Genomic DNA, 56,678 nt, shown 5'->3' with positions numbered 1-56,678 from the left:
TCGTCGATGCTGATCTTCTCGGCTGTGCTGACGGTCCAGGTTCCGGACATGGCGGTCTCCCCGATTTCCACGGCTCACGGACGACACGGTGTATCGCGTCTTCTGCTATTCACGATATATCGCGTGTCGCGAAAGTCAAGGAGCTGGGCAGGACCCGCCGCCGCAGGGCGCGCCCGCCGCCTACTCGTCGTCCTCGTCGTCCAGTCGGGCGAGCCAGGTGGCCAGGCGCTCGACGGGCACCTCGAACTCCGGGTTCAGGTCCACGAAGTGCTGGAGCTGGTCGGCCAGCCAGCCGAGGGTGACCTCCTCGTCGCCCCTGCGGTGCTGCAGTTCCTCGATGCCACGGTCGGTGAAGTACACGGGTGTTCGGACCTTTCCGGACCATTCGTTGAACGGGCCGGGCCCGGCCACGCAGGACGTGGCCGGGCCCGGGGGTTGACGCTGCGTCAGAGGCTGAAGACCTCGTCCACCAGCGCGGCCTGCTGGGCCGCGTGCACCTTGGCCGAGCCGACCGCCGGGGCCGAGGAGGCCGGGCGGGCGACGCGGCGCAGCCGTGCGTTGCCGGCGGACTGGCCGATGACCACGTCGAGGTGGTCGACCAGGTTGAGCGCGATGAACGGCCAGGCGCCCTGGTTGGCCGGCTCCTCCTGCGCCCAGACGTACTGGACGCTGCCGCCGTACCGCTTGAGCTCCTCCTGGAGCTCGGCCACCGGCAGCGGGTAGAGGCGCTCGACGCGGACGATGGCCGTGTCGGTGATGCCGCGCTCGGAGCGCGCCGCCTCCAGGTCGTAGTAGAACTTGCCGGAGGTGATCACCACCTTGCGGACGTTCGCCGGGTCCACCGTCGTGTCGCCGATCACCGGGCGGAAGCCGCCGGCGGTGAACTCCTCCGTCTTCGAGGTCGCGGCCTTGAGGCGCAGCATCGACTTCGGGGTGAACACGATGAGCGGCTTGTGGTGCGGGTTGTGCACCTGCCACCGGAGCAGGTGGAAGTAGTTCGACGGGAGCGTGGGCACCGCCACCGTCATGTTGTTCTCGGCGCACAGCTGCAGGAAGCGCTCGATGCGGGCGGAGGAGTGGTCCGGTCCCTGGCCCTCGTAGCCGTGCGGGAGCAGCAGCGTGACGCCGGAGTTCTGGCCCCACTTGGTCTCGGCCGAGGAGATGAACTCGTCGGTGATGGTGGAGGCGCCGTTGGCGAAGTCGCCGAACTGGGCCTCCCACATGACCAGCGCGTTCTGGCGCTCCAGCGAGTAGCCGTACTCGAAGCCCATCGCCGCGTACTCGCTCAGCAGCGAGTCGTAGACGTTGAACCGGGCCTGGTCCTGCGTCAGGTACTGCAGCGGCGTGTAGTCCTCGCCGGTCTTGGAGTCGACCAGGACGGCGTGGCGCTGGCCGAAGGTGCCGCGGCGGCTGTCCTGGCCGGCCAGGCGGACCGGGTGGCCCTCCATCAGCAGCGAGCCGATGGCCAGGGTCTCGCCCATGGCCCAGTCGATGGTGCCGTCCTCGACCATCTGCGCACGGCGCTGCAGCTGCGGCAGCAGGCGCGGGTGGACGTTGAGCCAGTCGGGCAGCGCGACCTGGGACTCGGCGATCCGCTTGACCATCTCCTGGGAGATGCCGGTCTGCACGTTGACCGGGAAGTCCGCCTGCGGGCGGCCCGAAGTCGCGGGCGCCGGAGCGGAGTTGGCCTCGCGGACCTCGGCGAAGACCTTCTCCAGCTGGTCCTGGTAGTCCTTGAGCGCCTGCTCCGCCTCCTCCAGCGTGATGTCGCCGCGACCGATCAGGCCCTCGGTGTAGAGCTTGCGCACCGAGCGCTTCTTGTCGATCAGGTTGTACATCAGCGGGTTGGTGAAGCTCGGGTTGTCGGCCTCGTTGTGCCCGCGGCGGCGGTAGCAGATCAGGTCGATGACCACGTCCTTGTGGAACGCCTGGCGGAACTCGAAGGCGAGCCGCGCCACGCGGACCACGGCCTCCGGGTCGTCGCCGTTCACGTGGAAGATCGGGGCCTCGATCATGCGGGCCACGTCGGTCGCGTAGGTGGTGGACCGGGCGGCCGCCGGCGGGGCGGTGAAGCCGACCTGGTTGTTGATCACCACGTGCACGGTGCCGCCGGTGCGGTAGCCGCGCAGCTGCGACATGTTGAGGGTCTCCGCGACCACGCCCTGGCCCGCGAAGGCCGCGTCGCCGTGGATCTGGATGGGCAGCACGTCGAAGGTCTCGCCGGCCTTGTCGAGCACGTCCTGCTTGGCGCGGACGATGCCCTCGACGACCGGGTCCACGGCCTCCAGGTGCGAGGGGTTGGCCGCCAGCGAGACCTTGAGGGTCTCGCCGTCCAGGCCGGTGAAGGTGCCCTTGGAGCCCAGGTGGTACTTGACGTCGCCGGAGCCGTGCATGGACTTCGGGTCGAGGTTGCCCTCGAACTCGCGGAAGATCTGCGCGTAGCTCTTGCCGACGATGTTCGCGAGCACGTTCAGGCGGCCGCGGTGGGCCATGCCGATGACGGCCTCGTCGAGCTTGGCCTCGGCGGCCGAGTCGAGGACGGCGTCCAGCAGCGGGATGACGGACTCGCCGCCCTCCAGCGAGAAGCGCTTCTGGCCGACGTACTTGGTCTGCAGGAAGGTCTCGAACGCCTCGGCGGCGTTGAGCCGGCGCAGGATGCGCAGCTGCTCGTCGCGGTCCATCCGCTCGGTGCCGCGCTCGACCCGGGCCTGGATCCAGCGGCGCTGCTTCGGGTCCTGGATGTGCATGTACTCGATGCCGACGGTGCGGCAGTAGGAGTCGCGCAGCACGCCGAGGATGTCGCGCAGCTTCATCATGGTGTGGCCGGCGAAGCCGCCGACCGCGAACTCGCGCTCCAGGTCCCACAGCGTCAGCTCGTGCGCCTGGACGTCGAGGTCGGGGTGCTTGCGCTGCTTGTACTCGAGCGGGTCGGTGTCGGCCATCAGGTGGCCGCGCACGCGGTAGGAGTGGATCAGCTCCATCACGCGGGCGGTCTTGTTGACCTCGTTGTCGTGGGTGCGCGCCACGTCGGTCGCCCAGCGGACCGGCTCGTAGGGGATGCGCAGCGACTCGAAGATGCCGTCGTAGAAGCCGTTCTGACCCAGCAGCAGCTGGTGGATCGTGCGCAGGAACTCGCCGGACTGGGCGCCCTGGATGATCCGGTGGTCGTAGGTGGACGTCAGCGTCATCACCTTGGAGATGCCCATGCCGGCCAGGGCCTCCTCGGAGGTGCCCTGGAACTCGGCCGGGTACTCCATCGCGCCGACGCCGAGGATGGTGCCCTGACCCGGCATCAGCCGCGGCACGGAGTGGACGGTGCCGATACCGCCCGGGTTGGTGAGCGACGCGGTGACGCCGGAGAAGTCGTCCACCGTCAGCTTGTTGGTGCGGGCACGGCGGACGATGTCCTCGTAGGCCTGCCAGAAGCCGAAGAAGTCGAGAGTTTCGGCCTTCTTGATCGCGGCCACGACCAGCTGCCGGTCGCCGTTCGGCTTGGTCAGGTCGATCGCGAGGCCCAGGTTGATGTGGTCCGGCTTGACCAGGAAGGGCTTGCCGTCCTTCTCGGTGAAGCTGTGGTTCATCGCCGGCTGGGCCTTGAGCGCCTGCACCATGGCGTAGCCGATGATGTGGGTGAAGGACACCTTGCCGCCGCGGGCGCGCTTGAGGTGGTTGTTGATGACGATGCGGTTGTCGATCAGCAGCTTGGCCGGAACGGCGCGGACGCTGGTCGCGGTCGGCATCTCGAGCGAGGCGTCCATGTTCGTCACGATGCGGGCCGAGGGGCCCTTCAGAGCGACGAGTTCGGGTCCGGCGGGGGCCTCGGCAGGCGCGGTCACGGGCGTGCTGTCCTTCACGGAGACGGCCTCGGCCTGGTCGGCCGGGGTGGCTTGAGGGCGCGTGGTGGGCGCGGGCGGAGCGGCCGGCTTGGGGGTGAGCGGCGGCTCGACGGCGGGCGCCGCAGGGGCGGCCGCGGGGGCTGTCGCAGGGGCCGGTGCGGTGGCGGCGGGAGTCGCCGTGGCTACGGCGGCGGGTGCGGCGGCAGGCGGCGCGGTCTCGGTCGCCGCGACTCCGGCGGACGCACCCGACTTGTAGTCGGCGAAGAAGTCCCACCAGGCGCGATCCACGGAGTTCGGATCCTGGAGGTACTGCTGGTAGATCTCGTCGACGAGCCACTCGTTCGGACCGAACCCGGCGCCGGGTCCTTCCGTGGACGTCGAGCTGTTCGGGTTATGGGACTGTGGCGACACGGCGGCAACCGCCCTCTTCCGCTTCCTTGTGAATGGTGGACAGCGGAAAGCAAGGCTACGCCTGTCCAGGTCGTCCGCGCAGGTCCCGTCGGCCCGGCGTCGCCTAGATCACAGTTCCCCGCCCGACATTGGCCGGATCTCGACGTTAGAAACCGCGAATGATGGGGGATAACGAGAGGCCGTTCGGGACAGGATTTCCGGACAAACTAGGGCAGCAGCGAGGAAGCTTCGCGCTGCTGCGGGAAATGTCCCGATTCTGTACTGATCTGGCGGCCGACCATGCTCCGTCCGGGCAGCTCGACCCGGATCAGGGCGCCGGCGGCCGAGTCGGCGACGCCGATCGTCCCGCCGTGCAGCTCGACCGCCCAGCGGGCGATGGCCAGGCCGAGCCCGGTGCCGCCGTCCGATCCCGGGCCCTTGGCGGTGGGCGCGCTGCTGCCCCGGCCGAAGCGCTCGAAGACCTTGGCCCGGTCCTCCGGGCGGATGCCCGGCCCCTGGTCGGCGACCTCCAGCAGCAGCCCTCCGGGGCCCTCGCCCGCACGGGCGCGCACGGTCACCGTGCCGTCCTGCGGGCTGTGCCGGCAGGCGTTGTCGACCAGGTTCGCCACCACCTGGTGCAGCCGCTCGGGATCGGCGACGGCCTCGAGCGCTGACGGGACGTCAAGTCCGAGCCGCACGTCGGTGCGGCGGTTGCTGGCGCCGCCCGAGGTGGAGCCGTCCACGGTCAGGCCGCGCAGCACGCCCTCCAGGAACGGCAGCACCTGGAACCGGCGCAGCTCCAACGCGTCCGCGCCGTCGGCGAGTTTCGAGAGGTCCAGCAGGTGGGCGACCAGGCGGCCGAGCCGTTCGGTCTGCTCCAGCGCCGCCGACATGGTCTCCGGCTCCGGCTTCACCACGCCGTCGACGACGTTCTCCAGCACGCCCTGCAGGGCCGCGATGGGTGTGCGCAGTTCGTGCGAGACGTTGGCGATCAGCTCGCGGCGGCGGCGGTCGGCCTCCGCGAGGTCGTCGGCCATGGTGTTGAAGGCGACGGCCAGCTCCCCGACCTCGTCCGCGGAGCGCGTGGTGACCCGGCGGCTGTAGTCGCCCGCGGCCATCGCCCGGGCGGCCTCGGTCATCTCGCGCAGGCCGGCGGTGAGGCCGTGCGCGAGCAGTTGGGTGATCAGCAGCGAGGCGATCACCGAGAACACCAGGACCACCCGGATCTGGGTGGAGGAGTTCAGCGCCAGCAGCACCATCAGCGTCGAGATGATGACGGAGGCGATCACCAGCACGGTGAGCTTGGTCTTCACCGAGCGCAGCAGGCGCAGGCCCGAGCGCAGCCGGCTCGGTTGACGGGCCGTCATGGCGTGGGGGACTCCAGCGCGTAGCCGACGCCGTGGACGGTGCGGATCCAGTTCGCGCCGATCTTCCGGCGGAGCGCCTTGACGTGGGAGTCCACGGTGCGGGTGCCGGAGGCGTCGGTCCAATCCCAGACCTCGGCGAGCAGCTGCTCCCGGGTCAGCACCGCACGCGGCTGCTGGGCCAGGCAGGCCAGCAGGTCGAACTCGGTGGGGGTGAGGTGGACGTCCCCGCCGGAGACGCGGACCCGGCGCTGCACGTGGTCGATCTCCAACTCGCCCAGGCGCAGCGTGCCGCCGGCCGGGGTGCGGGCGGCCAGCTGCGCGCGCTCGACGCGGCGCAGCAGCACGTTGACCCGGGCGGCCAGCTCGCGCATGGAGAAGGGCTTGGTCATGTAGTCGTCCGCGCCGACGCCGAGGCCGACCAGCAGGTCCGTCTCGTCGTCACGGGCCGTCAGCATCAGCACCGGGACCGGGCGCTGGGCCTGGATCCGGCGGCAGACCTCCAGGCCGTCGAAGCCCGGCAGCATGATGTCGAGCACGACCAGGTCGGGCTGCCAGGTCTGGAAGCAGTCCACGGCGGTGGGGCCGTCGTGGGACACGGCGACCCGGAAGCCCTCCGCGCCGAGCCGGGCCGCGATGGACTCGGCGATCGTGGGTTCGTCCTCCACGACGAGGACTCTGCGCTGGCTTCCCACGCCATTCGCGCTCTGCTGCTGCACATCCGTCACGGTCACGCCACCGCCCCCAGGGCCTACGCGTCTACTGACTTCTCGGGTCTTCAGCTCTGAGCTCTTCAGCTCGGCCGTGCCCCCGCCCAAGCAAGCTGTCGCTCACCACGCAGCGTACGGACTGCGGTGGCCTCCTGGCAGGCAGTCCTGGGACAAACCAGCCTTCGGGGGGTCGGCATGGGCAGAGACCATACCCTCCGTAGCTCAGAGTCGCGAAGCCAGGTACACGACATCAGGTGCGCCGCGCTCGACCTTCACCGGAACTTCAACGACCCCGATCCGGGCGAATCGGGATCTAAGCCGCGCCTCGAAGGCGGGGGAGTGCGCAGCGCTCCAGACGGCGAGCACGCCCCCGGGGTTCAGTACGCGCTCCATACGGTCCAGACCCGCTTCGGAGTAGAGCCCGTCGTTCCCCTGTGTGACCGTCCAGTCGGGCCCGTTGTCGATGTCCAGGGCGAGCGCGTCGTAACGCTCCGTGGTCGAAGCAAGGTGGTCGAGCAGGTCGTCGTGGACGATCGTGGTGCGGGGATCGCGGTGCGCCCCCTCGGCGAAGCGGGCGAGTGGGGCGTCGCCCTCGGTGTGCCAGGCGATGACGGCCGCCTCCCGCTCGACGACGGAGATCCGCCCGGGGCGCGGGTCGGCGGCGGCCTGGGCGAGGGAGAAGCCGACGCCGAGCCCGCCGATCAGGAGGTGGGCGCCGTGCGCGCCGTCGCCGAGGGCGTCGAGCGCGGCGGTGACGAGGACGCGCTCCGACTGCCCGTCGGAGGTGTCCATCAGGAAGCAGCCGTTGGCGATGATCTCGAAGTCCGCGCCCCGGGCCCGCAGCGCGACCTCCCCGTACGGCCCCTCGCGCCGCTCCAGCAGTACCGGTGTCTCGTTCACGCCTCGCAATTGTGGCAGGAAGCCTGGGGGCGCAGCCCCCGGGGGCGCGAGGAACTGCGCGAGCAACAGACCGGGAGGTCCGTCCCCGCTGAACGGATCGGCGTACCCGAGTGGGTGGGTGGGCAGCGCGGTTCCTCCCCACCCTTCGGGCGGGAGGTGCCCCCAGCGCCCCTGGCGGGGGCCCGAAAGCGCGTCCGCTCAGGGCGAACGGGGGTTGGGGAACACCGGCGGACGCCAGAAGCTTTAGTGCCTATGACTCAACTCTTGTGACTAGGGAGAGATCATGGCTCTGGCTTCAGGCGCACTGACCCTGCCGGTACTGCCGCTCGACGACGACGCGGTGCTCCCTGGCATGGTCGTGCCGCTCGACCTGCAGGACGCGGAGGTCCGCGCCGCGGTCGAGGCCGCGCAGGCGGCGGTGCGCGAGAGTGGGGCCCGTGCTCCGGGCATCCGGACCGTCGCGAACGCGCGCAAGGCGCGCGTCCTGCTGGTCCCGCGCATCGACGGCTCCTACGGCGCCATCGGCGTCCTGGCCACCGTCGAGCAGGTGGGCCGGCTCGCGGACGGCGACCCCGCCGCCCTCGTCCGGGGCGTCCGCCGGGTCCGCATCGGCGCGGGCACGACCGGCCCCGGGGCGGCCCTGTGGGTCGAGGCGGAACCGGTCGAGGAGACCGAGCTGCCCAGCCCGCTCCCCGGGCAGGTCGCCGAGCTGGTCCGCGAGTTCAAGGCGCTGACCACCACGTGGCTGCAGAAGCGGAACGCCTGGCAGGTCGTCGACCGCGTCCAGCAGATCGAGGACGTCTCCGAACTCGCCGACAACATCGGCTACGCCCCCTTCCTGACGGCGGCTCAGAAGGTCGAGGTGCTGGAGGAGCTGGACCCGGTCACCCGCCTCAAGCACGCCCTCGAACTGCTCCGCGGGCACCTCGCCGAGCAGGACGTGCAGGAGACCATCCGCAAGGACGTCCAGGAGGGCATGGAGAAGCAGCAGAAGGAGTTCCTGCTGCGCCGTCAGCTGGAGGCCGTGAAGAAGGAGTTGGCGGAGCTCAACGGCGACCCGGCCGACGAGGAGGAGGACTACCGCGCCCGAGTCGAGGCCGCGGACCTGCCCGAGAAGGTGCGCGAGGCCGCCCTCAAGGAGGTCGACAAGCTGGAGCGCTCCTCCGACGCCTCGCCCGAGGGCAGCTGGATCCGCACCTGGCTGGACACCGTCCTCGAACTGCCGTGGAACGAGCGCACCGAGGACGCCTACGACATCGCCGGCGCCCGTGCCGTGCTGGACGCGGACCACTTCGGGCTGGACGACGTCAAGGAGCGCATCGTCGAGTACCTGGCCGTCCGCAAGCGCCGCGCCGAGCGGGGCCTGGGGCTGGTCGGCGGCCGCCGCGGCGGCGCGGTGCTGGCGCTGGTCGGTCCGCCCGGTGTGGGCAAGACCTCGCTGGGCGAGTCCGTGGCCCGCGCGATGGGCCGGACGTTCGTCCGCGTGGCGCTCGGCGGCGTGCGGGACGAGGCGGAGATCCGGGGCCACCGGCGCACATATGTCGGCGCGCTGCCCGGCCGCATCGTCCGGGCGATCAAGGAGGCGGGCAGCATGAACCCCGTCGTCCTGCTCGACGAGATCGACAAGGTCGGCTCCGACTACCGGGGCGACCCGGCGGCCGCGCTGCTGGAGGTCCTGGACCCGGCGCAGAACCACACCTTCCGGGACCACTACCTGGAGGTCGAGCTCGACCTGTCCGACGTCGTCTTCCTGGCCACGGCCAACGTGCTGGAGGCGATCCCGGAGCCGCTGCTCGACCGGATGGACCTGGTCCGGCTGGACGGGTACACCGAGGACGAGAAGGTCGTCATCGCCCGTGACCACCTGCTGCCCCGTCAGCTGGAGCGGGCGGGCATCGCGCCCGACGAGGTCGTCCTCGCCGAGGACGCGCTGCGCAAGCTGGCGGCCGAGTACACCCGCGAGGCGGGCGTCCGGACGCTGGAGCGCTTCGTCGCGCGCATCCTGCGCAAAATCGCGGCGCAGCAGGAGCTCGGGCAGACCGAGCTGCCCCGGACGGTGACGGCCGAGGACCTGCGCGGCCTGATCGGTCGGCCCCGGTTCACCCCGGAGCACGCGCAGGAGCCGGAGGAGCGGCGCACGGCCGTCCCCGGAGTGGCCACCGGCCTGGCGGTCACGGGAGCGGGCGGCGACGTGCTGTTCGTCGAGGCCTCGCTGGCCGACCCGGAGACGGGCGGCGCGGGCCTGCAGCTGACCGGCCAGCTGGGCGACGTGATGAAGGAGTCGGCGCAGATCGCGCTGTCCTTCCTGCGGTCGCACGGCGCGGAACTGGAGTTGCCGGTCACCGACCTGCGGGAGCGCGGGGTCCACCTGCACGTGCCCGCGGGCGCGGTGCCGAAGGACGGCCCCAGCGCGGGCGTCACGATGACGACGGCGCTGGCGTCCCTGCTGAGCGGGCGGAAGGTCCGCCCGGACGTGGCGATGACCGGTGAGGTCTCGCTGACCGGCCGGGTGCTGCCGATCGGCGGTGTGAAGCAGAAGCTGCTGGCCGCGGACCGGGCGGGGATCACGACGGTCCTCATCCCGTCCCGCAACGAGCCGGACCTGGACGACGTCCCCGCCGAGGTCCTGGAGCGGCTGACGGTCCACCCGGTGGCGGACGTCCGCCAGGTGCTGGAGCTGGCCCTGGAGCCTGCCGTGTCCCTGACGAAGGATCAGCCCGTGCGCGCGGCGTAAGTTGCCCGTTGCTCAGGGGCGCGGGGAACTGCGCGCGCAACCCCTACGTGGTAGAGGGCTGAGCGCGCGGTTCCCCGCGCCCCTGCCGTCCGCATGGTTGAGGTCTGCGAGAATGCGACGGTTCGAACGACGGCCAGAGATGGGTGGGGTGCGATACATGGGCGCACGCGGCACGCGGAGCGAGGTCGCGCCGCAGGCGAAGCGCAGGCGCAACACGGAGCTGGCGCTGGTCCTCTTCGCCGTGGCCATCTGCGGCTTCGCGGACGCCAGCGTCGAGCTCGCCCTGCACGACGGTGTTCTGCCCAGCGGGTTCCTGGTGCAGGTGCTCGGCCTCGGGGCACTCGCGCTGGTCGCGCACCTCGCGGTGCGCGTCTGGGCCACCTACGCCGACCCGTTGATCCTGCCGATCACCGTGCTGCTCACCGGGCTCGGGCTCACCCTGATCCACCGGCTCGACGACAGCTACCTCAAGCTCTACGGCCAGAAGGCCGCCGTCATGGCCTCCGGCCAGGTCATGTGGACGAGCATCGCGGTCCTCGTCTTCGTCGGGCTGATGTACGGGATCAAGCACCACCGGGTGCTGCAGCGCTACACCTACCTGCTGATGGCCGTCGGTCTGATCACCCTGATCGCGCCCGCCTTCTTCGGCGCCGACACCTACGGCGCGCGCCGCTGGATCCGGCTCGGGCCGCTGTCCTTCCAGCCGGGCGAGTTCACGAAGATCGTGATCGTGATCTTCTTCGCCAGCTACCTGATGGCCAACCGCGACGCCCTCGCGCTCGTCGGCCGGAAGGTCATGGGCATCAGCCTGCCCCGGGGGCGCAACCTCGGGCCGGTGCTGGTCATCTGGGCGGTGAGCCTGGTCGTCCTGGTCTTCGAGGCCGACCTCGGCACCTCGCTGATCTTCTTCGGCGCGTTCGTGATCATGCTGTACGTGGCCACCGAACGCACCGGATGGCTGCTCATCGGCGTCGCGATGGCTCTTGCCGGAGCCGCGGCGGCGGCGACCTTCGTCACCCGCGTCGGGTACCGCATCCAGAACTGGCTCGACCCGATGCACGCCTACGCCCTGGACGCGCACGGCAACCCGCCGACCGGCAGCTCACCGCAGCTGGCGCAGTCCCTCTTCTCCTTCGCCCACGGCGGCATGTTCGGCGTCGGCCTCGGCCAGGGGCAGTCCTGGCTGATCGGCTTCGCCAGCCGCAGCGACTGGATCCTGGCCACCGTCGGCGAGGAGCTGGGCAGCGCGGGCGTGATGGCCGTGCTGATGCTCTACCTGCTGCTGGCCGAGCGCAGCATGCGCTCGTCCATCAAGCTGCCCGACCCCTTCGGCAAGCTGCTGGCCTCCGGCCTCGCGGCCGGCCTGGTGCTCCAGGTCTTCGTCGTCGCGGGCGGCGTCATCGGCCTGATCCCGCAGACCGGCAAGGCCCTGCCGTTCCTCTCCCAGGGCGGTTCGTCCACCGTGGCCAACTGGCTGCTGGTGGCGCTGATGATCAAGCTCAGCGACAGTGCCGGGCGGGCGGAGCTGGAGCCCGCCCCGGACCCGGCGCAGACGCTGACCATCTCCCCCGAGGAGATCGCGGCGGCTCGCCTGGAGATGGAGGGCGGCGGTGCGGCCGCCTTCTGACTTCTGACGTGCCGTCATTCCGGCGCGGGCGTCAGCGGAAGACGCCCGTGTGCCCCAGGGAGTAGCGGCCCGGCTGCGGGTAGACGCACAGTCCGTGCGGGCCGTCGCCGACGGGGATGCGGGCGAGGAGTTTCCCGTCCGCCGTGGAGAGGGCGTACACCTCCGCGTTGTAGCGGCCGGACAGCCACAGCACCTTGCCGTCCGCCGAGACGCCGCCCATGTCCGGGCTGCCGCCGCCGGGGATGCGCCACTTGGCGACCAGCTTCCCGGTGGCGAAGTCGAGCACCGAGATGGAGCCCTCGCCGCGGTTGGAGATGTACAGGTACTTCGAGTCCCGGCTGACATACAGGCCGTGCGCGCCCGCTCCGGTCTTCAGGAGCTTGGGCACCGAGAAGGTGTCGCCGTCGAGCGTCCACACGCCGTTGGCCATCATGTCCGCGACGTACCAGGTCTTCCCGTCCGGGGAGAGCTTCACGTCCTGCGGCATGGAGCCGTTGAAGGGGATCTTCTGCTCGGCGACGACCTGCATCCTCTCCGTGTCCACCTTGAGCAGGTCCCCGGAGAACTCGCAGCTGACGATGAAGTACGTCCCGTCCGGTGAGAAGTCCGCGTGGTTCACCCCGGCGCACTGCGAGGGCACCGACTTGACCACCTTCATGGTGTGCGCGTCCCGGAAGACCAGCGCGTGGTCGTTCGAGGCCATCACGATCGCGTAGCGGCCGTTGGGCGTGAAGTACAGGTTGTACGGGTCGTGGACGGGCACCGGCTTCCCCGCCTTGCCGGTGGCGGGGTCGATCGGGGTGAGGCTGTTGCCCAGGTCGTTGTTGACCCACAGCGTCTTGAGGTCCCAGGACGGGACGACGTGCTGCGGCTCGTGGCCCACGCTGATCGTGCCGATCACCTTGTAGGTCGCCGGGTCGATCACCGTCACCGTGTCGGAGAGGGTGTTCGGCACGTACACCCGGGACGGGAACCCGCGGACGGCGGGGGAGAGTTGGCCGGGGCGGTCGGCGGCGTAGACGTCGGTCGGGGAGAGCGGGGCGGGCATGCCGGGCAGCCGGGCGTCCGTCGCCGGGTCCTGCTGCGTGGAGGCCGTGCCCGCCGGGCTGCTCGCGGGCGGGTTGACGGCGGCCTTCGCCGACGGCGGGTCCGCCGTGCAGGCGGCGGTCACCGGAAGCAGGGCGGCGAGGCCCAGGGCGGCCAGGAGAAGGCGGTTCTGTCGGCCCATCATCTGTCGGCGCATCAGCTCAGCAGCTCCGTGGTCGTGACGGCGCGCAGCCCGCGCTGCCGCAGGCCGTCGAGGACGGCGGGCAGCGCGGCGACGGTGCCCGCGTGCCCCAGGTGCAGACTGACCACCGAGCCTGCCCGCGCCCCGCCCAGCACGGTGCGGGTGACGGCCTCGGCGCCGGGGTCGGTCCAGTCGAGGGAGTCCAGGTCGTAGCTCAGGCAGTGCGTGTACCCCGCCCGGCGCGCCTCGGCGGCCACCGAGGGGGTGCAGTCCTGCGCCTGCGAGGGGCGGAACCAGCGGCCGATGCCGCCGGTGAGCTTCCGCAACTGGTCCGCGCAGGCGCGGATCTCCGCGTACTGGCGGTCGGGGGAGAGGGAGGACACGGCGACGTGGTGCTGGGTGTGGTTGCCCAGCTCGTGGCCGCCGTCCAGGATCCGCTTCGCCAGGGCCGGGTACTCCTGCAGCCAGGTCCCGACCGCCAGCACGGTGATTCGCGCGTCCGCCCGCTCGGCCTCCGCGAGCAGTGCGTCGGCCAGCCGGGGGTCGCCCTGGCCGTGGAAGGTGAGCGCCAGTTGCGGCCTGGTCCGCGGGCCGGAGCGGATCTCGAAGGGCAGGTCCGCCGCGACGGTGTCCCGGCTCGCCGTGGCGGGCGCGGAGGTTGACGGTGTGTCGGTAACCGGTGCGACGGCAGCACGGTGCGGCGACGCCGAGCACCCCGCGAGCAGGGCGCCGGCGCCGCCGAGCAGCAGGCGACGGCGGTCGAGGGGGCTCACCAGGCCGACTCTAGGCTTGGCCGCGAACTCCCGCGCGGGGAGAGGACCGGAGGGGTGTCGCAGTGCTCAGGACGAGTGTCGGCGCGGACGGCGTCGCGGAGCTGGTGATCGACCGGCCGGAGCGGCGCAACGCGCTGACCGGTGCGATGTGGGCCGAGCTGCCCAAGCTCCTCGCCGAGCTGGCGGGTCACGCGCGGGTGCTGGTGGTGCGCGGCCAGGGCGGGCACTTCTCCGCGGGCGCGGACATCGAGGAACTGCGCGAGGTCTACGCCGACCCGGACGCGGCGGCGGAGTACCACTCCGTCAACGTCCGTGCGGAGGAGGCGCTGGCCGCGTTCCCCCGGCCCACGCTGGCCGTCGTCCAGGGCGCGTGCGTGGGCGGCGGCTGCCAGCTGGCGGCGGCGTGCGACCTGCGGATCGCCGCGCCGGATGCCCGCTTCGGGGTGACGCCCGCGCGCATGGGCATCGTCTACCCGGCCTCCTCGACGCTGCGGCTGTCCCGGCTGCTCGGCCCGGCACGCGCCAAGTACCTGCTGTTCTCCGGTGAGCTGGTGACGGCAGCGCAGGCGTTGGCCTTCGGCCTGGTGGAGGAGGTGACGCCCGGGGCACCGGAGCGCGGCCGGGAGCTGGCCCGGACGCTGGCCCGCCGCTCGGGCCAGACCCAGGGCGCGGCCAAGGCCGTGATCGACGGCGGCGCGGACGCGGTCGGCCCTTGGCTCGCCCTCGCCCGCGAGGCCCCGCACGCCCGCGAGGGCCTGGCCGCCTTCCTGGAACGGCGCGAGCCGGAGTTCCCGCTCTGACCAGGGCCGGTGAGCGCGGCAGGCGTCACCCGGACGCGGGGGCGACCGGCGTGGCCCCGGTCGGCAGATCTGAGGGAATGTTATATTCCGTCCGTTTCATGCTATTTGTCGAACGACGTGCAGAAACGGATGGAAGATGGCCAGTGGGCTGACCGGAGCCAGGGGCCAGCGCGGGTTCAGGGCCGAGTTGCGGGATGCCGTCAGCGTGCGGGCCGGCCTGCTCGTCGTCGCGGTGCTGCTGCTGCAACTCGGGTTCATCGTCAGCTACGTGGGGGCACTGCACCACCCCACCCCGCACCGGGCCTCCATCGGCGTCGTCGGCCCCGCGGCGGTGCAGAGCCGGGCGGTCGCCGCGTTCAACGCCCTGCCGGGCCGTCCCCTGGACGCCAGGCCGGTCGCCAGTGAGACCGACGCGGTGCGGCAGATGAGGCAGCAAAAGCTGTACAGCGCGTTCGTGCCCGCGCTGACGGGCACTCAGGACCGGCTGCTGGTCGCCTCCGCGGCGAGCGCGTCGCTGGCCACGGCGATCGAGAAGATGGTGGCCGCAGTCGAGGCGCGGCAGGGCCGGACAGCGGCCGCGACGGATGTGGTGCCCGTCTCCTCCGGGGACCAGGGCGGGCTGACCTCGTTCTACCTCGCGGTCGGCTGGTGCGTGGGCGGCTACCTGGTGGCGTCGATCCTCGGCATCAGCGCGGGCGCCCGCCCCGCCAACCGCCAGCGGGCGGCGATCCGGCTGGGGACGCTGGCGCTCTACTCGATCGCGGCGGGCATCGGCGGCGCGATCGTCGTCGGCCCCATCCTCCACGCCCTGCCGGCGGGGGTGCTGGCCCTGTGGGGGGTCGGCGCCCTGCTGGTGTTCGCGGTGGGCGCGTTCACGATGGCGCTGCAGTGCTTCTTCGGGGTGGTCGGGATCGGGGTGGCCGTCCTGCTCTTCGTGATTCTCGGCAACCCCTCGGCAGGCGGGGTGTACGCGCCCCCGATGATGCCGCCGTTCTGGCGCGCGATCGGCCCCTGGCTCCCCAACGGCGCGGGGACTTCGCTGAACCGCTCCTACGCGTACTTCGAGGGCACCAAGGCCACGTTCCCGTGGCTGGTGCTCACCGTCTGGGCGGTGGTGGGAGTCGGGCTCACGCTGCTGGCCTCCTCGATGCGGAAGCCGCAACGGGAGGCGAACCCGGCCATGTGACGATCAGTTGCACCCCCCGGGGGCGCGAGGATCCCCCACCCTTCGGGCGGGAGGTGCCCCAGCGCGAGAACACACCACTCGGGGAGGTCCCGGCCTGCAGTCAGGGTCGGACCCCCCGAGCGGTGTGTTCTCGCGCAGTTCCTCGCGCCCCAGGAGGTGCGACTACTTGTGGGCGATCAGGTACAGGCCGTAGCCCACGGCCGCCGCGCACGCGGCGAAGCAGAGGTAGGCGGTGGCGGTCCAGGTCGCGTGCACCGCGGCCGCGCCGCCCTTCCGGCCGAGGGCGACGATGCCCAGCGAGAAGACGGCCACGACAGCCAGACTGATGGCGAGGCTCACGCCGAACGTGGAGGCCAGGGCGGCCCACTTGATGTCCATGAGGGTTCAGCTCTCCTGACGGTGGCTCAGGCCGCGACCGGGGCGGGCGGGGTGGTGGTGGGTGCCGGAGCGGCCGCCTCCACCGGGGCTGCGGTGGCGTCCAGGGTCTCCGCGGTGACCGGGGCCCGCCGGGAGACGACGTAGATCCAGGACGCGACGCCCGCGCCGATCAGTGCCAGCAGCACGACGCCCCAGGTGCCCTGGTCCGCCAGGAGCGCGCCCAGGCCGCCGACGACCGCCGCGGCGGGCAGGGTCAAGCCCCAGGCGTAGGCCATGCGGCGGGCCGTGGACCAGTGCACCTGGCCCGCCGGGGCGCCCTTGCCCGCGCCGACGATGCCGCCGGAGCAGACGTGGGTGGTGGACAGGCCGAAGCCCATCGTCGACGAGGTGAGGATGACGGTGGCCGCGGAGGTCTGCGCGGTGAAGCCCTGCGGCGCGGAGATGGTGGTGATCCCCTTGCCCATGGTCTGCACGATCCGCCAGCCGCCGATGTACGTGCCGGCCGCGATGGCCAGACCGGAGCTGAGGATGACCCAGAGCGGAGGGTTCGAGCCCGGGGCGACGGCGCCGGCGGTGACCAGGGTCAGCGTGATCACGCCCATGGTCTTCTGCGCGTCGTTGGTGCCGTGGGCGACCGAGACCAGCATGGCCGAGGCGATCTGGCCGATCTTGAAGCCCTTGGCGGAGGTCTTCTCGTCCGCGCGGCGGGTCAGCAGGAAGGCGAGCCGGGTGGCGCCCCAGGCGGCGATGCCGGCCACGATCGGGGAGGCGACCGCCGGAATGATGATCTTCGTCATCACCACGTCGAAGTGGACGCCCTTGGTGCCCACCGCCGCGATCGTCGCGCCGATCAGGCCGCCGTAGAGGGCGTGCGAGGAACTGGACGGGATGCCGCGCAGCCAGGTGACCAGGTTCCAGACGATCGCCCCGATGAGCGCGGCGAAGACGATGGACGGGCTCAGGCCCGCCTTCTCGTCGACGATGCCGCCGGAGATCGTCTTGGCCACTGCCACGGAAAGGAAGGCGCCGCCCAGGTTCAGCACGGCCGAGATGGCGACCGCGACCTTGGGACGGAGCGCACCGGTCGCGATGGAGGTGGCCATCGAGTTCGCGGTGTCGTGGAAGCCGTTCGTGAAGTCGAAAGCGAGCGCCGTGATGATGACGGCGGTCACCAGGAACGTGATGTGTTCCATGCCCTTGGGGCCTCAAACAATCGTCTCAGCGGAATCGTCGCTGGGGACCGTAGGCACCTTGAGTGAACGGAAGGTGAACTGACTGACGAATCACGGTGGACGGCAACTCCCAATCACAGCAAAGCGGACAGAGTCGGCCGAGACAGGGCAGTCCCCCCAAGGGTCGGTCCGCTTCACTCCCGCGACAGCTGAGGGATACGTCACATACACCGGATGATGATCCGATGAGAACCGGGCCGGAACGGGGCGGCCCCTCTCCCCATCGGCGATCGATCGTGGGAGGATCGCCCGGGCGCAGAACTGACGAGTAGTGAGGGGGCGGCAGGCGTGAGGCTCTTGGGGGGCGGAGACCGGACCGGGCTGCGGCCGTGGGTGCGCGGTGCTCTGCGCTGCGGGGTGCTGCTCGCCGCCGTCTCGCTCGGGGTGCTCCCGGCCGGGACCGCCGCGTGGGCCGCTCCCGGCACCGGCACCAGCGCCGCCGCGCTGACCAGTGCCGAGCAGACGCTCAAGCCGGTCCTCGACCAGCTGCACACGCTGTACCAGCAGGCCGAGCAGGAGACTCAGAAGTACGACGCCCTCGCGGCCCGGCTGACCCAGGCGCAGAGCAACGTCGCACAGCTCGACACCAAGCTCGCCGCGGCCCAGGCGCTGGTGGACACCGGGACCGAAGTGGCCGGCCAGCTCGCCGCCGCCCAGTACGCCGAGGGCCCCGAGGACCTGACCAAGCTGGGCGAGCTGCTCTTCGCCCACGATCCCCACCAGGCGCTGCACGCCGACGAGTTGCTCGCCCTGGCGTCCCACTCGCAGGCGGCCTACGTGCACCAGCTCGAGCTGGACCGGGCCGACCTGGTCGGCGCGCGCGGGGCCGCACAGGCGGCGCAGCAGCAGGTCAGCGCGTTGGTCGCGGCCGAGGCCAAGCAGCGCGCGGCGGTCAACAAGCAGCTGGCCCAGGTCGAGGGGCTGGTCACCGGTCTGACGGGGGCTCAGCGGGAGGAGCTGTCGCTGCTGGAGCAGAAGGAGGCCAACGCGGCGCAGGCGGCGCTGCTCGCCTCCGGCCTGCTCGGCAAGGGCGACCTGCGGCCCTCCGCCGCCGGGGCCAAGGCCGTCGCCTACGCCTTCGCCCAGCTCGGCAAGCCCTACGTGTGGGGCGCCGAGGGCCCGGACTCCTTCGACTGCTCCGGCCTCACCTCCCAGGCCTGGCTGCACGCCGGGGTGCCCATCCCGCGCACCAGCGAGATGCAGTGGGCCGACCTGACCCGGGTGCCGCTCAACGCGCTGCGGCCCGGCGACCTGATCATCTACTTCCAGGGCGCCAGCCACGTCGCCCTCTACATCGGCGGCGGCCTGGTCATCCAGGCCCCTCACCCGGGCGCGTTCGTGGACGTGGCGCCGATCGCGCAGAACCCGATCCTGGGCGCGGTGCGGCCGGACCCGGACAGCCCCTCGCTCGGCTCCTACCAGCCCCCGGCTATCCCGAAGGGCGCCCAGGGCCCGGAACCGATCAACCCGATCCCGGTGCCGGTCACCGATCCGGTGACGGCGGAGCCCACCACGACGCCCACGCCGAAGCCGACCACCAAGCCGAGCGGTTCGCCCAGCGCCTCGCCCACCGGCAAGCCGTCGGGCAGCCCGAGCACGAGCCCGTCGGCGAGCCCGAGCACGAGCGGCTCGGCCTCCGCGTCGCCGTCGACCTCGCCGTCCGCCCCGGGCAGCCCGTCCGCGTCGGTTCGGACCTCGCCGTCCCCGTCCGACTCCAGCAGTGCGTCCGGCTCCGCGTCGCCCGCGCCGTCGGGCTCAGCCCTCGGCTGAGCCGGACGCGCCGCTGTCCGGCTCCAGCCGGACCACCACGGACTTCGAGGTCGGGGTGTTGCTGGTCTCGGCGGTGCTGTCCAGCGGCACCAGCACGTTGGTCTCCGGGTAGTACGCCGCCGCGCAGCCGCGGGCCGTCGGGTAGCCGACGACGCGGAAGTGCGGCGCGCGGCGCTCGACGCCGTCGTCCCACTCGCCGACCAGGTCCACGTACTGACCCTCCGTCAGCCCGTGCGCGGCGATGTCGTCGGGGTGCAGCAGCACCACCCGGCGGCCGTCGTGGATGCCGCGGTAGCGGTCGTCCAGGCCGTAGACGGTGGTGTTGTACTGGTCGTGCGAGCGCAGCGTCTGCAGCAGCAGTCGGCCCTCGGGGACCTCGGGGGCGGTCAGGGTGTTCACCGTGAAGTTGGCCTTGCCCGTCGCCGTCGGGAACTGCCGCTTGTCGCGCGGGGCGTGGGGAAGGGCGAAGCCGCCGGGGGCCTTGATCTTCTCGTTGTAGTCGTCGAAGCCGGGGATCACCCGGGCGATCCGGGCGCGGATGGTGGCGTAGGAGGCGGCGAAGTCCTCCCACGGCACGGTGTCCCGCGGTCCCAGGGTCAGCCGGGCGAGCCGGCAGACGATGGCGACCTCGGACATCAGGTCCTTCGCGGGCGGCTTCAGCCGGCCGCGGGAGGCGTGCACCATGCCCATCGAGTCCTCGACGGTGACCTGCTGCGGTCCCGTCGCCTGCCGGTCGCTGTCGGTGCGGCCCAGTGTCGGGAGGATCAACGCGCGGGCCCCGGTGACGACATGACTGCGGTTCAACTTGGTGGAGACGTGGACCGTCAGCCGGGTCCGGCGGATCGCCTCCTCGGTCACCTCGGTGTCCGGGGTCGCCGCGACGAAGTTGCCGCCCATGGCGAAGAAGACCTTGACCTTGCCGTCGCGCATGCCGCGGATGGTGTCCACGACGTCCAGGCCGTGGTGGCGCGGCGGCTCGAAGTGGAACTCCTTGCCCAGGGCGTCCAGGAACGCGTCCGAGGGCCGCTCGAAGATGCCCATGGTGCGGTCGCCCTGGACGTTGCTGTGTCCGCGCACCGGGCAGACCCCGGCGCCCGGGCGGCCCACATTGCCGCGCAGCAGCAGGAAGTTGACGACCTCGCGGATCGTCGGCACGGAGTGCCGGTGCTGGGTCAGGCCCATCGCCCAGCAGACGATGATCTTCTCGCTGGCCAGCACCCGGCCGCCCAGCTCGCGGATCTCCGTCTCGGTGAGGCCGGTCGCCGCCACCACCTCGTCCCAGGAGGTGCGCTCCCGGGCCTCGGCCGCGAACTCCTCGAAGCCCAGGCAGTGCTCCTCGATGAAGTCCCGGTCCAGGACGGTGCCCGGCTCCTTCTCCTCCGCCTCCAGCAGCAGCAGGTTGAGCGCGCGGAAGAGGGCGAGGTCGCCGCCGAGGCGGATCTGCAGGAACTGGTCCGTCAGCTTCGTGCCGCCGCCGACCAGGCCCTTCGGCGTCTGCGGGTTCTTGAATCGCTCAAGTCCCGCCTCCGGCAGGGGGTTCACGCTGACGATGGTCGCCCCGGCGCGCTTCGCCCGCTCCAGCGCGGAGAGCATCCTCGGGTGGTTGGTGCCCGGGTTCTGCCCGGCGACGATGATCAGGTCCGCCTGGTAGAGGTCCTTGAGGTGGACGCTGCCCTTGCCGACGCCGAGCGTCTCGGTCAGCGCCGAACCGGACGACTCGTGGCACATGTTGGAGCAGTCCGGCAGGTTGTTGGTGCCCAGGCGGCGCGCGAAGAGCTGGTAGACGAAGGCGGCCTCGTTGCTGGTCCGGCCCGAGGTGTAGAAGGCGGCCTGGTCCGGGCTCGCCAGCGCCTTGAGCTCGTCCGCGACCAGCTGCAGCGCCTGCTCCCAGGAGACCGGGCGGTAGTGCGTCGCGTCCTCGTCCAGCAGCATCGGCGTGGTCAGCCGGCCCTGCTGGCCGAGCCAGTAGCCGCTCCGCCCGGCCAGTTCGGCCACCGGGTGCTCGGCGAAGAACTCGGGGCCCACCGTGCGCAGCGTCGCCTCCTCGGCGACGGCCTTGGCGCCGTTCTCGCAGAACTCCGCGGTGTGGGTCTGCTCGGGCTCGGGCCAGGCGCAGCCGGGGCAGTCGAAGCCGTCCGGCTGGTTCAGCTGGAGCAGGGTGCGCACCGCCCGGGCGGTGCCCATCTGGGCGGTGGCCATCTGCGTCGTGTGCAGCAGGGCGGGGATGCCCGCCGCGGCGTGCTGCGGTGGCTCGACCCGGGGACTGTCCTGTGCCGGGTCCGTCCTGGGAGCCTGCCGGGCCATGTCCGTCCTCCTGCTCGTCGCCGCGCTGCGCCTCGGACTCATCCTCCCACGTGGGCGAGGACCCCTTCGAGGAGCCCTTCCTCCCGGTCGGCGCGCACGTGCAGGAAGGAACAGCCGAGGGACCGGGCCCCGCCGTCCGCGGTGAGGTCGTCCCCCACCATGAGGGTGCGTGCGGGGTCGGCGCCGACTGCCCGGCAGGCGGCGCGGAAGATCTCCGGCTCGGGCTTCGACACCCCGAGGCGGTAGGAGAGGACGTAGGCGTCGACGAGGTCGTCCACTCCGTGGGCGGCGAGGACGGGGCGGGGGTCCCAGCCGATGTTGCTGACGAGGGCGACCGGGATGCCGCGCGCCCGCAGTTGCTTGAGGACGGCCGCGGTGTCCGGGTAGGACCGCCAGGCGGCGGGCTGCCGGTGCCGTCGGTAGAGGCGGTCGGCGAGGTCGTCGTCGCCGAGGACGGCGCGGGCCTGCGCGGTGTAGAGGCGGCGGTGCAGTTCCGCGCTGTCGTCGCGGGTCTCCCACCCCGGCGGCGGCAGGAGCGGCTGCGGCCCGCCCGGCTGCGCGCCCGCCTCCGCCAACGCCCGTGCGGTGACGGCGAGCTGCTCCTCCGTCAGCCCGGCGGGCGCCTCGGCGCGGTACCAGTCGAGGACGGGCTCGATCCGGAAGAGCGTCCCTGAGAAGTCGAACAGCACGGCCTCGGTCTCGTGATCCTTCATCCGCCGATGATCACCCACCACCCCGCCCCTGGTCCACGCCACGTGGGCCTGCGGCCTGCGGGCCCAGTGGGCGTGGCTGGGCATCGCTGGCGTCATGGCTTGGCGGCCGCGCACCGGTCTGCGGTCGGACGGGACCGCAGCGCCGCTGAGAGGTCGGGTGAAGCCCGCGGGGGCGGCACGGGGGCGGGGACGCTTCCGGGCACGGGGCTAAACCGTGGCCGCGGGGGAGGGGGAGGCGGTGACGGGCTGCGCCGATACCGGCGCGGCGGCGCGGTGGAGGATGGCGCGGGCGACGGTGTCGTTCTGGCGGAAGGCCGGGGAGTCGGTGCGCGGACGCGCGAAGGCTGCGACCGCGCGGGTGTTGGTGGGGGCTCCGAGGGCGAGCCGCTGCGGGTGTACGGTGCCGTCGGGGAGGAGCAGGGCGCCGTCGTCCTGCCGGACGGCGATCAGGCCGGTCGCGTGGTCTTCCGTCACCTCGCCCCGGTCGCGCAGCGAACTCAGCAGCGGGGAGGCCGTGTTGGCCAGCGTGGGCCGAGGCAGCCGGGCTTCGACCAGCGCCGTCGCGGCGACGACGTGGCCCGCCACCGCCGGCGATGACGCGACGAAACGCCCGCTCTCCTCGTCCGCGCTCACCCTCAGCTCCGGGCCGAGGAAGCGCAGCACCCCCGCCCGCGACAGCGCCAGCAGCTCCCGCAGCCGGAACGGAGGCGGGCCGCTGGCGAGGAAGCTGAAGAAGCCCTGCCACCACCCGTCCACGTCCCGCCGCAGCGAGTCCGGGCGCAGCCTTCCGGACGCCGCGAGCCGGGGCAGCTGCGTGTAGACGGACAGCAGGGCGTAGAAGGCCCCAAGGTCCGCGCTGAACTGCGGGTCGCCGCGGCGGGCGAGGTCGGCGCGGACGTACGCGGTCAGCTGCTCCGTGAACTCCGCCGCGGAGGCGAAGGAGCGGCCGGCCAGGGGGCGGTCCAGGGCCTCGAAGTCCAGCCGGTCCTCGGGGGCCGGGACCGCCGCCGCGACGAGGGCGGCCATGCCCGCGCCGTACCAGTCCAGCCGGGCGTAGGCGTCCGCGAAGGTGTCCCAGTCCAGGGCCGTGCGATCGGGATGGCCGTGGAACAGCTCGTGGTAGTAGCCCCAGCCGATCTCCTTCGCCAGCAGCGGCCAGACGTCCGCGCGGAAGTCCAACTCCTGTGCCCCGTCCAGAAGTCGGTCCACGGCCGCCGCCGTGAAGAACCTCGGCAGCGGCGGCACCGGACCCTGCAGCCGGTAGCCGGTCTTGGCGTGGTACGGCACGCCGCGCCGCGAGCCCACGTGCAGCACGGGCTCCCGGCCGGACGGGTGGTAGACCAACTCGCCGTCCGCGGCCTCGGTGTAGTGGCCGCCCCGGCCCTCGGTCAGCAGCACCACCGCGTCCACGAAGGCCAGCCCGAACCCGCGCAGCACGACGTCCTCGCCCGGCCGGAGCACGGACAGGTCGCTGTCCGCGGTGTAGTCGGGCGGCAGGTAGCGCAGGCCGTGGCGGGAGGCGAAGGCGGCGAGCCGCTCCTGCCCCGGCTCGGGGACCGCGTCCAGGTGGCCGAGGGCGAGGACGACCAGGTCGGCGTGGAGCACCCGGCGGTCGGCCAGCCGCACCGTCTGCCGCCCGTTCCACTCACCCAACTCGACGGCGGCGACCAGGTGTTCGTGCACGGTGACCCAGGGCGGCAGTTCGGCGCGGGCCCGGTCGTGCACCCAGCCGAGGTACGCGCTCTGCGCGCGCCGGGTCGGGAAGTCGGTCGGGGCGAGGGTACGCAGCTCGGCGCGGACCGCGTCGTCGGGATGGTGCCGGGCCTCCGGGGCGGACGCCGCCCACTCCGCCAGCGAGGGGCCGGGGCTGACCGGACCCGCGAGCGTGGACCGCTCGTCGGTGAACATGGTCACGTCCTCCGCCATCGAGTTCATCCGCAGCAGCGCGGACTGCCGCTGACGCCAGACCCGGCCGCCGCCGGGCGGGTGCGGATCCACCAGATGGATCGTCAACGCGCGGTCGGGCGGCAGCAGTTCGTGAGCGTTGGCGGCGATCCGCTCCAGCAGCCCGGTGCCGCGCGGGCCGGCTCCGATCACGACCAGGACGAACTCGGACATCACAGCTCCACGGGCGCGTCGGTGGCGGTGGCCCGGCGCACGCGGGCCCGGGCGGAGGCGAGCGCGTTGCGCGCCCGCTGCAGCGGCGTCGGCGGCAGCTCCCGCGACGCCCCCCGGGCGAAGTGGCGCTCCACGTAGAACTGAGCGACCGTCAGCACGCTGGTGACCACCAGGTACCAGAGCGTCGCCACCACCAGCAGCGGGATGACCTGGTACGTGCGCAGGTAGATGATCTGCACCGAGTAGAGCAGGTCCTGTACCGCCAGAACGCTGACGATCGCCGTGCCCTTGAGCGTCCCGATCAGCAGGTTGCCGGCCGGGGGCACGATCGCCCGCATGGCCTGCGGCAGCACGATCCGGCGCAGGGTGCGCCACCGGCTCAGACCCAGCGCCGTCGCGGCCTCCACCTGCCCCTGCTCCACGGCGAGCAGGCCGCCGCGGACGATCTCGGCCGCGTAGGCGGACTCGTTGAGGGTCAGGCCGATCACGGCGGTGGCCACGCCGCCCAGCAGATTGACCGTCTTGACGTGGAAGAAGGCGGGCCCGAGCGGGACGCCCAGGCTCAGCGTCGGATAGAGCGCGCCGATGTTGAACCAGAAGATCAGCTGCACCAGCGGCGGCACCGAGCGGAACAGCCAGACCCAGCCCCAGGCCAGCCCGCGCAGCACCGCGTTCTGCGACAGCCGCATGGCGGCCAGCACCGTGCCCAGCAGCAGGCCGAGGCCGGTGACCACGGCGGTCAGCCAGAGCGTGAGCCACAGGCCGTCGAGGACCGCGCCGCTGGTGACGTAGGAGCCGACCACGTCCCACTGGAACGCCCGGTTGCGGGCCAGCGAGTTGACGGCGGCGGCCACGGCGAGCAGTGCCGCGACGGCGAGGGCGGTCCGCCCGGCGTGGCGGCGCGGCACGATCCGCACGGACGGGTCCGCCGGGGGCGGCAGCGAGGAGGAGGGGAGAGCGGAAGGGGTGGAGACGGTGGCCATGGCGGCGGGCTCCCGAGGGGACGCATGACGAACAGCGGCGGGCAGCAGGCCGGTTGGACCGGGTGGACCCGGTCTGCGGTGCTGCGGGATGTCATCGCGTCCGCCGCGTCCCTCAACGCGGCACCCTGATCGTACGCGGCTTCGATCCTCGTGCGTCAAGACGGCGTGCCCGCAGGTCCGTTCCTCGGGACGGCTGTTGACGGATCGTGGGATGACTGCTCAACTGTGCTTCGTGAACACCGAGCAGCTCCTGGTCATCCGGGGCCACATCGACTTCGGTCGGGTGTGGTCCGCCGCGTGTTGCCGCTGAGTCCTCGGTAGCGGGCCGCCTCACTCGGCCCATCCCTCCCTCGGTGCCCCCGTCCTGCGGGTCCTTCCCCGACGCGGACCGAGAGCCGGCGCGCGCTGCCGAGCCCTGTCGCCGCTCCACCGTTCTCAGCCGTTGAGCTGACGTCCCGTCATCGCGCCCTGTTCCCGCGCCGCCTCACGGCGGTGCCGCGTCACCGTGCCCGCACGCCCCACCACCGGAGGGCTCTCGTCGCCATGCCCGCACACACCCTGGAGACCCGGCGGACCGTCCTCGCCGATCCCCTCGTGCAGCCCCTGCTGCGCGAGCTGGAGTACGAGTACAGCACCCGCTATCCGGCCGTCGCCCGCACGGAGGGCGCCCGCAGCGAGCTGGAGCGCTATCCCGCCGAGGAGTTCGAGCCCGCGCGCGGCGGCCTGCTGCTCCTGCTGCTCGAGCAGGGCGTGCCCGTCGCCGGCGGCGCCTACCGCCGTTACGACGCGCGGACCGCCGAACTCAAGCGGATCTGGACCGCAGCCGCGCACCGCCGTCGCGGTCTGGCTCGGCGGGTGGTCGCCGAGCTGGAGCGGGAGGCCGCCGCGGCCGGCTACACCCGGGTCTACCTGACGACGGGACCACGCCAGCCCGAGGCCCGCGGCCTCTACCTGAGCACCGGCTACACACCCCTGTTCGACCTCGATGCGGACCCGGAGACCGTCGGTCCGCTGCCCTTCGCCAAGCACCTCCTCCCCGCCCGACCGCCGCTCACCGCCGCCGACTTCCGCCCGCTGCCGCGCGTGGACTTCGGCCCCCGGCCCGACGCCCCTGCCGCTGGAGACAACTGATGCGCCGTCGTACCTCCCTCGCCCTGCTCGCCGCCGCGCCCCTGTTCGCGCTGACGGCCTGCGGCTCCGGCACCTCCGCGGCCACGTCCGCCGACTCGGCGCTGCCCGCCGCCGGGACGGACGTCGTCTCCGGCGTGCAGCAGGACGCCGCCGCCGTCGCGCTGCTCCCGGCCGCCGTACGGCAGAAGGGAGCGGTGACCGTCGGCAGCGCCGTCGGCGCCCCGCCCACCGCCTACATCCCGGCCGGCAGCAACCAGCCCGCCGGCTTCGACATCGACATCGCCGACGCCGTCGGCAAGGTGCTCGGGCTGCGCATCGACCGGCAGCAGGCCGCATTCGAGACCATCCTGCCCGCCCTCGGCAGCGGCAAGTTCGACGTCGGCACCGGCAACTTCGGGGTGACCACGGAGCGCCTGAAGACCATCGACTTCGTCACCTACATCGACGACGGGCAGGGTTTCGCGGTCAAGGCCGGCAGCAGCATCAAGCCCGTCAAGGCGATCACCGACCTGTGCGGGCTGACCATCGGCACCGGTGCCGGCACCACCTTCCAGGCCACTCTGGCGGCCCACGCCAAGGACTGCACCGCCGCCGGGAAGAAGCCCTACACCGTGCAGGCCGGCTCGGACACCGCCTCCATCCTGCTCGGCCTGCAGCAGGGCCGGTACGACGTGCTGATGTCGACCATCAACGGGATCCGCTACCAGGCGAAGGTGAACCCGCAGATCAGCTTTCTGAGCGCGTACCACCGCCTCGACGTCGGCTTCGCCTTCGCCAAGGGCTCGCCGCTGACCAAGGCCTTCCAGGCGGCCGTCAACGATCTGATCAAGGACGGCGTCTACGCGAAGCTGCTGGCCAAGTGGGGCATCTCCGACTCGGCCATCGCCCAGTCCCGGATCAGCCCGCCCGAACTCGCCAACTGACCACGGGAGAAGCCGAGATGAGCACGGTGCTGGTCCGCGGACTGCACAAGAGCTACGGGCCGACCGAGGTGCTGCGCGGGGTGGACCTGGAGGTCCGATCCGGCGAGGTCACCGTCGTCCTCGGCCCGTCGGGCAGCGGCAAGTCGACGCTGCTGCGCACCATCAACCACCTGGAGAAGGTGGACGCCGGCTACGTCGCCGTCGACGGCGAGCTGATCGGCTACCGCCGGTCCGGGGACCGGCTGCACGAACTGAAGGAGCGCGAGGTGCGCCGGCAGCGCACCCGGATCGGCTTCGTGTTCCAGAACTTCAACCTCTTCCCGCACCTGACCGTGCTGGAGAACCTGGTCGAGGCCCCCGTCTCCGCACTCGGCGTGCCCCGCGCCGAGGCGGTGGAACGCGCCCGGCGGCTGCTGGACCGGGTCGGCCTGGCCGACCGCGCCGACGCCTACCCGCGCCGGCTCTCCGGCGGCCAGCAGCAGCGCATCGCCATCGCCCGGGCCCTGGCCCTCGAACCCAAGGTGCTCCTCTTCGACGAGCCCACCTCCGCGCTCGACCCGGAACTGGTGGGCGAGGTGCTCGACGTGATCAAGGACCTGGCCCGCGGCGGCACTACCATGATCGTCGTCACGCACGAGATCGGCTTCGCCCGCGAGGTCGCGGACACCGTCGTCTTCATGGACGGCGGAGTGATCGTCGAGCAGGGGCCACCGGCGCAGGTGCTCGACCAGCCGCAGCACGAGCGCACCCGGGCCTTCCTGTCCAAGGTGCTCTGATCCGCCACCGGCCTCGGCATCCCGGCATCCGCCCGCCGCTGTTCCGCAGCCGGTGGGCGGAAGCCGGGAAGATCCCGCCGCGCCGGGGCCTTGAGACTGACGCGGCGTCCAGCCCGCCCGGCGACCCGCCGACCCACCCGCGCGGCCTGCCCTTGGGGCGGCCCGCGACCGACCGACCGGAGGCAACCCGACCATGAGCAGCACCGCCAGCACCGACGCCTGGAAGCTCTGGCGCGACAACCGCGTGGTCGCGGCCCGTGCGCCGCACGGCCCGCTGTCGCTGACCGGCACCTACTGGCTGTCCGACCTCGAGGGCGGGGTGCCCGGCGTCCCCGGCCGCTGGGAGCGGCAGGGCGCCACGTGCGTGACCCTGACCGCCGCCCGGCACGACGGCCTAGAGGTCGACAACCAGGCGCTGGACGGCAAGGTCAGCCTCTGTCCCGACACGGCGCCCACGCCGTCCCGGATCACCCACGGCGGCCGGCTGCTGCTGCTGATCCTGCGTGAGGGCGAGTACGCGGTCCGGGTCTTCGACCCGGCGTCGCCCGCCCGGACCGCCTTCGCCGGCATCGACGTCTGGGAGCACGACCCCGCCTGGGAGTTGGCCGCCCGGTTCACGCCCTACCAGGGCGACACGGGCACCCGGCAGCCGCGGACCGTGCAGGTCCCCAACGCCGACGGCAGGGAGCGCGGGCTGGAGCTGGTCGGCACGGTCGCCTTCGCCCTGCCCGGCGGCGGCGAGCACACCCTCCATGTGGGCCGAAACGCGGACGGCTCGTTGCAGGCGGTCTTCCGCGACGCCGGCAGCGGGCAGGACGGGGCCTTCCCGTTCCGCTTCGCCACCCTCCCGGCCCCGGCGGCCGACGGCACGACCGTGCTCGACCTGAACCGGGCCTACCTGCCGCCGTGCGCCTTCGCCGCGCACTTCATCTGCCCCTTCCCGCCGCCGGGCAACACGCTGCCGGTCGCGGTCCCGGCGGGGGAGCGGAAGGTGCTGACGCACAATTGAGCCCCGGTCACAGCTGAACCACGGTCAGGGCCCGGCAGCCGCACATCGTTGCCGGGCCGTGACCGTTCGCACATTCCTGTCATATGGCCCGTTGACTCCCCTCTCATCCGGGGCTCATCGGCTGATCAGCCGGGCTTCCTAGCGTCCCGGCCATGTTCTTCACCTACCTCAGGCGCGAACTGCGCCGCCGCCGGAAGGCGGCTCTGGTCGTCTCGATGGGCCTCGCCCTCGGTATCGGGCTCGTCCTCACGGTGACCTCCGTCTCCGCGGGGATGAAGAACGCCCAGTCGCAGGTGCTCCATTCGCTCTACGGCCTCGGCACCGACATCACCGTCACCAAGCAGGCTTCCGCGGGGCAGGGCGGCGGCGGGCAGCAGTTCGGCATCAAGCGCTCGGGCTCCGGCACCCAGAGCAGCAGCGCCGACCGACTCACCGTCAGCCCCGGCACGGCGACGCTCACTTCCGCGCAACTGGCCACCATCGCCGGGCAGAACGGCGTCTCTGCTGCGGTCGGCTCGCTGCTGCTGAACGACTTCAAGTTCGACGGCAGCTTCAAGCTCCAGGGCGGGACGTCCTCCAACTCTTCCGGCGCCGCCGGCTCATCCGGCGCCGGCGGGCGGCCGAGCGGCGGGGAGGGCGGTCAGGGCGGCACTCCGCCGTCGGGCCAGGCCGACTTCAACCTCAACACCTTCACCATCCAGGGCGTCGACACCGGCAACCTGACGCTGGGTCCGCTCAGCAGCCTGAAGATCACCAGCGGTGTGAACTTCACCAGCGCCCAGAGCAGCGCGCTGGTGGCCGTGGCCGACGCGTCCTACGCCAAGTCGAAGAAGCTGAGCGTCGGCAGCACGGTCACCATCAGCGGCTCGAAGTTCAAGGTCATCGGCATCGCCACCGCGTCCAGCGGCTCGTCCACCGCGAACCTCTACATCCCGCTGGCCAAGGCGCAGACCCTGGCCGACCAGAAGGACAGGCTCACCACCGTCTACGTCAAGGCCACCGGCTCGCAGCAGATCGCGGCCGTCAAGTCCGAGGTGCAGAAGGCGGTTTCGGGCACCACGGTGACCACGGCGTCCGACCTGGCGTCCACCGTGTCGGGCTCGCTGTCCACCGCCGCCGACCTGGCGACCAACCTGGGCAAGTGGCTCTCCCTCGCGGTGCTGGCCGCGGCGTTCCTGATCTCCTCGCTGCTGACCTCCTCCGCCGTCAACCGGCGCGTGCGCGAGTTCGGCACCCTCAAGGCGCTGGGCTGGCGCAGCAAGCGGGTCATCGGCCAGGTCATGGGCGAGGCCCTGGTCAACGGCCTGATCGGCGGCGTGCTCGGGATCGCCCTGGGCCTGGCGGGCGCGGCTGCCATCACCGCCTTCTCGCCGACGCTGAGCGCCTCCCTGGGCAGCTCCACCGCCAACTCCGGTCCGGGAGGCGGTCCCGGCGGCGGCTTCGGCGGCGCGGCGGCGAAGGCGGCACAGGAGGTCAGCGTCCACCTGACCGCGCCGGTCACCGTCGCGTCCATCGGCATCGCCGTGGCCCTGGCCGTCGCGGGCGGCCTGGTCGCCGGCGGCTTCGGCGGCTGGCGCGCCTCCCGCCTCCGGCCGGCGGACGCGCTGCGCCGCGTCGAGTAGCCGAGCAGTCCCACTTCCCCCGGTTCTGACGAGGAGTCATCCACCATGTACCGCTTGAGCGGTGTGCAGAAGCACTACACCAAGGGCAAGGAGACCGTCCGCGCCCTCGACGGAGTCGACCTGGAGATCCCTGAGGGAAGCCGCCTGGTCATCCAGGGCCCCACCGGCGGCGGAAAGTCCACTCTGCTGCAGATGCTGGGCGGTCTCGACCGCCCCACCTCCGGCACGGTCGAGCTGGCCGGGCACGACCTGGGCCGGATCGGCGAGGCCAAGCTGACCCGGGTACGGGCGGAGCTGATCGGCTTCGTCTTCCAGAGCTTCAACCTGATTCCCACGCTGAGCGCGCAGGAGAACGTCGAGACGGCCCTGGTCCCCCTCGGCGTCGGCAAGGCCGACCGCGCGCGCCGCGCGGCGTCCGCGCTCGAGGCCGTGGGCCTCGGCGAGCGCAGCGGCCACGTCCCGACCGAGCTGTCCGGCGGCCAGCAGCAGCGCGTCGCGATCGCGCGGGCCCTGGTGAAGGAGCCGAAGGTGCTGTTGGCCGACGAGCCGACCGGCAATCTCGACGAGGAGACCCGCGACGACATCATGGCCCTGCTGGACGGCCTCCAGCGGGAGCGGGGACTGACGTTCGTGATGGTGACCCACGACACGGCGCTCGCCGCACGGGCCCCCCGCCTGGCCACCATCCGCGCGGGAAAGGTGACGGTGACGGAGGCTCAGGAGGTTCAGCGCGCCCTGTAGGTGCGCCCGCAGGGCGCCGCGAGCATCCCCACCCTCCGCCAGCCTTCGGTCGGGGCCACTGCGACCGCCCCACCACTCGGGGAGGTTCGACCGTGACTGCGGGGCGGACCTCCCCGGGGGTGGGTTGCTCGCGCTCACGCGTCGGAGCCGCATGGCTGGAGCCTCGCGCCCTGGCGGCTGCCCCTGCCCACCATGTATACATCTGATGTTTCCTTCTTCCGAATCACGAGGCTGGTGATCGCACGTGCGTTTCCTGCGGATCGGTCCCCTCGGCTCCGAGCGCCCCGCGCTCCTCGCCGAGGACGAGGCCCATGCCTATGACCTCAGCTCCGTCACGGGCGACATCGACGGCGACTTCCTCTCCCGCCTGCTCTCCCACCCGGACTCCTGGCGGGACCTGTCCTCCCGCGCCGCCGCTGGCGAGTTTCCGCTGGTCAGCCTCGCGGGGGTGCGCGTGGGGGCACCGCTCTCCCGACCTGGCAAGGTCGTCTGCATCGGGCTCAACTACCGCGACCACGCCGCCGAGACCGGCGCGGCGATCCCCGCCGAGCCCGTCGTCTTCATGAAGGCGCCGAACACCGTCGTCGGCCCCGACGACGAGGTGCTGATCCCCCGCAACAGCACCAAGACCGACTACGAGGTCGAACTCGCGGTCGTCATCGGGCGCACCGCCCGCTACCTGGAGACCCCCGCCGAGGCGGCGGGCGTGATCGCCGGCTACGCGATCAGCAACGACGTCTCCGAGCGGGAGTTCCAGCTGGAGCGGGGCGGCACCTGGGACAAGGGCAAGAGCTGCGAGACCTTCAACCCGCTCGGGCCGTGGCTGGTCACCGCCGACGAGATCGCCGACCCGCAGGCGCTGGGCCTGCGGCTGAGCGTGAACGGCGAGTCGCGACAGGCCGGCAGCACCGCCGACATGATCTTCGACGTGGCCCATGTCGTCTGGTACCTGAGCCAGTTCCTGGTCCTGGAGCCGGGTGACGTCGTCAACACCGGTACCCCCGCCGGTGTCGCCATGGGCAGGGCGGGGACGCCCTTCCTCCAGCCCGGGGACGTGATGGAGCTGGAGATCGACGGACTGGGCCGCCAGCGCCAGCAGTTGGGCAAGGCGTGAGCCCGCGCTGAGCAATCGTCAGAACCTACGAATCGGACGAGAGATCCGATGTATCGCCCTGTCGTCCGCAGTGACTACTCGGTAGCCGCGTCCGGGGCCAGCAGTCCGACCAGCCCGCCGAAGAGGCGGGCGGCCGGGCCGGTGCCGGAGTCGTACTGGGTGAGCATGGCCCGCAGGACCCGGGCGCACTGCGCGTCGTGGAGGGCGGCGACGGCGAACATGGCGACGAACTCGTCCACGAGCCAGTTGCGCAGCTCGTCCACCGGGCCGAGCTCGTGCCGTCCGTCGTCCAGCCAGGTCAGCGCGGTGGCCTCGACGACCGCGATCCAGGAGCGCACCAGCAGGCTGAGCCGCGGCCCGGGCTCGGCGACCTCCAGGTGCTCCAGCAGGCTGGCGTAGGCGGCGCGGCGGACCTCGTCCACGATGACCGAGGTGCGGGCGGTCTCCACCGCGGAGCCGCCGCGCAGCAGGGCGCCGTAACCGGCTGCGTGGTCGGCGACGAAGGCGAAGTAGCGGTCCAGGACGTGCGCCAGCCGTTCGGTGGGCAGGCCCTCGGCCGGCTCGACGAAGCGCCCGGCCAGCTCCGTCGCCGCGGTGCGCAGCGCGGCCTCGTACAGCTGCTGCTTGCCGCCCGGGAAGTACCGGTAGACGAGCGGGCGCGAGGCCCCCGCCGCGGTCGCGACGTCGTCGAGGGAGATCTCCTCGGGGGCGTGTCGGCTGAACAACTCCAGTGCCACACCGATGAGTTGCTCGCGACGCTTGGCCACCGGCAGCCGCCGGTAGGGTGCGCGGCGGGCGCGCGGAGCAGCGGGCGCGGCGGCGTCCTCGGTGGCGCCGGCGTCGGCGACGGAAACGTCCATCCCGCCACCCTAACCCGCGCGCGTTACCAACCCGTTGCCTGCTGCGCACGAACCGGTCGTGCTCAGATCAGGCCCGCCTTGCGCCACTGCGACCGGGCCATCCGGCCCTCGATGACGCCGATCTCCTCCAGGTGGCCGGTCAGCCGCTCCGCGCCCCAGCGCATGGTCTCGCGGCGGTGGGCGCTGGCCGCCACCTGGCGCCGTGCCTCCTCCGGGTCGAGCCCGACCTGGGCGTAGACGTCCCGGTGGACGAAGGAGGAGGCGACCACCCGTGCCGTGAACCCGCCGAGCAGGCGCGCCTCCTGGCGCTCGCGGAGCGGTGCCGTGGTCATCGAGCGCCGCAACTCCTCGCGCGCGTACCGGACATGGCGGGCCTCCTCGACCACGTGGATCCGGGTGATGCCGCGCACCAGTGGCTGCACGCTCTCGTCCGGGAAGGTCTGCCGCTGGAAGCGGTCCAGGATCTCCTCGCCGAGGAGGGTCGCGGTGAAGGCGGCGGGTGTCCCGCACGCCGTCTTGAGGATGCGGGCCAGGAACCGGTGCAGTCCGGTCGGCTGGTACCAGGGCGTGTCCAGCTTCTGCACGGCGCGCGCGAACATCTTCGAGTGCCGGCACTCGTCGGCGACCTCGGTCAGCGCGTACTGGACATGGCCGGTGCGCGGGTCCAGGTCGTAGATGTGCCGGGCCAGCAACTGCATCAGGATGATCTCCAGCCAGATGCCCGCGGAGGCCATCGAGGCGAACTCGTGCCGGGACAGGTCGATCCGCTGCGCCTCGCCCATCCGCTCCCACAGCGGGGTCCCGTAGAGCGAGACCAGGTTCGGCGGGATGAACCAGCGGCCCTCCTCGAGTGGGGCCTCCCAGTCGAGTTCGGTGTCCGGGTCGAAGGTGTGCCGGGCCGAGGCCTCCAGCAGTCGCTGCGCGACCTGCTCACGGTCCGTCAGAAGCTCCGTGGTCGTGGTGTCTTGACCCATATGTCCCCTCCCAAGTCGGCTACCGGTGCACAGTCCCCCTCTTATGAGACTGCCCGTCAGCAAGGCGGTCAACGGCCCGGGCGGCAACTCGTGCATCCATCGGCGCAGATATCTGTCACCACGGCGCGTGCGTACGCAAAGATGAAGCATGGCCGACACTGACAGTTCCGCACTCCGCACCCCGCGGCAGATCGCCGACGCGTACGTCGACGCGGTTGCCGCCCACGACCCGCTGGTCGCCGCCGAATTGGGCGTCAACCCGCACGACGACCGCCAGCCCGACCTCTCCCCGGCCGGCTTCGACGCGGAGGCCGCCCTCGCCCGCCGCGCCCTGGCCGAGCTCGATGCCGCAGCCCCCACCGAGGACCGCGACGAACTCGCCTGCGCCCGGCTGCTCCGCGAGCGGCTCACCGCCCAGCTCGCCGTGCACGCCGCAGGGGACCACTTCCGCTCGCTCAACAACATCGCCTCGCCCATCCACGGCGTCCGCGCCCTGTTCGACATGACCCCGACGGAGACGGAGCAGGACTGGGCCGCGCAGGTCGGCCGGATGCGGAACTTCGCCGGCGCCGTGGCCGGCTACCGCGCCACCCTGGCCGAGGGCCTGGGTCGGAACCTGGTCTCCGGCCCGCGTCAGGTCGCCACCGTGGTCGAGCAGTTGGGCGAGTGGTTCGGCGGAGACGCCTCCTGGTACGCCCAGTTCGCCGCCGAGTGCCCCGAGGCGCTCCGCGCCGACCTGGACGCGGCCGCCGAGCAGGCGGGCGCGGCGGTCGAGGAGTTCCGGGGCTGGCTGCGCGAGACCTACGCCCCGGTCGCGGCCAGCCGCCCGGACACCGCGGGCCGCGAGCTCTACCAGCGCCAGGCCCGCCTCCACACCGGTGCGGACCTGGACCTGGACGAGGCGTACGCGTGGGCCTGGGGCGAGTTCCGGCGCCTGGAGGAGCAGATGCGCGAGGAGGCCGAGAAGGTCCTCCCCGGCGCCACGCCGATGGAGGCCGTCGAGCACCTGGAGCGCGAGGGCCACCGGATCGCCGGCGTCGAGGAGATCCGCGCCTACCTCCAGGGCGTCATGGACGAGGCCATCGCGACGCTGAACGGCACCCACTTCGACATCAGCGGCGACATCGCCCGCGTCGAGTCCCGGATCGCCCCGGCGGGCAGCGCGGCGGCCCCCTACTACACCTCGCCGAGCCTCGACTTCTCCCGTCCGGGCCGCACCTGGCTGCCCACGCTGGGCCGGGACGAGTTCCCGACCTGGCAGCTCGTCAGCACCTGGTACCACGAGGGTGTCCCGGGCCACCACCTGCAGCTGGCCTCCTGGGTGGCGGCGGCCGACTCGCTGTCGCGCTACCAGGTCACCCTGGGCGGCGTCTCCGCGAACATCGAGGGCTGGGCCCTGTACGCGGAGCGACTGATGGACGAGCTGGGCTTCTTCGCCGACCCCGGGCAGCGGCTGGGCTTCCTGGACGAGCAGATGCTGCGGACGATCCGGGTCATCATCGACATCGGCATGCACAACGGCTTCGTCATTCCGGCCGGGTCCCCGTTCCACCCCGGCGAGACCTGGACGCCCGAGCTGGCGACGGAGTTCTTCGCGGCCTACAACGGCAGCCCGAAGGAGATGCGGGACAGCGAGATCATCCGCTACCTGGGCTGGCCGGGCCAGGCCATCGGCTACAAGCTCGGCGAGCGCGCCTGGCTCCGCGGCCGCGCCGCGGCGCGGGCCGCGGCGGAAGCCCGCGGCGAGGTCTTCGACCTGAAGTCCTGGCACATGCGCGCCCTGGCGCAGGGGTCCTTCGGTCTCGACGACCTGGAGTCCGAGCTCGCCCAGCTGTAGCGCTTCCCGCGCGAGCGCCGGCGCCCGGTGGGGGCCCGCAGGGCCCCTCGGGGGCGCGAGGGNCTGGAGTCCGAGCTCGCCCAGCTGTAGCGCTTCCCGCGCGAGCGCCGGCGCCCGGTGGGGGCCCGCAGGGCCCCTCGGGGGCGCGAGGGTCCCCCACCCTTCGGGCGGGAGGTGCCCCACCGCGACCAGCCCACCACTCGGGGAGGTCCGACCCGATCTGCGGGACGAACCTCCGTGCGTCGTGTGTTGCTCGCGCAGTTCCTCGCGCCCCCGAGGGGCCCTGCAGGCCCCCACTGGGCGCTGGCGCTCGCGCTGCTGATAGTGCAACGGGGGCTTGGGCGACTAGCGTGAGCGCCATGGTGGCTGAGGCGGAGTCAGAGATCGTCGGGGTGGTCGTCCACGCGGACGGCGCGCTCGTCACGCGCCGGGGGCGGGTGGACCTGCCTGCGGGCGTCCACCAGGTCCGTGTCCCCGGGCTTCCGCTCTCCCTCGACCCCAGGACGCTCCGCGCGGCGGCATCCGCCGTGTCCTCGGCGTCCTCCTCGCCCGCCTCCGGGCCGCAGATCGTCGACGTCCGTCGCGAGGTCGGCACGACCATCCTCCCCGAGAGTCAGCTCGACGAACTGCAGCGGCAGTTGGACCGCTGCGAAGCCGCCGCCTCCGCCGCCCGCACCGCGCTGGCCCGCGCGGAAGCCCGGGCCGCCGAGACTGCCGCGCTGCGGGCCGTGCCACCGCCCAGCCGGCGCGGGGACGCACCACGCCACGCGCCCGTCGAGGGGCTGCTCGCCCTCGCCGACTTCGTCGACGCCCGGCTCGCCGATCTCCAGCAGGAGGTCCGCACCGCCCGGCGCCGCGTCGAGGAGGCGGACCGCGCGCTGGACCTCGCCCGCGAGGCCCGCTTCGACGCCTCCACCTCCCGTCCGGCCGGGGCCGTCCGCAACCGCGCGGGCGTGCTCCTGACGGTGCGCCAGGAAACGGCCGCCACCGTCGAGTTCGAGGTCGAGTACGGCGTGGCGGCTGCCGCCTGGACCCCCGCGTACCGGCTGCGCCTCGACCCCCGCACCGGGCGTGGCGCCCTGGAGTTGCGCGCGCTCGTCGCGCAACGCAGCACCGAGGACTGGTCCGCCGTCCGCCTCAGCCTCTCCACGGCGGACCTGCAACGAGCTTCGGGCGTCCCCGAGTTGAAGTCGCTGCGGCTCGGCCGCCGCCAGCAGGGGCCGGTGGTCCCGCTGGTGCGGCGTCCCCCCTCGGGCACGGAGGCCCTGTTCGCCGGGTACGACGAGGCGCCCGTCCCGGCCCAGAACAGCTCCCGTGCCCTCGCGGTGTCGGCCGGGGGCGCGGTGGGCCTCGCGGCGGAGCCGGACCGGCTCGCCGACCAGGAGCAGGCCGCGCCCCCGCCCCGGGCGGCGCGGCGCATGGCCGCCTACGGCGGCCCGCCACCCGCGCCCGGCGGCATGCCGGCCCCGGTCATGGCGGCACCGGCGATGGCCCCGGCCATGGCCGTCGCCCCCCAGGCCCCGGGCGGGCCGGTGCCCGCGCCTCCGCCGCCTCCCGCCGAGCGGCCGTTGCTGGACTACGCCGCACTGACCCTGGCCGGGCCGGACGCGTCCTTCGGGCGCGGCACGCTGGTCTCCGCGCCCGAGGCACGGGCCGCCGTCGCGGCCGCGCCGCGGCTGCCCGCCGGTGCGGTGCCGGTGCGCGCGTCGGCGGGTGCGTACGACTTCCGCTTCGACGCCGCCGCGCCTGTGGACCTGTCGGCGGACGGCGGCTGGCACAGCGTCACCGTCGGCGAGTTCCCCGTCGGCATCGCGCTGGAGTACCTGACGGTCCCGTCGGCCGAGCAGCACGTCTACGCGGCGGTCGTGGTGGACAACGGCTCCGGCGTGCCGGTGCTCGCAGGTCCCGCCGAAGTCGTCCTGGACGGGGCCTATCTGACGACGGTCCCGTTCCCCACGCTGGCCCCCGGGCGCAGCCGTCGGGTCGGCATCGGCGTCGCGGAGGAGATCCGGGTCGCCCGCACCCTGCGCGTCTCCGAGTCCACGGCCGGGATCCGCTCGAACACGACCGTGCTGGAGCACCGGTTGACGGTCGAGCTGGCCAACCAGCTGCCCCGTGCGGTTGTGGTCGAGGTGCAGGAGCGGGTGCCGGTCAGCGACGACCGCGACGTGCGGATCGAGGACGTGCCGAGCAGCCCGCAGTGGCGGGTGGTCGAACCCCGCGAGGACGAGACCCACCGGCGGGGGCTGCGCGTCTGGCGGGTCGGTCTGGCCCCGGGGGAGACGGTCCGGCTCACCGGCGGTTGGACGGTGCGGATCCCCGCCGGCAAGGCGGTCGTCGGCGGAAACCGGAGGGAAGCATGAGCGAGGCCGTCGCACTGCCCGTGGTCCGGGCGGTGCTCTTCGAGGACCGCGCCGAGGTCGAGCGCGAGGTGCGGGTGCGGCTCACCGCGGGTGTCCAGCGGCTGCGGCTGGGCCCGGTGACCGCGCTGGCCGCGGACCGCAGCCTCACCGGTGAACTCCTGGACGCCGCAGGCACGGTGACCGACCTGCGGATCGTCCGCCGCTGGACGCCGCGCCCGACGGCCCCCGACGAGGAGGCGTCCGCACTGGCCCGGCTGGTGCACGAGCTGACGCTGCGTCATGCCGCCGCCGTCCACGACCGCGAACGGGCCGAGGCCCGCCTCGCCGTGCTGGAGCAACTGCGCGCCGACGTGCTGCGTGACATCGCCGAGTCAGCGGGAGCGGGGGAGGCCGACCCCGACCGCTGGTCCCGTGCGCTCGAACGTGCCGACTCGGCGCACACCGCCCAGTCCGAGGCGCTCGACGCCGCCCGGCAGGGCGAACGGGAACTCGCCGCCCGACTGCGCGAGGCCGAGGCGGCGGCGGAGGAGGCGGAGGACCGTCCGCTGGAGCTGACGGCCCATCTGGAGGCGGTGGTGGAGGCCGCGGAGGCGGCCGAAGCGGTGCTGCGGGTGCGGCATCTGACGCCCTGTGCGCTGTGGCGTCCCGCCTACCGGGCGACGCTGGACGGGGACTGGCTGCGCCTGGAGCGCGAGGCCTTCGTCTGGCAGCGCACCGGAGAGGACTGGACGGGCGTCGCCCTCGACTTCTCCACCGCCCGCCCGGCTCTCGCCTCCGCCCCGCCGGAGCTGCTGGACGATGTGCTGGTGCTGCGCGACCGCAGTGCCGAGGAACGCAGGACGACCGAGGTCGACCTGCGCGAGGTGGCCGTCCAGGACCTCGGCCCGGGCGGCGGCGAGACCGAGGTCGTCCCCGGCGTCGACGACGGCGGCGAGCCGCGCCGCCTGTCCGCCCCCGTGCCGGTCTCGGTCCCCAGCGACGGCCGCCCGCACCGGGTCGTGCTGGGAGAGGAGCGGCTGGAGGCCGAGGTCTCCTACGTGTGCGTACCCGAGCTGTCCCCGCTGGTCACCCTCAACGCGCGCTTCCGCACCGCGGTTTCGTCCTCGCCGCTGCTCTCCGGCCCGGTGGACCTGGTGCGCGCGAGCGGCTTCGTCGGCCGCGGCGAACTCCGCTTCACCGCTCCGGGTGCGGTCGCCGAGCTGGGCTTCGGCAGCGAGGACGCGTTCCGGGTCACCCGCAGCACGGTCGAGTCCCGCGAGGCGGGCACGCTCACCGGACGCACGACGCTGACCCGGACGGTGACGGTCTCGCTCTCCCACTTCGCCCCTCCGGGCGCGGAGCCGGTGCCGGTGACCGTCCGCGAACGCGTCCCCGTCTCCGAACTGTCCACGGTGGAGGTCCGCGTCCTCAAGGACCGCACCACCCCGCCCCCGGACACCCACTCGGACGACGGCATCCTCACCTGGACCGTCACCCTCGCCGCATCCCAACGCGAGGACCTGGTCCTGACCTACGACCTCTCCGCCCCGCGCTCGGTCGCACTCGCCCCATAAGGGCGGGAGCTGCAGACACGTGCGGCTACGCCGCGTGGGCGCGAGCGACCCACCACCCGGAGGTTCGACCCATCTGCGGGATCGAACTTCGGCGGGTGGCGGGTCGGTCGCGCTGGGGGCACCTTCCGCCGTGGGGGCGCCGTCGGCCGCCGGCTGCGGGCGGGTGGGGGATCCTCGCGCCCCTATGGGGTGGGTGCGGCTACAGCCACTTGTTCTTCCTGAAGCCCCGGTAGATCAGGAAACAGACCAGCAGGATCCCGGCCAGCACTGCCGGGTAGCCGTAATGCCAGTGCAGCTCGGGCATGTTGTCGAAGTTCATGCCGTAGACGCCGGTCACCATCGTCGGCACCGCCAGGATCGCCGCCCATGCGGTGATCTTGCGCATGTCCTCGTTCTGCACCACGGTCACCTGGGCCAGGTTCGCCTGCAGAATGCTGTTGAGCAGCTCGTCGAACGCCAGCACCTGCTCGTTCACCCGCGCCAAGTGGTCCGCCACGTCCCGGAAGTACGCCTGTACCTCCGGGTCCACCAGCGGGTTGGGCGTGGTGGACAGCGAGGCCAGCGGCCTCGTCAGCGGGGCGCAGGCGCGCTTGAACTCCAGGACCTCGCGCTTGAGCTGGTAGATCCGGCCGGCGTCGGAGCCGCGGCCGTTTCGCTGTGAGAAGACGCTGAACTCGACCTCGTCCACGTCCGTCTGCAGCTCGTCCGTGACGGACAGGTAACCGTCCACGACCAGGTCGGCGACCGCGTGCAGGACCACCGACGGGCCCTTCGCCAGCAGCTCGGCGTCGGACTCCAGCCGGCGGCGCAGCGGCCGCAGCGAGCCCTGGCTGCCGTGGCGGACGGTGATGACGAAGTCCGGCCCGAGGAAGACCATGACCTCGCCGGTCGAGACGACGTCGCTGGTCGGCGTCAGCCGGTCGTGCTCCACGTAGCGGATGGTCTTGAAGACGGCGAAGAGCACGTCGTCGTAGCGCTCCAACTTCGGGCGCTGGTGGGCGTGGACGGCGTCCTCGACGGCGAGGGGGTGCAGGCCGAAGCGGGCCGCGATGCCGGCGAACTCCTCCTCGGTCGGCTCGTGCAGGCCGATCCAGACGAAGTCCCCCTGCGACTGCCGTCCGGCGTCGCGGAGTTGGGCGACGGCCTCGCCCGCGCCGCAGCGGTCGGTGACGCGGCGGCCCTCGCGGTAGACCGCGCAGTCGACGACGGCGTCCCCGGCGCGCAGAGTCGCGGTGCGGGTGTCGTCGAGGGTGGCGCCACGGCGCGGCAGTACCGCGGAACGCAGGTCACGGATCATCGACATGGCAGGCTCCTTCACGGGCCGTCCCGCCGTTCGCCGGGCGTGCCGTGGCGCGAGGGTTTCCGCGCCGGGGGCACCGGGTGGGGCGGGGGAGGGGAGAAACGATTCGCTGAGTGCGTGAAGGCGCTCTCCCGCGCGCTGCCGTGAACTGACGCCCGATCAGAGGCGTGCCGGGTTTATCCGAGGTTCAGCGCTGAACTGCCGTACAGGGCACGAGAGAGCGGCTGGTACTGCACGGTCGACTCTTGTCCACCAGTACCACCTCCTCGCGCCGGTCCCCGCTGGGGGAAGATCTCTCCGCTCTGGGCGAACACTCAAGGTTAACAGTTGGTGGACCCCGGAAAGCACCGGCGATCACCACAGGGCCCGCTCTTGCCCAACTCTTGACTTCTGTCCGACGGCCCTCGGTTGTCGGTGCCGTGGGCCATGATGGGTCGCGATCGACCAGGGGAGTGCCGATCGGCGGACGTCGAGAGGGGGCACGGCATGGGGGTGGCTCCGGATGCCGAGACGCGTGCCGTGCTGCGGGCGGACGCGGTGCCGATCGTGGTCGCCGCCGTGCTGGGAGCCGTCCTGGTGGCGGTCCGGCTGGGCGCGGTGCCGCTGCTGCCCGCCGCTCTGGGGTTCGTCCTGCTGGCCGCGCCGCTCGCGTTCCTCGACGCCCGGCTGCACCGGCTGCCGGACGCGCTGACGCTCCCCGGCTACCCGTTCCTCCTGGTGCTGCTGATACCGGTGGCAGCGACGAGCCCCGCCGCCTGGCTCCGGGCCGTCCTCGCCGCAGCGCTCTGCGCAGGCGGCTATCTCCTGCTGGTGCTGCTGGGCGGGGCCGGCCTCGGCGACGTCAAGGCGGCGGGGCTGGTGGGGCTGCTGCTCGGCACCGTCGGCTGGCGGTCCGTGCTGGCCGGGACGGTGTTCGCGTTCCTGCTCGCGGCCGGCTGGGCGGTGGCGCTGCTCGTGCTGCGCCGCGCCCACCGGCGCTCGCACCTGGCCTTCGGCCCCTTCCTGCTGGGCGGGGCGCTGCTGGCGCTGCTCACGCAGGCCTGACCAGGCGTCAGGCGCGCTTGCCGTAGCGGCGGTTGAAGGCCTCCACGCGACCGGCGGTGTCCAGGATGCGGGCGTTGCCGGTGTAGAAGGGGTGGCTCGCCGAGGAGGTCTCGACGTCGACCACGGGATAGCTGCGGCCGTCCTGCCACTCGACCGTCTGCGCGGACGAGGCGGTGGAGCGGGTCAGGAAGGTGAGTCCGCCGACCTTGTCGCGGAAGACGACGGGGCGGTAGGCGGGGTGGATGCCGTGCTTCATGTGCTGGGTCTCCTCAGGAGTCGAAAGGGGGTGTGCCAGGGGGCGGACCGTTTCAGCGCTCCTCGCGGAACTCGACGTGCCGTCCGGCGACGGGGTCGAACTTCCGGAGCACCATGCGGTCCGGGTCGTTGCGGCGGTTCTTCCGGGTCACGTAGGTGAATCCGGTGCCGGCCGTCGACCGGAGCTTCACGACGGGACGGAGCTCACTGCGGGCCATCGCTGCCTCCTTCTTGCTGAGATGTCCACCTCAACACGGGGAGGCGCCTCCGCATTCCCGGCCTGTGACAGCTGTCATGCGTACCTGAGGACACGCGGCGCTGCCGCTGGAACACCGCAGCCCGCGATGCTCTTCCCATGACGACCGCAGTCCGGATCCAGAAGCAGCCCGGCCCCGGCGCACAGCCGCAGCCCGGCCCCTGCCCCGACGCGCAGCCGCAGCCCGGCCACGGCCCCGACGCGCGCCCGCAGCTCGATCCGGCCGACCCGCGGCTGCGCCCCCTCCCGGTCTGGTTCTTCGCCTTCGAGGGCGTGCTCGGCGGGGCCTTCGACCTCTGCCACGCCTACCCCCGGCTCTGGGCCCTGGTCGCCGTTCTCGGCCTGGCCAACCTGCTGCTGGGACTCACCGTCATGGGCCGCCGCATGAAGCTGCTGCGCGCCATGCTCCGCAACGGGCGCGCCCGGCGCATCCTGGTCGCCCTGATCGGCCTCCGTGTGGGCGTCCATCTGCTGCTCGGCGCGGCCGGGGCCGCCACCGACTCCAAGCCGGCGCACCTCGTGCTGGCGGTCATGATGACCGCCGTGACCGTCGCCCTGCTCTGGTTCGACCAGCGCGTCACCTTCCGTACCCTCGGGCTGGGCACCACCCGGGCGGCCCACCTGCGCGGCGGTGCGGCGGGGCAGCGCTGACGCTGGAGGAAAACTGACGGACCCTCACCCGTGGAGGTCGGCCCGTGGCCCTGTGGAGCGACCCAGGCGTCCCCGCCACCCTGCCGGAGCGACTGCCCGAGCTCGAGATCCCCGGGCCCGAGCACCAGAACCGGCTGACCGTGCTGCTCCGCCTGCTCCTGCTGATCCCGCACTTCGTGATCCTCGCGGTGCTCGGCTTCATCGGCTTCTTCGTCACCGTGGCCGGCTGGTTCGCCGCACTCGTCCTCGGCCGGCTGCCCCGCCCGATCGCCGCATACCTGCTCGGCTACCTGCGCTGGCAGACCCGGGTGGAGGCGAGCGCCATGCTGCTGGCGGACCGCTATCCGCCCTTCGCCATGGGCGAGCGCCCGGACCACCCCGTCCGCATCCAGGTCGAGCCCACCGAGCTCAATCGGCTGGCCGTCCTCTTCCGCATCATCCTGATGATCCCCGCCGCGATCATCGCAGGCCTGGGTATGGCGGGCTGGTGGGCCGTCGCCTTCATCAACTGGCTGGTCGTCCTGGTCCTCGGCCGGATGCCGCAGCCGCTGTTCCAAGCGACCGCCGCGATCGTCCGCTACCGGATGCGCTTCGACGCCTACACGGTGATGCTCAGTCCGGCCTACCCCAAGCGCCTCTTCGGCGACGGCCCGGTGCCGATGCAGGGCACCAGCGGCACCAGGCCGCTGCTGCTGACCACCGGGGCCAAGGTGCTTGTCGTGATCTTCCTGGTCCTCGGACTCTTCAGCTACGCCGGCGGCGGCACCGCCGGGGGCACGAGCGACTCCGGAACGCCGGTGGACAACACGGTCAGCAACGTCTGAGCCCCGGCGTCCCCGGCGTCCCCGGCGCCCGCTCCTGCCGTGCCGGGCGCCGCAACACGGTGGACCTGGAAGAAGACGGCGCTAGATCTCGGTGACCTTGCCCGCCTCGACCACCAGTCGCCGGGTCACCGCCACCGCCTCCAGCATCCGCCGGTCGTGCGTCACCAGCAGCAGCGTGCCGGTGTACGAGGCGAGCGCCGACTCCAACTGCTCGATGGCGGGCAGGTCCAGATGGTTCGTCGGCTCGTCCAGCACCAGCAGGTTCACCCCGCGGCCCTGGAGCAGCGCCAGCGCCGCCCGGGTCCGCTCGCCGGGCGAGAGCGTGGCCGCCGGGCGCAGCACGTGTGCCGCCTTGAGCCCGAACTTGGCCAGCAGCGTGCGCACCTCGGCGGGGGAGAGGTCCGGCACCGCCGCGCCGAAGGCGTCGAGCAGCGGCTCGTCGCCGAAGAACAGCCGCCGCGCCTGGTCCACCTCTCCGACCACGACGCCGGAGCCGAGCGCGGCGTGACCCGCGTCCAGCTCCACCCGGCCCAGCAGCGCCGCCAGGAGTGTCGACTTGCCGCTGCCGTTGGCGCCGGTGATCGCGATCCGGTCCGCCCAGTCCACCTGCAGGTCCACCGGCCCGAACCGGAAGTCCCCGCGGGCGAGTTCGGCCCCGCGCAGGGTCGCCACCACGGCACCGGATCGCGGCGCCGCCGCGATCTCCATGCGCAGCTCCCACTCCTTGCGCGGCTCCTCGACCACCTCCAGCCGCTCGATCAGCCGCTGCGTCTGCCGGGCCTTGGCCGCCTGCTTCTCGGTGGCCTCCGTCCGCATCGCGCGCCCGATCTTGTCGTTGTCGGGCGCCTTGCGCCGGGCGTTCTTGACGCCCTTCTCCATCCATGCCCGCTGCATCCGGGCGCGGGCCTGCAGCGAGGAGACGGTGTCGGCGTACTCCTCGTACTCGGCGCGGGCGTGGCGGCGGGCCGTCTCCCGCTCCTCGAGATAGGCGAGGTAGCCGCCGCCGAAGTGGTTCACCTGCTGCTGGTGCAGGTCCAGCTCGAGCACCCGGGTCACCGTGCGGGTGAGGAACTCGCGGTCGTGGCTGACCAGTACGGTCCCGGCGCGCAGGCCGGAGACGAAGCGCTCCAGCCGCTCCAGGCCGTCCAGGTCGAGGTCGTTGGTGGGCTCGTCCAGCAGGAAGACGTCGTACCGGCTCAGCAGCAGCGACGCGAGCCCCGCCCGCGCGGCCTGCCCGCCGGAGAGCGCCGTCATCTCCTGCTGCAGGCCGACCGCCAGCCCGAGCTCCGCCGTGACCTCCTCCGCGCGCTCCTCCAGATCCGCGCCGCCCAGGTCCAGCCAGCGCTCCAGCGCGACGGCGTACGCGTCGTCCGCCCCTGACGCCCCGTCAACCAGCGCCTGCGTCGCGGCGTCCAGCGCCTCCTGCGCCGCCTGCACCCCGGTGCGCCGGGCCAGGAACGCCGCCACGGTCTCCCCAGGCCGGCGATCCGGCTCCTGCGGCAGGTAGCCCACGGTGGCCGTGGGCGGGCTCAGCCGGACGCTCCCGCTCTCGGGCGCGGCCGCCCCCGCCAGCATCCGCAGCAGCGTCGACTTCCCGGCCCCGTTCGGCCCGACGAGCCCGACGACGTCCCCGGGGGCGACGACGAGCTCCAGCCCGGAGAAGAGCACGCGCTCGCCGTGCCCGGCGGCGAGATCCTTGGCAACGAGAGTGGCAGTCATCAGACGGGTGAGTGTAGTGCGCGCCGCGGAACGGCCCGGCGAGCGCCTGCGGCTGCGGCACGCGCCCATGTGTGTGCGAAGCACCGGACCGGCGCGAACGTGCCATTGAGCAGGCCAGTCGCCGGGAACCCCAACATCCGTCCTGGGGGTGGGCGTTGGGGCACCGGGGACTGTCGGACCGGCGGGTCTGGGCCACCCGGCTGCCCGGGACAGCACGACCGGGTGGGCGCACACGCGCCGACGAGTCGGGCCCCCGTTCCGGCCCTGGGTGTCGCGTGATTACGCGGTGGCGGCGACGAACTCGTCGAGGATCCCGGACTTGGCCTGCTCGACCAGGTCGCGGAACTGGTCCTCGCTCATCTGGATCTGCTGTCCGAAGTCGTCCGTGATCCGCACCCGCTTCTCGGCCGGCGCGCCCTCGTCGACGTAGAGCTGCGGGCAACCGCAGTCGCAGTTCCCGCAGAACGTCGCCAGCGGCAGCCCCTGCTCCCGGTCGGCCATGGCAGGACCCCCTCGTTCGTAGGCAGTTGTCCTCCCGAGCATTCCCTGCGCGCGCCCCCGCGGAAACGGGCCCGGCGCGGCGGCCGCCGCCGTGGCGTCAGGCCCGGTAGAGGCTCACGTCGTTGGCGAAGAGCTGCACGAAGCCGCAGTCCCAGCAGATGAGCCCCGTGGCGGACTCGTTGGCCCACCCCAGTCCCAGGAGTTCCGTACCGCTGCTGTTCAGCTTCACCTCGCGCTCACGGAAGGTGTCGTTCCCGCAGAACCCGCAGGACACCCACCTGTCCCCGATCGCCGCCCGCATCGGCTTTCCCACGGTCCCGCTCCTCTCCAAGCACCCCGGGTCGCCCGGGGGCCCGTCAGCATAACCAGGAGCGTGAGCAGCCAGAACGCCACCCGCAGGTGCAGGCGGCGGCTCACCCGTGCCCTTGTTGCCCGCCGAGGGGAGAGAGGGCTCAGGGTTGCGGGGTCGACGCGACAGCGCGCGACGCCACGACGTGTGAGACCGGGTAGACGAGCCCGTCGTGCTTCATCGGCGTCGCCACGACGATGAATCCGATCAGCCCGCCCGACGGCGTGGTGATCCGCCATGACGTGGCCGCGGCCCCGGACACTCCGCAGGCGGCGTCCACCTGCAACTCGCCTCCCGGGGCCAGGACCGACCGTGCCTCATCCGGGCGGCAGTCACTCCCTTCGCAGCGATCGACGGCGACCACCGTGGAAGTGTCGTTGCGTATCGCCACCGTGCTGTAGTTCGCCGGATCCGTCGGGTCCACGGAGCCGCACCCTGCGCGACTGTCGAGCTCGTCGACGACGAAGAGGACGGCGGCCACACCCACGAGTGCGGTCACGCCCAGGGCGACGCATCCGAGCCCCAGCGCCTTGGGGACACCCACGGCGCCCGGAGTCCAGGCCCTGCCACCTCGAAAACCCGACCGCGTGCCCACTGAATCTCCTCCTGCTGTCCGGAACGGAGCGCCGCACGCGGACGACGGCCCCGGGCTGGATCAACCAGGCCCCGTCGGGTGCGCCCCCGCGCATGGGGCCTCGCCGACCCCGCAGTGGTAGCAACGGCCACATTCCCATCGTGGTTGTATCACTCGTGCGCACCGCAGTCCGACCTGCCCCTGGCAGCGACGCCGGGGGTCTCGGGCTCCCAACTCCCCACGAGTGTCTGCGGCTTACCGTGAGATTCCGCCGACTGGGGCACGCGAGGGAAACTGGGTTGCCGGTGGGCGCATGTACTGTCGGGCCCGTTGGATCGGCTTGGGGCCTGATGCGGATTGCCGGCGATCACGGGGTGGCTCAGAAGAGGTTCCCGAGCCTCGATTTGTCCGTGACTTCGTGCAGTTCCGACCCCACCCCCCTCACGCGCCAAACCCGCTCTGTCGACTCCGGGCGACTCTTCGACGGGGGTGCGCCCGCCAGGGCCAAGGTCCGGCCGGTCCGCTTCCGGACCTCCGGCACTTCGGCAACGCCATGGCGGCCGGTGCGGGTGCGGGCACGCGGGAGCTCATGCACCCCATGGGGCACTCGACCATGGACGCTGCTCTGCACTATCAGCACGTGCGTGCGGAACGGGACCGCGTGAATCGCTCACGGCATCGACAAGGAGATCCGTAAGGTGCTCGGCCCGAGGCGGCGCAAGGCGGGCAAGAGGGGTACTCCGCAGGAGCAATCTGGCACGGATGTGGCACGGGCCTGACGGGGCCTTGGAAACGCTGAAGGCCCAGTCCGGCGAGAGAACCTCGCTGGCCTGGGCCTTTGTCGTTCGTACTGCTAGGTGCCCCCGGTAGGATTCGAACCTACGCACCCGCCTCCGGAGGGCGGTGCTCTATCCCCTGAGCTACGGGGGCCCTGTCTTGCGACATGCAGAACAGTACCAGGCACCAGCCGGTTCTCTGCACACGGTTTCCCTCCCGCCTCGTCGCCGGATCCCGTGGACGGAGGCCGAAGGCCGCAAAACGGGGACGCAGCGTGGAAGGTGCGCATACGCTGGGTGACGTGACAGGGGATGCGGGGCGGGTGCTCGTCGTGGACGACAGTGCGGTGATCCGCCAGTTGATCCGGGTCAACCTGGAGTTGGAGGGGTTCGAGGTCGTCACCGCCGCGGACGGGGCCGAGTGTCTTGAGGTGGTGCACCGGGTCCGTCCGGACGTCGTGACCCTGGATGTCGTGATGCCCCGGCTCGACGGGCTGCGCACCGCCGCCCGGCTGCGGGCGGACGCGCGGACGGCCGGGCTGCCCATCGCCATCGTGAGCGCGTGCACGCAGACCGACCTGGACCGCGGCGAGTCCGTGGGGGTGGACGGCTATCTGGCGAAGCCCTTCGAACCGATGGAACTCATCGCGCTGGTCGCCCGACTGGCAGCGGCGCGGCCCGAGAGGTCAGGAGGGTCGGCGGGTCCACGGTTCGCGCAGGGCGAACACGATCCGTCCACGGCGCGTCTCGCGGAGTAAACCCGTTTCCTTTCCCCGGGGGCTTCTCGCCTACGCTTGCCCCGTGACACCCGCAGAGCTTTCCCAGGCAGTCCAGTCCGCGGTTCGTGCCGCCGTCGAGGCGGGCGAACTGACCGTCGCCGTGCCCGAGACGGTGACCGTCGAGCGGCCCAAGAACAGGGACCACGGCGACTACGCCACCAACGTGGCCCTGCAGCTGGCGAAGGCGGCCGAGCTGCCGCCGCGCCAGGTCGCCGAGCTGCTGGCGAAGCGCCTGCGAGAGCTGCCCGGGATCGCGTCGATCGACATCGCCGGGCCGGGCTTCCTGAACGTCACCCTCGACGCCGCCACCCAGGGCGAGCTCGCCCGGACCATCGTCGAGGCGGGGGAGGCGTACGGACGGAACGGCACCTTCGCCGGTCTCAAGATCAACCTTGAGTTCGTCTCCGCCAACCCGACCGGCCCGATCCACATCGGCGGCGTCCGCTGGGCGGCCGTCGGCGACTCGCTCGCGCGTGTGCTGCGGGCCTCCGGCGCCGACGTGACGACGGAGTACTACATCAACGACGCCGGCGTGCAGATGTCGAAGTTCGCTGCTTCGCTCCAGGCTGCCGCCAACAAGCAGCCGGTCCCGGACGACGGTTACGTCGGCGAGTACATCAACGAGATCGCCGCCCAGATCGTCGCCGAGCACCCGGGCATCCTCGACCTGACCAAGGACGAGCAGCTGGCCGAGTTCCGGGCCGAGGGCCTGCGGCTGATGGTCGCGGAGATCCAGCGGTCCATGGAGGAGTTCGGCGTCCACTTCGACGTCTGGTTCTCCGAGAAGTCGCTGCACGACTCCGGCGCCGTCGAGAAGGCCGTCGACCGGCTGCGCGAGCAGGGCCACGTCTACGAGCAGGACGGCGCGGTCTGGCTGCGCACGACCGACTTCTCGGACGACAAGGACCGCGTCCTGATCAAGGCGGACGGCGACACCACCTACTTCGCCTCCGACGCCGCGTACTACCTGAACAAGCGGGACCGCGGCAACGAGGTCAACGTCTACATGCTCGGCGCGGACCACCACGGGTACGTGGGCCGGCTGAAGGCCATCGTGGCGTGCGCGGGTGACGACCCCTCGCACAACATCGAGGTGCTGATCGGCCAGTTCGTGAAGATGCTCAAGGACGGCCAGGAAGTCCGCATGTCCAAGCGGGCCGGCAACATCATCACGATCGACGACGTCGTGGACTGGGTCGGCGTCGACGCCGCCCGGTACTCGCTGACGCGGGTGCCGACGGACTCCACGGTGACGCTCGACATCGACGTGCTGACCAGCCAGACCAACGAGAACCCGGTCTTCTACGTCCAGTACGCGCACGCGCGGATGTCCTCGGTCGCCCGCAACGCGGCCGAGCTGGGCATCGACAAGGGCGCGGCGGCGGACTTCAAACCGGAGCTGCTCAGCACCGAGTGGGAGAACGAACTCCTCGGCCAGCTGGGCGAGTTCCCGGGTGTGCTGGCCACCGCCGGCGAGCTGCGCGAGCCGCACCGGGTGGCGCGCTACCTGGAGGACCTGGCCCGGGCCTACCACCGCTTCTACGACAACTGCCGGATCCTGCCTCGCGGTGACGAAGAGGTCACCGACCTGACCCGGGCCCGCCTCTGGCTGGCCGAGGCGACCCGCACCGTCATCGCCAACGGCCTCGGGCTGTTGGGCGTTTCCGCCCCCGAACGCATGTGAGTCGCGTGAGGGGCCCGAGGACTACGGCAGTCCTCGGGCCCCTCTCGCACACAGGGAGACACCGCACCGATGAGCCGCTCCGCCCACCCCGCCGGTCCCCGCCACGGCGACGTGCTGCCCGAAGGGCACTGGACCGCCCCGCCCGCCGACCTCAACGCGCTCGACCCCAAGGTGTGGGCGCAGACGGTCACCCGGAACGCCGACGGTGCGGTCACCGTCGGCGGCATCGAAGTCGCCGCGCTGGCCGAGGAGTTCGGCACCCCGGCGTACATCCTCGACGAGACCGACTTCCGGGCCCGGTGCCGCGCCTGGCGCGAGGCCTTCGAGGGGACGCACGCGGAGGTCTACTACGCGGGCAAGGCATTCCTGTCCCGCGCGATCGTGCGCTGGCTGCACGAGGAGGGGCTCAACGTCGACGTCTGCAGCGGCGGCGAGCTGACGGTCGCGCTGAGCGCGGGTATGCCGGCCGCCCGGATCGCGCTGCACGGCAACAACAAGTCGACGGCCGAGCTGGAGTACGCGGTCAAGTCCGGCGTCGGGCACGTGGTCGTCGACTCCTTCGAGGAGCTGGCCCGGCTGTCCTGGATCGCGCAACAGCAGGGCGTGCGCCAGAAGATCCTGATCCGGGTGACGGTCGGCGTCGAGGCGCACACCCACGAGTTCATCGCCACCGCGCACGAGGACCAGAAGTTCGGCCTGTCCCTGACGGGCGGTCAGGCCGCCGAGGCGGTGCGCCGGGCGCTGACGCTCGACGGCGTCGAGCTGGTCGGCATCCACTCGCACATCGGCTCGCAGATCTTCGACACGGCCGGCTTCGAGGTGGCGGCCCGGCGTGTGGTCGGACTGCTGGCGGAGATCAAGGCCGAGCACGGTGTCGAGCTCCCGGAGATCGACCTCGGCGGCGGCCTCGGCATCGCCTACACGAGCGACGACGACCCGCGCGAGCCCGCGGAGATCGCCGCCTCGCTGGCGCAGATCGTCCAACGCGAGTGCGCGGCGGCCGGGTTGTCGGTTCCGAAGCTGTCCGTCGAGCCTGGGCGGGCGATCGTGGGCCCGACCGCGTTCACGCTCTACGAGGTGGGCACCGTCAAGCCCCTGGAGGGCCTGCGGACCTATGTCAGCGTGGACGGCGGCATGTCCGACAACATCCGCACCGCGCTCTACGACGCGGAGTACAGCGTCGCGCTGGCGTCCCGGACCAGCGACGCCGAGCCGATGCTGAGCCGGGTGGTCGGCAAGCACTGCGAGTCCGGCGACATCGTCGTGCGGGACGCGTTCCTGCCGGCGGACGTCGCCCCGGGCGACCTGCTGGCGGTCCCCGCGACGGGGGCGTACTGCCGGTCCATGGCGAGCAACTACAACCACGCGCTCAAGCCGCCGGTGATCGCGGTCCGCGAGGGCGAGGCCCGGGTGATCGTGCGCAGGGAGACCGAGGAGGACCTGCTGCGCCTCGACGTCGGCTAGGCCGGGCAGGCCCCGATCCCCGGGCGGGCCCCGGCCCCCGGGCAGGCCCCGCAACGGTTCCTCCGGCCGGCGGCCGTCCGAGCGTTGAAATCTACGTCTCAGACTATGGAACGGACGAAGATTCTCCGTCCGTCTCCGTGACACTGGGACCACCTATCGGTACCTGTGACAGGCAGAGTGGAGTCGGATGATGCGTACGCTGAAAGTGGCGCTCCTCGGTTGTGGAGTGGTGGGCTCCGAGGTGGCACGCATCATGACGACGCACGCCGCCGACCTGGAAGCGCGCGTCGGGGCGCGCGTGGAGCTCGCAGGGGTCGCGGTGCGCCGGGCAGGGCGCCCGCGGCCGGGGGTGCCCGAGGAGCTCATCACCACCGACGCCGAGTCCCTGGTGAAACGCCCGGACATCGACGTCGTCGTCGAGGTCGTCGGCGGCATCGAGCCGTCCCGTGGCCTGATCCTCTCCGCCTTCGAGAACGGCGCCAGCGTCGTCAGCGCCAACAAGGCGCTGCTCGCCGCCGACGGGGCGGCGCTGCACGCGGCCGCGGCCAAGCACGGCGTGGACCTGTACTACGAGGCGGCCGTCGCCGGGGCGATCCCGCTGATCCGCCCGCTGCGCGAGTCCCTGGCCGGGGACAAGGTCAACCGCGTGCTCGGCATCGTCAACGGCACGACGAACTTCATCCTCGACAAGATGGACACCACCGGCGCCGGCTACTCCGAGGCGCTGGAGGAGGCGACCGCGCTCGGCTACGCGGAGGCGGACCCGACCGCCGACGTCGAGGGTTTCGACGCCGCCGCGAAGGCGGCGATCCTGGCCGGCATCGCCTTTCACACCCGGGTCACCGCCGCGGACGTGTTCCGCGAGGGCATCACCGAGGTCACCGCCGCCGACATCGCCAGCGCGAAGGCGATGGGGTGCGTGGTCAAGCTGCTCGCCATCTGCGAGCGCAGCGAGGACGGGCAGAGCGTCACCGCCCGGGTCCACCCCGCGATGATCCCGCTGTCCCACCCGCTGGCCTCGGTGCGGGGCGCCTACAACGCGGTCTTCGTCGAGGCGGACGCCGCAGGGCAGTTGATGTTCTACGGCCCCGGCGCGGGTGGCAGCCCGACCGCGTCCGCGGTCCTCGGCGACCTGGTCGCCGTCTGCCGCAACAAGCTGGCCGGCTCCACCGGACCCGGCGAAAGCGCGTACGCTCAGCTCACCGTCAACCCCATGGACGATGTGGTCACCCGCTACCACGTCAGTCTGGACGTCGCCGACAAGGCGGGTGTCCTCGCCCAGGTCGCCACGGTCTTCGCCGAGCACGGGGTGTCCATCGACACCGTCCGCCAGCAGGGCCGCGACGGCGACGCCTCACTCGTCGTAGTGACTCACCGCGCCACCGACGCCGCGCTGTCCGCTACGGTCGCCGCACTCCGCACGCTGGACCACGTCCGAGGAGTGGCCAGCATCATGCGTGTCGAAGGGGAATAGGAAATCCAGCCATGAGCACCAGCAGCCTCCAGCGCACCCACCAGTGGCGCGGCCTCATCGAGGAGTACCGCGACCGCCTCCCGGTCACGGCGACGACGCCCGTGGTGAGCCTGCTGGAGGGCGGCACGCCGCTCGTGCCGGCGCAGGTGCTCTCCGAGCGGACCGGCTGCGAGGTCTACCTGAAGGTCGAGGGCGCGAACCCGACCGGCTCCTTCAAGGACCGCGGGATGACCATGGCCATCTCGAAGGCCAAGGAGGCGGGCGCGCAGGCCGTCATCTGCGCGTCCACCGGCAACACCTCCGCCTCGGCGGCGGCCTACGCCGTGCGGGCGGGGATGGTCTGCGCGGTGCTGGTGCCGCAGGGCAAGATCGCCCTGGGCAAGATGGGCCAGGCGCTCATCCACGGCGCCAAGATCCTCCAGGTGGACGGCAACTTCGACGACTGCCTGACGCTGGCGCGCGACCTCTCGGACAAGTTCCCTGTGGCGCTGGTCAATTCGGTCAACCCGGTGCGCATCGAGGGCCAGAAGACGGCCTCCTTCGAGATCGTCGACATGCTGGGCGACGCCCCGGACGTCCACGTCCTGCCGGTGGGCAACGCGGGCAACATCACCGCCTACTGGAAGGGCTACAAGGAGTACGCGGCGGACGGTCTGGCGACGCGGACCCCGCGCATGTGGGGCTTCCAGGCGTCCGGCTCCGCCCCCATCGTGGACGGCGCCCCCGTGCTCAAGCCGCAGACCATCGCCACGGCGATCCGCATCGGCAACCCGGCCTCCTGGGACTACGCGCTGGCCGCGCGGGACGAGTCGGGCGGCTTGATCGACAAGGTGACGGACCGTCAGATCCTCTCGGCGTACCGGCTGTTGGCCTCGCAGGAGGGCGTCTTCGTCGAGCCCGCGTCGGCGTCGTCGGTGGCGGGCCTGCTGCAGGCGCACGAGCGCGGACTGGTCGACCCGGGGCAGCGCATCGTCTGCACGGTCACCGGCAACGGCCTCAAGGACCCCGACTGGGCGGTGGCGGGCGCCCCGCAGCCCACCGTCGTCCCCGTCGACGCCACGGCCGCGGCCGAGCGCCTGGGCCTCGCGTAGGGCCCCAGCCCCCGCAAGGGGCGCGTGGGGGCACCTCCCGCCCGAAGGGTGGGGGAGAACTGCGCGACCGGCCCACCACTCGCGGAGGTCCGTCCCCCAGACAGGGGCGGACCTCACCGGGCGGTGGGCCGCTCGCGAGATGGCACCTCCCGCCCGAAGGGTGGGGGATCCTCGCGCCCCTGAGGGCGCCAGGGGGACACGTCGGTGCAGGGGTGTACCGATGAGCAGGGCGTATTCGCTACGCTGGCCCCAATCCCCGTTCCTCCCTTTGCCTCTGGCAAGACGTCCGTCACAGGAGTCCAGCACCATGGCAGGTCCAGCCTTCCGCGCCGCGGCAGTTCGGGTGCGGGTGCCCGCGACCAGCGCCAACCTGGGGCCGGGCTTCGATGCCTTCGGCCTCGCTCTCGGGCTCTACGACGACATCGTCGTCCGCGTCGCGGACGCGGGCCTGCACATTGACATCGCGGGGGAGGGGGCGGACACCCTGCCGCGCGACGAGCGGCACCTCGTCGTCCGCTCCATGCGCACCGCCTTCGACCGGCTCGGGGGCCAGCCGCGCGGACTTGAGGTCGTCTGCGCCAACCGGATACCGCACGGCCGCGGCCTGGGCTCCTCCTCCGCCGCGATCGTGGCCGGCGTCATGGCCGCCCGCGCGGTCACCGTGGGCGGCGCCGAGGCCATGGACCGCAACGCGGTCCTCGCCCTGGCCAGCGAGATCGAGGGCCACCCCGACAACGTCGCCGCCTGTGTGCTCGGCGGCTTCACCATCGCCTGGACCGACGGCCCGCAGGGCGGCGGGGAGGCCCACGCGGTGACCCTGACGCCGCATCAGGATGTCGTCCCCGTCGTCTTCGTGCCCGCCGATCCGGTGCTGACGGAGGTCGCCCGGGGTCTGCTTCCGGCCACTGTTCCGCACGCCGACGCGGCCGCCAACGTGGGCCGGGCCGCGCTGCTCGTGGAGGCGTTGACGCACCGCCCGGAGCTGCTGCTGCCGGCCACCGAGGACCGGCTCCACCAGGACTACCGCACTCCGGCCATGCCGTTGAGCGCGGAGCTGGTGGCCCGGCTGCGGGCGGAGGGCATCCCCGCCGTCATCTCCGGCGCGGGCCCGACGGTGCTCGCGCTGGCCGACGCGGGAACGGCCGAAAAGGTACGGGCGGTCGCCGGCCCCGCATGGTCGGCCAACCGGCTGGACATGGACACCGAGGGAGCGGCGGTCCTGCCGTTGGCGGAACTGGCCGAGGGTTCTGCGGAAGCCGGGGCTCCAGGCCCCGGGAACGCCGTGTCCGGGACCCCGACGGGCGAGTCCGAACTGTAGGACGGGACACGATTGACTCACACGGAGTGGGGGAATGTTTGTTGGGTCCAGTAGTGTTAACCTCATGTCTGCATCAGGCGCCCGACGGGGCCCGATGCGCAGCGTCCCCTCTGGGACAGCAATTCTCCGGGAGCCCGCCACGGCGTACGCAGCCTGCCTGCGCCATGTGACCGCATCCCGAAGCCGTGTCGTCGGCTCCTGAAACCCCACCTCCCTCGCGGACCGTGGCCCAGGGTGCCGCGCACGCGACGGGGGCCCGGGACGACGAGACGTGCGCTGCACGCTGGACCTGCACGTCCCATCACCACCCCGCAACACTCGCACGAACAACACGCCGCCTGGACGCCAGGCGGAACCAAGCCCCGGACCTGTGAAGAGAACACAGGCCGGACAGCACAACCGGTCGCCGAGCCAGACAGGCCGACGTCCGCTCCAGGGAAGGACCCTTCGTGAGCGACACCACCGATCTGATGGGCGCGCGCCCGGACGCCACTGGCAGTCCGGACACCACTCCGGCCCCCGCGCCGAAGCGCCGTCGGACCACGGGCACCGGGCTCAACAGCATGGTGCTCGCCGAGCTGCAGCAGCTCGCCTCCGGCCTCGGCATCAGCGGCACCGGCCGCATGCGCAAGAGCCAGCTGATCGACGCCATCAAGGAGAAGCACGGCGG

Annotated in this window: 48 protein-coding genes and 1 tRNA gene (1 of these 49 running past the window's edge); 25 read left to right on the top strand and 24 right to left on the bottom strand. The window is 72.3% G+C overall.

Features of this window, described 5'->3' with window-relative positions:
• The 6 genes from ACFP3V_RS26990 to ACFP3V_RS26965 all read right to left on the bottom strand — a co-directional run.
• Positions 1 to 50, bottom strand: the beginning of a protein-coding gene (locus ACFP3V_RS26990; protein ID WP_380588723.1) for a DUF4097 family beta strand repeat-containing protein. The gene continues 823 nt to the left of window position 1, outside the view; the window shows 50 of its 873 coding nt (coding positions 1-50); its start codon is at positions 48 to 50; its stop codon lies off the left edge, out of view.
• Between the two features lie 130 nt (positions 51 to 180).
• Positions 181 to 360 (bottom strand): DUF6104 family protein, encoded by a 180-nt coding sequence (locus tag ACFP3V_RS26985; RefSeq protein ID WP_380588720.1) that lies wholly within the window; start codon positions 358 to 360, stop codon positions 181 to 183.
• An 86-nt stretch (positions 361 to 446) separates the two neighbouring features.
• On the bottom strand, positions 447 to 4,247 hold the full coding sequence (locus ACFP3V_RS26980) for a multifunctional oxoglutarate decarboxylase/oxoglutarate dehydrogenase thiamine pyrophosphate-binding subunit/dihydrolipoyllysine-residue succinyltransferase subunit (protein ID WP_380588717.1): 3,801 nt from the start codon (positions 4,245 to 4,247) through the stop codon (positions 447 to 449).
• 206 nt (positions 4,248 to 4,453) lie between these two features.
• Complete coding sequence (locus ACFP3V_RS26975; protein ID WP_380588714.1) at positions 4,454 to 5,593, bottom strand: sensor histidine kinase; 1,140 nt, start codon at positions 5,591 to 5,593, stop codon at positions 4,454 to 4,456.
• A complete protein-coding gene (locus ACFP3V_RS26970; protein ID WP_380588711.1) occupies positions 5,590 to 6,324 on the bottom strand; it encodes a response regulator transcription factor in 735 nt (244 codons plus the stop codon). The genes ACFP3V_RS26975 and ACFP3V_RS26970 overlap by 4 nt, the downstream gene beginning before the upstream one ends.
• A 198-nt stretch (positions 6,325 to 6,522) precedes the next feature.
• The gene (locus ACFP3V_RS26965; RefSeq protein WP_380588708.1) at positions 6,523 to 7,200 is read right to left on the bottom strand and encodes a spermidine synthase family protein; all 678 of its coding nucleotides are present in this window, start codon (positions 7,198 to 7,200) and stop codon (positions 6,523 to 6,525) included.
• Between the two features lie 283 nt (positions 7,201 to 7,483).
• On the opposite strand from ACFP3V_RS26965, the gene lon reads away from it, so the two are divergent.
• Positions 7,484 to 9,934 (top strand): endopeptidase La, encoded by a 2,451-nt coding sequence (gene lon, locus ACFP3V_RS26960; protein WP_380588705.1) that lies wholly within the window; start codon positions 7,484 to 7,486, stop codon positions 9,932 to 9,934.
• Between the two features lie 157 nt (positions 9,935 to 10,091).
• Positions 10,092 to 11,561 (top strand): FtsW/RodA/SpoVE family cell cycle protein, encoded by a 1,470-nt coding sequence (locus ACFP3V_RS26955; protein ID WP_380588702.1) that lies wholly within the window; start codon positions 10,092 to 10,094, stop codon positions 11,559 to 11,561.
• Between the two features lie 31 nt (positions 11,562 to 11,592).
• Here ACFP3V_RS26955 and ACFP3V_RS26950 read toward each other — a convergent pair whose 3' ends face one another.
• Together ACFP3V_RS26950 and ACFP3V_RS26945 are read right to left on the bottom strand one after the other, a co-directional pair.
• Positions 11,593 to 12,804, bottom strand: coding sequence for a YncE family protein (locus ACFP3V_RS26950; protein ID WP_380588699.1), 1,212 nt, complete (start codon positions 12,802 to 12,804; stop codon positions 11,593 to 11,595).
• Positions 12,804 to 13,562, bottom strand: a complete 759-nt coding sequence (locus ACFP3V_RS26945) for a polysaccharide deacetylase family protein (protein ID WP_380588697.1) — start codon at positions 13,560 to 13,562, stop codon at positions 12,804 to 12,806. Before ACFP3V_RS26945 ends, ACFP3V_RS26950 begins: the two co-directional genes overlap by 1 nt.
• Before the next feature lie 62 nt (positions 13,563 to 13,624).
• Here ACFP3V_RS26945 and ACFP3V_RS26940 point away from each other — a divergent pair, with 62 nt between their 5' ends.
• Both ACFP3V_RS26940 and ACFP3V_RS26935 read left to right on the top strand, forming a co-directional pair.
• The gene (locus ACFP3V_RS26940) at positions 13,625 to 14,362 is read left to right on the top strand and encodes an enoyl-CoA hydratase/isomerase family protein (protein ID WP_380588696.1); all 738 of its coding nucleotides are present in this window, start codon (positions 13,625 to 13,627) and stop codon (positions 14,360 to 14,362) included.
• 136 nt (positions 14,363 to 14,498) lie between these two features.
• The gene (locus ACFP3V_RS26935; protein ID WP_380588695.1) at positions 14,499 to 15,548 is read left to right on the top strand and encodes an ABC-2 transporter permease; all 1,050 of its coding nucleotides are present in this window, start codon (positions 14,499 to 14,501) and stop codon (positions 15,546 to 15,548) included.
• A 162-nt stretch (positions 15,549 to 15,710) separates the two neighbouring features.
• Here ACFP3V_RS26935 and ACFP3V_RS26930 read toward each other — a convergent pair whose 3' ends face one another.
• Both ACFP3V_RS26930 and ACFP3V_RS26925 read right to left on the bottom strand, forming a co-directional pair.
• Entirely contained in the window at positions 15,711 to 15,926 is a 216-nt protein-coding gene (locus ACFP3V_RS26930) for a hypothetical protein (RefSeq protein ID WP_380588693.1), read from the bottom strand.
• A gap of 26 nt (positions 15,927 to 15,952) precedes the next feature.
• Positions 15,953 to 17,119, bottom strand: a complete 1,167-nt coding sequence (locus tag ACFP3V_RS26925) for an inorganic phosphate transporter (RefSeq protein WP_380588690.1) — start codon at positions 17,117 to 17,119, stop codon at positions 15,953 to 15,955.
• A 327-nt stretch (positions 17,120 to 17,446) separates the two neighbouring features.
• Between ACFP3V_RS26925 and ACFP3V_RS26920 the strand changes: the two genes are divergently transcribed.
• A complete protein-coding gene (locus tag ACFP3V_RS26920; protein ID WP_380588688.1) occupies positions 17,447 to 18,928 on the top strand; it encodes a C40 family peptidase in 1,482 nt (493 codons plus the stop codon).
• Here the strand turns inward: ACFP3V_RS26920 and ACFP3V_RS26915 are convergent.
• The 4 genes from ACFP3V_RS26915 to ACFP3V_RS26900 form a co-directional block, all read right to left on the bottom strand.
• Complete coding sequence (locus ACFP3V_RS26915; RefSeq protein WP_380588685.1) at positions 18,914 to 21,232, bottom strand: FdhF/YdeP family oxidoreductase; 2,319 nt, start codon at positions 21,230 to 21,232, stop codon at positions 18,914 to 18,916. The two genes, ACFP3V_RS26920 and ACFP3V_RS26915, sit on opposite strands and share 15 nt — an antisense overlap.
• Before the next feature lie 38 nt (positions 21,233 to 21,270).
• Positions 21,271 to 21,945, bottom strand: coding sequence for an HAD family hydrolase (locus ACFP3V_RS26910; protein WP_380588682.1), 675 nt, complete (start codon positions 21,943 to 21,945; stop codon positions 21,271 to 21,273).
• 207 nt (positions 21,946 to 22,152) lie between these two features.
• Positions 22,153 to 24,063 (bottom strand): FAD/NAD(P)-binding protein, encoded by a 1,911-nt coding sequence (locus ACFP3V_RS26905; protein WP_380588679.1) that lies wholly within the window; start codon positions 24,061 to 24,063, stop codon positions 22,153 to 22,155.
• Positions 24,063 to 25,046 carry an amino acid ABC transporter permease gene (locus ACFP3V_RS26900; protein ID WP_380588677.1) on the bottom strand — a complete coding sequence of 328 codons (984 nt, stop codon included), beginning with the start codon at positions 25,044 to 25,046 and terminating at the stop codon, positions 24,063 to 24,065. Before ACFP3V_RS26900 ends, ACFP3V_RS26905 begins: the two co-directional genes overlap by 1 nt.
• A gap of 543 nt (positions 25,047 to 25,589) precedes the next feature.
• Between ACFP3V_RS26900 and ACFP3V_RS26895 the strand changes: the two genes are divergently transcribed.
• From ACFP3V_RS26895 to ACFP3V_RS26865, 7 genes are all read left to right on the top strand, one after another.
• Entirely contained in the window at positions 25,590 to 26,177 is a 588-nt protein-coding gene (locus ACFP3V_RS26895; protein WP_380588674.1) for a GNAT family N-acetyltransferase, read from the top strand.
• Complete coding sequence (locus ACFP3V_RS26890; RefSeq protein WP_380588671.1) at positions 26,177 to 27,100, top strand: ABC transporter substrate-binding protein; 924 nt, start codon at positions 26,177 to 26,179, stop codon at positions 27,098 to 27,100. Before ACFP3V_RS26895 ends, ACFP3V_RS26890 begins: the two co-directional genes overlap by 1 nt.
• A 17-nt stretch (positions 27,101 to 27,117) precedes the next feature.
• On the top strand, positions 27,118 to 27,876 hold the full coding sequence (locus ACFP3V_RS26885; protein ID WP_380588668.1) for an amino acid ABC transporter ATP-binding protein: 759 nt from the start codon (positions 27,118 to 27,120) through the stop codon (positions 27,874 to 27,876).
• A gap of 193 nt (positions 27,877 to 28,069) precedes the next feature.
• The gene (locus tag ACFP3V_RS26880; protein ID WP_380588666.1) at positions 28,070 to 28,885 is read left to right on the top strand and encodes a DUF1684 domain-containing protein; all 816 of its coding nucleotides are present in this window, start codon (positions 28,070 to 28,072) and stop codon (positions 28,883 to 28,885) included.
• Between the two features lie 152 nt (positions 28,886 to 29,037).
• Positions 29,038 to 30,507: an ABC transporter permease gene (locus tag ACFP3V_RS26875; protein ID WP_380588663.1), complete on the top strand. Its 1,470-nt coding sequence runs from the start codon at positions 29,038 to 29,040 to the stop codon at positions 30,505 to 30,507.
• A 45-nt stretch (positions 30,508 to 30,552) separates the two neighbouring features.
• Positions 30,553 to 31,248 (top strand): ABC transporter ATP-binding protein, encoded by a 696-nt coding sequence (locus tag ACFP3V_RS26870; RefSeq protein WP_380588660.1) that lies wholly within the window; start codon positions 30,553 to 30,555, stop codon positions 31,246 to 31,248.
• A 244-nt stretch (positions 31,249 to 31,492) separates the two neighbouring features.
• The gene (locus ACFP3V_RS26865; protein WP_380588657.1) at positions 31,493 to 32,362 is read left to right on the top strand and encodes a fumarylacetoacetate hydrolase family protein; all 870 of its coding nucleotides are present in this window, start codon (positions 31,493 to 31,495) and stop codon (positions 32,360 to 32,362) included.
• Positions 32,363 to 32,436: 74 nt separating this feature from the next.
• On the opposite strand, the gene ACFP3V_RS26860 is transcribed toward ACFP3V_RS26865, so the two are convergent.
• The gene (locus ACFP3V_RS26860) at positions 32,437 to 33,222 is read right to left on the bottom strand and encodes a TetR/AcrR family transcriptional regulator (RefSeq protein ID WP_380588655.1); all 786 of its coding nucleotides are present in this window, start codon (positions 33,220 to 33,222) and stop codon (positions 32,437 to 32,439) included.
• A 62-nt stretch (positions 33,223 to 33,284) separates the two neighbouring features.
• Complete coding sequence (locus ACFP3V_RS26855) at positions 33,285 to 34,196, bottom strand: AurF N-oxygenase family protein (RefSeq protein ID WP_380588653.1); 912 nt, start codon at positions 34,194 to 34,196, stop codon at positions 33,285 to 33,287.
• Positions 34,197 to 34,344: 148 nt separating this feature from the next.
• Here ACFP3V_RS26855 and ACFP3V_RS26850 point away from each other — a divergent pair, with 148 nt between their 5' ends.
• The 3 genes from ACFP3V_RS26850 to ACFP3V_RS26840 all read left to right on the top strand — a co-directional run bounded on the left by ACFP3V_RS26850 (position 34,345) and on the right by ACFP3V_RS26840 (position 39,949).
• Positions 34,345 to 36,033 carry a DUF885 domain-containing protein gene (locus ACFP3V_RS26850; RefSeq protein WP_380588650.1) on the top strand — a complete coding sequence of 563 codons (1,689 nt, stop codon included), beginning with the start codon at positions 34,345 to 34,347 and terminating at the stop codon, positions 36,031 to 36,033.
• A 359-nt stretch (positions 36,034 to 36,392) separates the two neighbouring features.
• Positions 36,393 to 38,396: a mucoidy inhibitor MuiA family protein gene (locus tag ACFP3V_RS26845; RefSeq protein WP_380588647.1), complete on the top strand. Its 2,004-nt coding sequence runs from the start codon at positions 36,393 to 36,395 to the stop codon at positions 38,394 to 38,396.
• Positions 38,393 to 39,949 (top strand): DUF4139 domain-containing protein, encoded by a 1,557-nt coding sequence (locus ACFP3V_RS26840; RefSeq protein ID WP_380588644.1) that lies wholly within the window; start codon positions 38,393 to 38,395, stop codon positions 39,947 to 39,949. The genes ACFP3V_RS26845 and ACFP3V_RS26840 overlap by 4 nt, the downstream gene beginning before the upstream one ends.
• 199 nt (positions 39,950 to 40,148) lie before the next feature.
• Here ACFP3V_RS26840 and ACFP3V_RS26835 read toward each other — a convergent pair whose 3' ends face one another.
• Positions 40,149 to 41,252 (bottom strand): magnesium and cobalt transport protein CorA, encoded by a 1,104-nt coding sequence (locus ACFP3V_RS26835; RefSeq protein WP_380588641.1) that lies wholly within the window; start codon positions 41,250 to 41,252, stop codon positions 40,149 to 40,151.
• A 483-nt stretch (positions 41,253 to 41,735) separates the two neighbouring features.
• Between ACFP3V_RS26835 and ACFP3V_RS26830 the strand changes: the two genes are divergently transcribed.
• The gene (locus ACFP3V_RS26830; RefSeq protein ID WP_380588638.1) at positions 41,736 to 42,293 is read left to right on the top strand and encodes a prepilin peptidase; all 558 of its coding nucleotides are present in this window, start codon (positions 41,736 to 41,738) and stop codon (positions 42,291 to 42,293) included.
• Between the two features lie 7 nt (positions 42,294 to 42,300).
• Here ACFP3V_RS26830 and ACFP3V_RS26825 read toward each other — a convergent pair whose 3' ends face one another.
• Together ACFP3V_RS26825 and rpmG are read right to left on the bottom strand one after the other, a co-directional pair.
• Positions 42,301 to 42,549, bottom strand: a complete 249-nt coding sequence (locus tag ACFP3V_RS26825) for a type B 50S ribosomal protein L31 (RefSeq protein WP_380588635.1) — start codon at positions 42,547 to 42,549, stop codon at positions 42,301 to 42,303.
• Between the two features lie 52 nt (positions 42,550 to 42,601).
• Positions 42,602 to 42,766, bottom strand: coding sequence for a 50S ribosomal protein L33 (gene rpmG, locus ACFP3V_RS26820; protein WP_380588632.1), 165 nt, complete (start codon positions 42,764 to 42,766; stop codon positions 42,602 to 42,604).
• A 137-nt stretch (positions 42,767 to 42,903) separates the two neighbouring features.
• On the opposite strand from rpmG, the gene ACFP3V_RS26815 reads away from it, so the two are divergent.
• A complete protein-coding gene (locus ACFP3V_RS26815) occupies positions 42,904 to 43,455 on the top strand; it encodes a hypothetical protein (protein ID WP_380588629.1) in 552 nt (183 codons plus the stop codon).
• Between the two features lie 44 nt (positions 43,456 to 43,499).
• Positions 43,500 to 44,279, top strand: coding sequence for a DUF4389 domain-containing protein (locus ACFP3V_RS26810; RefSeq protein ID WP_380588626.1), 780 nt, complete (start codon positions 43,500 to 43,502; stop codon positions 44,277 to 44,279).
• Between the two features lie 81 nt (positions 44,280 to 44,360).
• On the opposite strand, the gene ACFP3V_RS26805 is transcribed toward ACFP3V_RS26810, so the two are convergent.
• The 5 genes from ACFP3V_RS26805 to ACFP3V_RS26785 all read right to left on the bottom strand — a co-directional run bounded on the left by ACFP3V_RS26805 (position 44,361) and on the right by ACFP3V_RS26785 (position 48,352).
• The gene (locus ACFP3V_RS26805; RefSeq protein ID WP_380588623.1) at positions 44,361 to 45,998 is read right to left on the bottom strand and encodes an ABC-F family ATP-binding cassette domain-containing protein; all 1,638 of its coding nucleotides are present in this window, start codon (positions 45,996 to 45,998) and stop codon (positions 44,361 to 44,363) included.
• A gap of 279 nt (positions 45,999 to 46,277) precedes the next feature.
• The gene (locus ACFP3V_RS26800) at positions 46,278 to 46,499 is read right to left on the bottom strand and encodes a hypothetical protein (protein WP_380588621.1); all 222 of its coding nucleotides are present in this window, start codon (positions 46,497 to 46,499) and stop codon (positions 46,278 to 46,280) included.
• 97 nt (positions 46,500 to 46,596) lie between these two features.
• The gene (locus tag ACFP3V_RS26795; RefSeq protein ID WP_380588618.1) at positions 46,597 to 46,812 is read right to left on the bottom strand and encodes a hypothetical protein; all 216 of its coding nucleotides are present in this window, start codon (positions 46,810 to 46,812) and stop codon (positions 46,597 to 46,599) included.
• Positions 46,813 to 46,951: 139 nt separating this feature from the next.
• A complete protein-coding gene (locus tag ACFP3V_RS26790) occupies positions 46,952 to 47,329 on the bottom strand; it encodes a hypothetical protein (protein WP_380588615.1) in 378 nt (125 codons plus the stop codon).
• 951 nt (positions 47,330 to 48,280) lie between these two features.
• Positions 48,281 to 48,352 (bottom strand) — tRNA-Arg (locus ACFP3V_RS26785).
• A 148-nt stretch (positions 48,353 to 48,500) separates the two neighbouring features.
• Between ACFP3V_RS26785 and ACFP3V_RS26780 the strand changes: the two genes are divergently transcribed.
• The 7 genes from ACFP3V_RS26780 to ACFP3V_RS26750 all read left to right on the top strand — a co-directional run.
• The gene (locus ACFP3V_RS26780; protein WP_380588613.1) at positions 48,501 to 48,956 is read left to right on the top strand and encodes a response regulator; all 456 of its coding nucleotides are present in this window, start codon (positions 48,501 to 48,503) and stop codon (positions 48,954 to 48,956) included.
• A gap of 43 nt (positions 48,957 to 48,999) precedes the next feature.
• Positions 49,000 to 50,661, top strand: coding sequence for an arginine--tRNA ligase (gene argS, locus ACFP3V_RS26775; protein ID WP_380588610.1), 1,662 nt, complete (start codon positions 49,000 to 49,002; stop codon positions 50,659 to 50,661).
• A gap of 69 nt (positions 50,662 to 50,730) precedes the next feature.
• Positions 50,731 to 52,125 (top strand): diaminopimelate decarboxylase, encoded by a 1,395-nt coding sequence (gene lysA, locus ACFP3V_RS26770; protein ID WP_380588607.1) that lies wholly within the window; start codon positions 50,731 to 50,733, stop codon positions 52,123 to 52,125.
• 187 nt (positions 52,126 to 52,312) lie between these two features.
• Positions 52,313 to 53,599, top strand: a complete 1,287-nt coding sequence (locus tag ACFP3V_RS26765) for a homoserine dehydrogenase (protein ID WP_380588605.1) — start codon at positions 52,313 to 52,315, stop codon at positions 53,597 to 53,599.
• 11 nt (positions 53,600 to 53,610) lie between these two features.
• Positions 53,611 to 54,690 (top strand): threonine synthase, encoded by a 1,080-nt coding sequence (gene thrC / locus ACFP3V_RS26760; protein WP_380588602.1) that lies wholly within the window; start codon positions 53,611 to 53,613, stop codon positions 54,688 to 54,690.
• Between the two features lie 307 nt (positions 54,691 to 54,997).
• Complete coding sequence (gene thrB / locus ACFP3V_RS26755) at positions 54,998 to 56,008, top strand: homoserine kinase (protein ID WP_380588600.1); 1,011 nt, start codon at positions 54,998 to 55,000, stop codon at positions 56,006 to 56,008.
• Between the two features lie 449 nt (positions 56,009 to 56,457).
• The coding region (locus ACFP3V_RS26750; protein WP_380588597.1) for a Rho termination factor N-terminal domain-containing protein at positions 56,458 to 56,678 on the top strand (221 nt) is incomplete at its 3' end.

The sequence above is a fragment of the Streptacidiphilus monticola genome (genome assembly GCF_042658505.1).
Classification (GTDB): Bacteria; Actinomycetota; Actinomycetes; order Streptomycetales; family Streptomycetaceae; genus Streptacidiphilus; species Streptacidiphilus monticola.
This window is presented reverse-complemented; position numbering and strand designations above follow the sequence as displayed.

Coding starts and splice junctions, on each gene's coding strand:
- ACFP3V_RS26890 (WP_380588671.1), top strand. CDS start 26,177: ATGCGCCGTCGTACCTCCCTCGCCCTGCTCGCCGCCGCGCCCCTGTTC.
- ACFP3V_RS26910 (WP_380588682.1), bottom strand. CDS start 21,945: ATGAAGGATCACGAGACCGAGGCCGTGCTGTTCGACTTCTCAGGGACG.
- ACFP3V_RS26765 (WP_380588605.1), top strand. CDS start 52,313: ATGATGCGTACGCTGAAAGTGGCGCTCCTCGGTTGTGGAGTGGTGGGC.
- lon (WP_380588705.1), top strand. CDS start 7,484: ATGGCTCTGGCTTCAGGCGCACTGACCCTGCCGGTACTGCCGCTCGAC.
- ACFP3V_RS26880 (WP_380588666.1), top strand. CDS start 28,070: ATGAGCAGCACCGCCAGCACCGACGCCTGGAAGCTCTGGCGCGACAAC.
- ACFP3V_RS26835 (WP_380588641.1), bottom strand. CDS start 41,252: ATGTCGATGATCCGTGACCTGCGTTCCGCGGTACTGCCGCGCCGTGGC.
- ACFP3V_RS26975 (WP_380588714.1), bottom strand. CDS start 5,593: ATGACGGCCCGTCAACCGAGCCGGCTGCGCTCGGGCCTGCGCCTGCTG.
- lysA (WP_380588607.1), top strand. CDS start 50,731: ATGAGCCGCTCCGCCCACCCCGCCGGTCCCCGCCACGGCGACGTGCTG.
- ACFP3V_RS26925 (WP_380588690.1), bottom strand. CDS start 17,119: ATGGAACACATCACGTTCCTGGTGACCGCCGTCATCATCACGGCGCTC.
- ACFP3V_RS26815 (WP_380588629.1), top strand. CDS start 42,904: ATGACGACCGCAGTCCGGATCCAGAAGCAGCCCGGCCCCGGCGCACAG.
- ACFP3V_RS26800 (WP_380588621.1), bottom strand. CDS start 46,499: ATGGCCGACCGGGAGCAGGGGCTGCCGCTGGCGACGTTCTGCGGGAAC.
- ACFP3V_RS26905 (WP_380588679.1), bottom strand. CDS start 24,063: ATGTCCGAGTTCGTCCTGGTCGTGATCGGAGCCGGCCCGCGCGGCACC.
- ACFP3V_RS26885 (WP_380588668.1), top strand. CDS start 27,118: ATGAGCACGGTGCTGGTCCGCGGACTGCACAAGAGCTACGGGCCGACC.
- ACFP3V_RS26950 (WP_380588699.1), bottom strand. CDS start 12,804: ATGCGCCGACAGATGATGGGCCGACAGAACCGCCTTCTCCTGGCCGCC.
- ACFP3V_RS26900 (WP_380588677.1), bottom strand. CDS start 25,046: ATGGCCACCGTCTCCACCCCTTCCGCTCTCCCCTCCTCCTCGCTGCCG.
- rpmG (WP_380588632.1), bottom strand. CDS start 42,766: ATGGCCCGCAGTGAGCTCCGTCCCGTCGTGAAGCTCCGGTCGACGGCC.
- ACFP3V_RS26830 (WP_380588638.1), top strand. CDS start 41,736: ATGGGGGTGGCTCCGGATGCCGAGACGCGTGCCGTGCTGCGGGCGGAC.
- ACFP3V_RS26870 (WP_380588660.1), top strand. CDS start 30,553: ATGTACCGCTTGAGCGGTGTGCAGAAGCACTACACCAAGGGCAAGGAG.
- ACFP3V_RS26805 (WP_380588623.1), bottom strand. CDS start 45,998: ATGACTGCCACTCTCGTTGCCAAGGATCTCGCCGCCGGGCACGGCGAG.
- ACFP3V_RS26930 (WP_380588693.1), bottom strand. CDS start 15,926: ATGGACATCAAGTGGGCCGCCCTGGCCTCCACGTTCGGCGTGAGCCTC.
- ACFP3V_RS26895 (WP_380588674.1), top strand. CDS start 25,590: ATGCCCGCACACACCCTGGAGACCCGGCGGACCGTCCTCGCCGATCCC.
- thrB (WP_380588600.1), top strand. CDS start 54,998: ATGGCAGGTCCAGCCTTCCGCGCCGCGGCAGTTCGGGTGCGGGTGCCC.
- ACFP3V_RS26825 (WP_380588635.1), bottom strand. CDS start 42,549: ATGAAGCACGGCATCCACCCCGCCTACCGCCCCGTCGTCTTCCGCGAC.
- ACFP3V_RS26840 (WP_380588644.1), top strand. CDS start 38,393: ATGAGCGAGGCCGTCGCACTGCCCGTGGTCCGGGCGGTGCTCTTCGAG.
- ACFP3V_RS26935 (WP_380588695.1), top strand. CDS start 14,499: ATGGCCAGTGGGCTGACCGGAGCCAGGGGCCAGCGCGGGTTCAGGGCC.
- ACFP3V_RS26875 (WP_380588663.1), top strand. CDS start 29,038: ATGTTCTTCACCTACCTCAGGCGCGAACTGCGCCGCCGCCGGAAGGCG.
- ACFP3V_RS26860 (WP_380588655.1), bottom strand. CDS start 33,222: ATGGACGTTTCCGTCGCCGACGCCGGCGCCACCGAGGACGCCGCCGCG.
- ACFP3V_RS26915 (WP_380588685.1), bottom strand. CDS start 21,232: ATGGCCCGGCAGGCTCCCAGGACGGACCCGGCACAGGACAGTCCCCGG.
- ACFP3V_RS26855 (WP_380588653.1), bottom strand. CDS start 34,196: ATGGGTCAAGACACCACGACCACGGAGCTTCTGACGGACCGTGAGCAG.
- thrC (WP_380588602.1), top strand. CDS start 53,611: ATGAGCACCAGCAGCCTCCAGCGCACCCACCAGTGGCGCGGCCTCATC.
- ACFP3V_RS26845 (WP_380588647.1), top strand. CDS start 36,393: ATGGTGGCTGAGGCGGAGTCAGAGATCGTCGGGGTGGTCGTCCACGCG.
- ACFP3V_RS26850 (WP_380588650.1), top strand. CDS start 34,345: ATGGCCGACACTGACAGTTCCGCACTCCGCACCCCGCGGCAGATCGCC.
- ACFP3V_RS26955 (WP_380588702.1), top strand. CDS start 10,092: ATGGGCGCACGCGGCACGCGGAGCGAGGTCGCGCCGCAGGCGAAGCGC.